Source organism: Pantoea sp. GM01, from assembly GCF_000282675.1.
In the GTDB taxonomy this organism is placed as follows: Bacteria; Pseudomonadota; Gammaproteobacteria; order Enterobacterales; family Enterobacteriaceae; genus Pantoea; species Pantoea nemavictus.
This window is the reverse complement of record NZ_AKIU01000035.1, coordinates 171,214-228,884: the sequence shown is the minus strand read 5'-3', so window position 1 is coordinate 228,884 and position 57,671 is coordinate 171,214. Positions and strand designations below refer to the sequence as shown.

Below are 57,671 nucleotides of genomic sequence, written 5' to 3'. Positions count from 1 at the left end.
TTTGCCAGGCTTTATGTAATCATGTCATTGCTGTTGTTGAGCGTAACTTTGCTGGCCCTCACCTTGCCGCCCGGCAAGCAGCCGGCCAACCCTGCAACTGTGACCCAGTTGCACCAACAACCGCTGGGCCACAATCTCACCTTTCTGATGCTCGCTACCTTACTGGTCTGGAGTTGCAGCTCACTGTATCTGATTGCTTTTCCATTGCATCTGGCACAACAAAGCACGCTTTCAAGCGACTGGACCGGCCTGATGTTTGGCGTCGCCGCGGCGCTGGAAATTCCGATCATGCTGCTCAGTGCGAGAATGCTTAAGCGCTGGAATAAGAAGTTGCAAATGCAGGCCGCCATGCTGTGCGGCATTATCTTTTATGCAGGGATATTCTTCAGCAATGGATTTATCCCGCTGGTATTACTGCAAATTTTCAATGCCATTTTTATCGCCATTATCGCCACCGTTGGATTATTTTGGTTTCAGGACTTACTGCAAAATCGTCAAGGTATGGCGGCTACGCTCTATACCAATTCGATGTCCATCGGCGTGTTGATTGCTGGCGTTTTACAGGGAACTCTCACCGCAGTATCGCCGCTGGCTATTTGGCCAGCGGCCTGCGTGCTGTTGGTGATGTCATTACTACTGATAACAAAGGTCGAAAATGTCTGAAATTGATTATTCGTCGTGCATCGCTGCGCGCATCAAAACACATGGAGTGTACATTAATGAATGTCTTAATTACCGGCGGCGCGGGCTATATTGGGTCGCACATTGCACTTAGCCTGCTGCAGAAAAATCATCATGTCATCGTGCTGGATAATTTGTGTAATAGCTCGCCACTCGCTTTGCAGCGCGTGGAAGCATTAAGCGGAAAAAAGCTTAACTTCCTTCAGGGTGATATCCGTCGCCGCTCTGATTTAAACCTGGTTTTCAGTAGCCAACCCATTGATGCAGTAATCCATATGGCCGGACTTAAATCGGTTAATGAATCACTGCAAAAGCCGGTGAAGTATTACCAAAATAATATCGCCGGAACATTAATGCTGTTAGAGATGATGAAACAGCATAGCGTTAAAAAGCTCATTTTCAGCTCTTCTGCCACCGTATATGGCATTCCGGTAAAAATTCCCTTATGTGAAGGCTGCGACACCGGTAACACCACCAATCCTTATGGTGCCTCCAAATATATGGTTGAGAAAATTATGGCTGAAGTCGCTGATGCGCAGCCCGAATTAGCCATTACCGCCCTACGTTATTTTAATCCGGCGGGCGCGCATCCCTCTGGCCAGATTGGCGAACATCCCGAAGGTATTCCCAATAACTTGCTGCCCTATCTGTTTCAGGTGGCCAATGGCCTGCGCAGCCATTTACCGGTATTTGGTGACGACTATGCCACGCCAGACGGTACCGGCGTGCGTGATTACATTCACGTGATGGATTTAGCTGAAGGGCATATTCAGGCGTTGAACCGGCTACAGCCGGGCTATCGTCACTACAACCTCGGTACCGGACAAGGCTACTCGGTACTGGAAATCGTACGTATGTTTGAGCAGGTCAGCGGTCGACAAGTACCTCTCGATATGCGCGCGCGCCGTCCCGGCGATGTCGCCATCTGTTTATCCGATCCCGGCCAGGCAAGAAAAGAGTTGGGCTGGCAGGCAACGCGCGACCTTGAAGCCATGCTGCGGGATGCATGGCGCTGGCATACGCAAAATCCTCAGGGTTACGTCACGCAGAATGCAGGGAGCGAAATCGCATGACCATGACCAGAGAACATTTTTTATATCACTATGAGCGCCAGCTGCGCGCGTTAAAACAGTGCTTTACCGCACCTGCCACTGTGGACTGGCTGGAAACGCTACACCATTTTAAGCAGTGGCGGCAGCAGCAGCAGCCGCATGAGATTGGCGTTTCCGATCTCTCTTCAATGTTTGCAGTGCCCACCAGTCGGCTGACTGGCAAAGAGTGTACGCTGCATCGCGTTTGGCTTGGCGGAGCCACACCCGCGAATGTGAATCTGACCATCGCGCAATGGCAGAACGCCATCGAAGCCAGCCATAGTCATTTTCAGCAAACGCTGTGGGTTTGGGATGAGCAGCAGCTAGCGGCGGAAGCACGCTTTGTGCTGCAGCAAGATAGCGATGAGCTGCAGCTAGGCATCCTGTTTCTGCCCGATGCTCTGATCAGGGTAAATAGCCTGAGTGCGTTAATGCGGAACTTTGATATGGCACTTAACAACGTCTTGCAGCAATTACACGACAAGCGCTATTACGCCACGTTATCCGATTTCTTCCGGCTGGCGATTTTGAATCAGTGCGGTGGCGTATATCTGGATGCCGATACCCTTCCCGCGCAGCCTGCAACGCTGTTTTTGTGTCATCCAGAGCTGCCCGATTTTCCAGCAGAAACGCAGCAACACGTCAACTGGATGAATTTGTTTACCGATGAAACCGGCATGATAATCAGCCATCAAAATAGTGCGGCTCTGTTGCAACTGCAGCAGCAGCTCAGTGCGGTTTATCGCGGCTGGCCACAACCCATACCGGAGAAAACACCCGCAACTGAACGCGCGATTTTCGAACCTTTCTATCAGTTATGGTGTGAGCAGCTGCAGGTGACGCAGCTTAGCCATCAGGATTTCAGCCGGTGTTACGCAGTCCTTGGCTTTGATGTGCCGCAACAACGCGTTTGTGGTATCAAAGGCATGCGTTTGCAGGAAGATATTCTGAGTGGCGAGCGACGCCCACTCAGCGTAGAGGAACAGCAACACTATCAGCATACGCTGGCACAACTCACGCTGCGCGATTGGCAACTCAGCCATCCTCTGCAGCTTGATGAGTTTGCGCCATTGTTTGCTGAACAGGATATTCTGCAAATTGCTTATGCACCGCAGTTGCGCGCCGAAATTCCTTACTATCACTATTACGGCGTACTTTCACAGGATGCGGCACTGGATAGAGTTAACGCACTATTTAGCGACTATTTAATTTGCCGTCGTGATAGGGAAATTAAAGCCGGTAATTTCTGGCAACCCGTGGGTGAATGTAAAAAATTACCGCTTTGCTTTAAACCTGGCGCTATTTCTGATGAGCGTGAACAGCGCACGATGGCGAAGCTGATTTTTAGCACCAGTTATCTTGAGTACTGTTCGGTTGATAACGTTTACTCTTCAGACATTATTAGCCTACAGCTGCGACAAAATATCCTTCCTTTCCTTGAACAGATTTCCATTATCACCGATGCGCAAGGAAAGATAATCGGTTTTATCAATGCTGCGTCGGTGCGGGAATACGACCACATCAACGTCGAGTATGGCTATCGCCAGGAGATACTGCCGCTCGATGAGGCTTACGATACGTTCGTGAATCAGCACAGTCGCCCGGAGGATTACTTTGTTTGTAGCGTGGCGCTATTACCAGAGCAGCAGGGAAAAGGCTATTTCAATCAAGTGTTATCGCGGATGACGCAACAGGCTAAACAGCAAAAATTGCGACGCATTACCTTATGCGTCTGGCAATCCAACCCGGCATCCATGATCTACCGCAAAAAAGGCTTCGAGGTTGTCGCCTCGATGAAACAGCAAGTTAAGCGATTCAATGACGAACTGCTGTTTATGGCACTGACGTTATAGCTGTTTTACATCAATTATTGTGGCGGGAAAATAATAACTTTCCCGCTCTCTAATTAACTCATCGATTAAGTTAGCGCTAAGTCAGTGCTAGCACCGTGCAGATTGATGCATATCAAAATATACATCGTTTAGAAACGGCTTAATGGCTCTCCGGATTTGAAGAGAAACTCCGCCCACTCCATTCCGGCAGCGATAATGAAATTAAAATTCTTCAGCTTTATTCCACATGCACATCGATGGCACAACATCCAGATATCCCGTAAAGGCGCAATTTCGCCAGCGGGTCGCCACTATTTTTCCACTCATGTAGCAGCACAATGCAAAAGCTGCGGTGAACGACTGCATAAAGTCTATTACCGCGATATCAGCGATGCTGAAGCCAAACGCTGGTTAGGCTAAGGCCATATAAAGATAAAAAAAAGCCCCACAACACAGGTTGCAGGGCAGTTGCGTGGCTATCGCAAAAACTTATTCAGCCGGTTTGGTACGAATCAGATAATCGAAGGCGCTGAGTGAGGCTTTTGCGCCTTCACCGCTGGCGATGATGATCTGCTTGTACGGCACCGTGGTGCAGTCGCCGGCAGCGAAAACGCCTTTCAGGCTGGTTTCGCACTTGGCATCAATGATGATTTCGCCCATTTTAGTGCGCTCAACCGCACCTTCCAGCCAGGTGGTATTCGGCAGCAAACCGATCTGCACGAAGATGCCGCTCAGCGCGATTTCGTGGCTGGTTTGGTTATTGCGGTCGATATAGGTCAGGCTGGTGACTTTGCTGCCGTCGCCTTTCACTTCGGTGGTCTGCGCGTTCAGAATCACATCAACGTTTTTCAGGCTGCGCAGCTTGTCCTGCAGCACTTTGTCGGCGCGCATTTCGCTGGCAAATTCTAGCAAGGTGACGTGCTCAACCAGACCGGCCAGATCGATAGCGGCTTCAACGCCTGAGTTACCACCGCCGATCACCGCAGTGCGTTTGCCTTTAAACAGCGGACCGTCGCAGTGCGGGCAGTAGGTGACGCCCTTGGTGCGATACTGCTCTTCGCCCGGTACGCCCATGTTGCGCCAGCGTGCACCGGTGGCAATGATGATGCTGCGTGATTTCAGCACCGCGCCGGAGGCGGTTTCAATCGCGTGCAGACCGCCCTCTTTCGCCGCAGGAATCAGCTTAATGGCGCTCTGGGTATCAATCACATCCACGTCATAATCATCAACGTGGGCACGCAGAGAACCGGCCAGCTTAGCGCCTTCAGTTTTCGGTACTGAGATGTAGTTTTCAATGTCGACGGTGTCCAGCACCTGGCCACCAAAGCGTTCGCCCATCAGGCCAGTGCGGATGCCTTTACGCGCCGAGTAGATTGCTGCTGCCGCGCCCGCCGGGCCGCTGCCAACGATCAGCACTTCATAGGCTTCACGTTTGTTCAGCTCTTCCGCCGCGCGTTTATCCGCGTTGGTATCCACTTTACCGACGATCTCCGCCAGGCTCAGACGGCCCTGACCAAACTCTTTGCCGTTGAGGAATACCGCTGGCACGCCCATCACGTTGCGTTCGGTGATTTCGTTCTGGAACATACCGCCGTCAATCGCGGTATGGCTGATGCGCGGATTGAGTACCGCCATCAGGTTCAGCGCCTGCACCACGTCAGGACAGTTGTGGCACGACAGTGAATAGTAGGTTTCGAAATGGAAGTCGCCTTCCAGCGCCACCACCTGATCCAGCAGGCTCTGCGCTTCTTTCGAAGGGTGTCCACCGGTTTGCAGCAAGGCTAAAACCAGTGAAGTGAATTCGTGGCCCATTGGCGAACCAGCAAAGCGCGGACCGCTATTGGCGCCTGGGTTGGTGATCAGGAATGAGGGCTTACGTACCGGACGATCGTTCTCTTCACGGAAGCTGACTTTATCTGACAAGCTCGCGATATCGGCCAGCAGAGTACGGATCTCTGCCGATTTAGCGCCATCATCCAATGTGGCAATCAACTCAACCGGTTTCGTTAGTTTCTCAAGGTAAGCCTTGAGTTGGGTTTTTAAATTGGTGTCGAGCATAGTGAGTTCCTGTCATGAAAATCGGGTGCCGTAGCACCCGATTGAGAAAGATCGAATGGCAGCTAACTTAGATTTTGCCAACCAGGTCCAATGATGGAGCCAGCGTTGCTTCGCCTTCTTTCCATTTAGCCGGGCAAACTTCGCCTGGGTGAGAAGCAACGTACTGGGCTGCTTTCACTTTACGGATCAGGTCAGATGCGTCACGGCCAATGCCTTCGGCAGTGATTTCGATCGCCTGGATGATGCCTTCCGGATCAACGATGAAGGTACCACGGTCTGCCAGGCCTTCGTCTTCACGCATGATTTCGAAGTTGCGGGTCAGCGCGCCAGTTGGGTCACCGATCATTGCGTATTTGATTTTCGCGATGGTGTCTGAAGAACCGTGCCAGGCTTTGTGGGTAAAGTGCGTGTCGGTAGAAACAGAGTAGATATCTACACCCAGTTTCTGGAATTCTTCGTGATGGTCTGCAACGTCACCCAGTTCGGTTGGGCATACGAAGGTGAAGTCAGCCGGGTAGAAGAAGAAAACACTCCATTTACCTTCAACGTCTTTCTCGGTGACTTCGATGAATTCGCCGTTTTTGAACGCTGCGTTTTTAAATGGTTTAATCTTGGTATTAATGATGGACATGGTGACCTCCGTTAAAAGATGTGATGCAAGTTACAGAATTTTCGGGCCAACTTCTAATATGCAGACGTTATCAATCAGATAACCAAAAGCTATCAAAGCGCCGACGCCAGATTTCATGCGGCTCGCGCGGGCATTCTACACAAAAAAGCCGTTGTTCTGACAGGCTTTATCTTTTCGGCGTGAAACTGCTACTTTAAGTAGCGTTGTTGCATGGATTTGTAGCGGCGCGATTTATCGCGCATCTTTTAGTCGGAACCAAACATCAACTGCGCGCAATAAATTGCGCCGCTACAGCATCTGCCTACCTCACTAAATGGAGCTCTCAGGTGCAAATACGTTTTTTTGACGAAGCCGATCGGCCTTTTCTGCGCACGCTGTATCTTGCCGCGCGTCGCCATAACTGGACGTGGCTGGCTGGCGATGATTGGCAGTTAGAAGATTTCGATGCGGTGATTTTGGGTGAAACCGTGCTGGTTGCCGAACTGGACGGGCATCGCGTGGGGTTTGCGGCGGTGCTGGATAACGACAACTTTCTGCATAGCCTGTATGTCGATCCGGCTGCGCAAGGGCAAGGCGTTGGCAGCGCGCTGCTGGAAAAGGTTCAAGCACGTTTCACCTCCACCGGCGCGTTGAAATGCTTGCAACAAAATCAGGCAGCGCTGGATTTTTACCTCAAACATGGTTGGCGACGTGAAGCGGTTGGCGAAGGCGAGCAGGGAAAATATGTGCTGATGCATTTTCCGCTGGCGACACGCGCCAGCGGAAAGGGACGACGTTAAACCGCGCGGAAAGCGATATCGCCCGGGATAATTTCACCCTGCCAGTAGAGCTGTGCCGCGACGCGGCCTGCCAACTGACGATAGAGCGCGGTAAAATCACTGTCTGGACGGCGCACCACGGTCGGTTCGCCATCATCCAGATCTTCACGCAGCGTCATGTGCAGCGGCAGCTGCGCCAACAAGCGGGTGTTATAATCTTCCACCAGCTTCTGCGCGCCGCCGGTGCCGAAAATCGGCTCGTGGTGGCCGCATTGGCTACAGATGTGCATGCTCATGTTCTCCACCACGCCCAATACCGGCACGCTGACTTTCTCGAACATCACCATGCCTTTACGTGCATCAATCAACGCAATGTCCTGCGGCGTCGTCACCACCAATGCGCCGGTCACCGGCACGTTCTGCGCCAGGGTGAGCTGGATATCGCCGGTGCCTGGCGGCATGTCGAGGATTAAATAATCCAGATCCGGCCACATGGTTTCGTTGAGCAGCTGCATCAGCGCTTTGCTGGCCATCGGGCCGCGCCACACCATGGCGTTGTCGTCAGTCACCAAATAACCAATCGAGTTGGTTGCCAGGCCGTGCGCCATGATCGGTGCCATGTGCGTGCCGTCCGGCGAAGTGGGCCGCTGATTTTCGGTGCCGAGCATGTTGGGAATCGACGGACCGTAAATATCCGCATCAAGAATGCCTACGCGCGCGCCTTCGGCGATCAGCGCCAGCGCCATATTGACTGCGGTGCTGGATTTACCCACGCCACCTTTGCCTGAACTGACGGCGATGATGTTTTTCACACCGGTCGCGCCCGGATGATTTTTCACCCGCTTCAGCGTGGCAATATCGTGGCGTAGCCGCCAGTCAATGGCGCTGGCTTCGGTCAGACGCAGCAGTTCGGCGCTGGTTTGCGCTTTCAACTCTTCAAAGGCGCTAGCCCAGGCGAACGGCATGATCAGCTCGATGTGCAGCTTGTCATCCAGCAGCGCCACGTGGCGCAAGGCTTTCAGCGTGGTCAGATTGTGTTGCAGCGTCGGATGTTCAAAGTCACTCAGCACGCCGATGACCAGGGCCCGCAGCGCTTCAGGTGAATGATGTTGCTGGGATTGTGAAGTCATCCCTACTCCTTGTTTTTTCATCACGCCAGATTGCGGCGGTGTCTGTTCAATAATATCAGATGGGCGCTAAAAGTGACGCGGATGTCCTGTCATGTTTACGTCAGAGGGTGCTTCGGTTAACATCAATCCCCGATTTTTTACTCACGGAACGCTACGCAATCATGACTCAAGTCGCTAAAAAAATTCTGGTAACGTGCGCACTGCCGTACGCAAACGGTTCTATCCATCTCGGTCACATGCTTGAACACATTCAGGCTGACATTTGGGTCCGTTACCAGCGAATGCGTGGCAACCAGGTTCACTTCATCTGTGCTGACGACGCCCACGGCACGCCAATCATGCTGAAAGCTCAGCAGTTGGGCGTGGCGCCAGAGCAGATGATTGCCGAGATGAAGCAAGAGCACGAAACCGATTTTGCCGGCTTCAACATCGGCTACGACAACTATCACTCGACGCACAGCGATGAGAACCGTCAGCTGTCCGAGCTGATTTACGGTCGTCTGAAAGAGAATGGCTTCATTAAGAACCGCACCATTTCGCAGCTATACGATCCTGAGAAAGGCATGTTCCTGCCGGACCGTTTCGTCAAAGGTACCTGCCCGAAATGTAAATCACCGGATCAGTATGGCGACAACTGCGAAGTGTGCAGCGCGACCTACAGCCCAACGGAGCTGATCGACCCGAAATCGGTGGTTTCTGGCGCCACGCCGGTGCTGCGTGACTCCGAGCACTTCTTCTTCGATCTGCCGTCCTTCAGCGCCATGCTGCAGGCGTGGACGCGCTCAGGTGCGCTGCAAGAGCAGGTTGCTAACAAGATGCAGGAGTGGTTTGAATCGGGTCTGCAACAGTGGGATATCTCCCGCGATGCGCCCTATTTCGGCTTTGAAATTCCTGGCGCGCCGGGCAAATACTTTTATGTCTGGCTGGATGCGCCAATTGGTTACATGGGTTCATTTAAAAACCTGTGCGACCAACGTGGCAATATCGATTTCGACGAGTTCTGGAAGAAAGATTCGACTACCGAGCTGTATCACTTTATCGGTAAAGATATCGTCTATTTCCACAGTCTGTTCTGGCCAGCGATGCTGGAAGGCAGCAACTTCCGCAAACCAACCAACCTGTTCGTGCACGGTTATGTAACGGTTAACGGCGCGAAGATGTCTAAGTCGCGCGGCACCTTTATTAAAGCCAGCACCTGGTTGCAGCATCTGGATGCCGACAGCCTGCGCTATTACTACGCGGCTAAGCTCTCGTCACGCATCGACGATATCGACCTGAATCTGGAAGATTTCGTGCAGCGTGTGAATGCGGATGTGGTGAACAAAGTGGTTAACCTGGCATCGCGTAACGCGGGCTTCCTGACCAAACGCTTTGGCGGCAAATTGTCTGGCGAACTGGCCGATCCGGCGCTGTATCAGACCTTTGTTGATGCCTCTGAGCGGATTGGCGAAGCCTGGGCCAGTCGCGAATTTAATCGCGCAATCCGTGAAATCATGGCGCTGGCCGATCTGGCTAACCGCTATGTTGATGAGCAAGCACCGTGGGTGGTGGCGAAGCAAGAAGGCCGTGATGCCGACCTGCAAGCAATTTGCTCAATGGGCATCAACCTGTTCCGCGTATTGATGACCTGGCTGAAGCCGGTGCTGCCATCGTTGAGCGAACGTACTGAAGCCTTCCTGCAGAGCGAGCTAAGCTGGGATGCAATTGCCCAGCCGCTGCTGGATCATGACGTGGCACCGTTTAAAGCGCTGTATGGCCGTATCGAGATGAGCAAAGTTGAAGCGCTGATTGAGGCCTCGAAAGAGGACGCGGCGGCGGCAAATAAGCCTGCAGCAACCGGGCCGCTGGCCGATGCGCCAATTGGTGACACCATCACCATTGATGATTTCGCCAAGGTCGATATGCGCGTGGCGCTGATTGAGAAAGCGGAGCTGGTGGAAGGTTCTGACAAGCTGCTGCGTCTGGAGCTGGATGTGGGCGGCGAGAAGCGTCAGATTTTCTCTGGCATTCGCGCGGCCTATCCGGATCCCTCCGTGCTGGTCGGCAAGATGACCATCATCGTCGCCAACCTCGCGCCGCGTAAGATGCGCTTCGGTGTTTCAGAAGGCATGGTGCTGTCTGCAGGCCCGGGCGGCAAAGATCTGTTTGTGCTGTCGGTCGATAGCGGCGCAGTGCCTGGAATGCCGGTGAAGTAAGCGAATAAGCCGCCTTAGGGCGGCTTTTTTGTGCCTGTTGAGTCCGCGCATTGTAGCGTCGCCATTTATGGCGACCTGGTTAGACAGTAATGTGATCGCTAGCACGCTAAGCAGTGAATGCGTATGATAAAGCGCTACGAAAACAGGAGCCTGCCATGCCCGCCGTTCTCTCTGCCTGCTGGCGCTATTTGCGCGCCTTCGTCATCATTTATGCGGCGCTGTACGCCGGAATGGGGATTTCTGCCCTGCTCCCGATAACCATTCCCGGCAGCATCATCGGCATGCTGCTGCTGTTCCTGCTGTTGGCGCTACAAATCCTGCCGGTTGACTGGGTGAAACCCGGCTGTCATTTGCTGATTCGCTATATGGCGCTGCTCTTTGTCCCCATCAGCGTGGGCGTGATGGGTTATACCGATATTCTCACCGCCCAGTTTGGCCCGATTGTGGTGTCCTGCATTGTCAGTACCTTCCTGGTGTTGCTGATTGTCGGTCTAAGCGCAGAACGGATGCAGCGCCCGCAGGAGAAAAACCATGATTGATGCCTGGTGGTCACTGCCGCTTACCGTTATCGCCTATCTGCTGGCACGCAAGCTGGCGGCGAAAATCAATATATCCATCGTCAATCCCTTATTGGTGGCGATGGCGATGGTCATTCCGCTTCTGCTGATCACTAACATGCCCTATTCACGCTATTTTGCTGGCAGCAGTCTGTTAAACCAGTTACTGCAACCGGCCGTCGTGGCGTTGGCGCTACCGCTGTATGAGCAGATGCATCAAATTCGCGCCCGCTGGAAAACCATTATCAGCGTCTGCTTCATTGGCAGTATTACCGCGATGGTCTCCGGTACCGCGATTGCGCTGTGGATGGGTGCCACGCCGGAAATCGCCGCCACCATCATGCCGAAATCAGTGACTACGCCGATTGCCATGGCGGTATCAGGATCGCTACACGGTATTCCGGCCATTAGTGCTATCTGCGTATTGATCGCTGGCGTGCTGGGCGCGGTGTTTGGCCATATGCTGCTTAACCTGCTGCAGGTTAAAAACAAATCCTCACGCGGCCTGGCGATTGGCAATGCTTCGCACGCGTTAGGCACCGCGCGCGCAGCGGAGATCGATTATCAGGAAGGCGCGTTCAGCTCATTGGCTCTGGTGATTTGCGGCATCATTACGTCGTTACTGGCACCGTTCCTTTTCCCGCTATTAATGCATTGGTGGGGCTAAAACTTGCGAGAGATCTCGCAAAGTTGAAACAACCCAATCAGCTTGCATTGTCAGAGCGACTTGGATCACATATAAAACGTCAGGCGGCGCATCGCCGTTCATGCGTAACTGAGGCCAACACATCATGCATTCACGATTCACTACTGCTTTTTCTGCCCTGCCCGCTGCGCTGCAAGCTGCGATTCAACCGCTGCTGGATGCGCCTGATTTTCATGGCGTATTGCGTCCGCAGGATATCGCGCAACTGAAACAGCTGACCGGTCTGGATGATGATGCGTTGGCGCTGGAACTGCTGCCGCTGGCGGCCAGTTGCGCCGTGGCAACCGTGTCACAATTTAATGTCGGCGCGATTTCGCGCGGCGTCAGCGGCCACTGGTACTTCGGCGCCAACATGGAGTTCCTGCACGCGCCGCTGCAGCAAACGGTGCACGCCGAGCAGAGTGCCATTACGCATGCCTGGCTGCGCGGTGAAGAGAAACTGGTGGCGATTACCGTCAACTACACGCCGTGCGGCCATTGCCGCCAGTTTATGAACGAGCTGAACAGCGGCACGGCGATTCGCATCAGCCTGCCGGGACGCGCCGTTAGCACGCTGGGCGACTATCTGCCGGATGCGTTCGGTCCCGCCGATTTGAACATTACTGAACGTCTGTTGACGCCGGTCAATCATGGTTTTGCTGTGCAGGGTGAGGCGCTGCAGCAGGCGGCGATTGAAGCCGCCAATCACAGTCACGCCCCTTATAGCCTGAGTTACAGCGGCGTAGCGTTGCTGAGCCACAGCGGCAAAACCTTTACCGGCCGCTATGCAGAAAACGCGGCTTTTAACCCAAGCTTGCCGCCGCTGCAGGCTGCGCTGATTCTGATGAACATGAGTAACGAAGCGCTCGATACCATTCAGCAAGCGGTACTGGCGGAATGTCAGGACAGCACGCTCAGCCAGTTGGATGCCACGCGTGCCACGCTGGCGGCGTTAGGATGTGAGGATTTCTTACTTACTTTAGTTTCGAAAACATCAGTTTAGTGATCCTTTTACCGCTTTTGTGACCTTCTGTTAACAAAAGCTGTACATCTGCAGGAATTTTCATAGGATCGGGCGCCAGAACCTCTTCACTTCAAGATGGACTGGCGTTACCTTTTCCCGGCGATACGTCAGAAAACACTGCAACCGGAGCAAGCACTGCATGGAACTCGACTACGAAAGTAAACGCCCGCTGTATATTCCTTATGCGGGTCCGATCCTGCTGGAATTTCCGCTGTTGAATAAAGGCAGCGCCTTCACCCTCGAAGAACGTAACGAATTTAACCTCAACGGCCTGCTCCCTGAAGCGGTAGAAACCATCGAAGAGCAGGCAGAACGTGCCTGGCGCCAGTTCCTGGATTTCAAAAACAATAACGACAAGCATGTTTACCTGCGCAACATCCAGGATACCAACGAAACCCTGTTCTACCGCCTGCTCGACAATCATCTGGAAGAGATGATGCCAATTATCTACACCCCAACGGTCGGCGCCGCCTGTGAACACTTCTCAGAGATCTACCGTCGCGCGCGCGGCGTATTCATCTCGTATAACAACCGCGACCGCATTGAAGACATGCTGCAGAACGCCACCAAGCAGAATGTAAAAGTGATCGTGGTTACCGATGGTGAGCGTATTCTCGGCCTCGGCGATTTAGGCATCGGCGGCATGGGGATCCCAATCGGTAAGCTGTCTCTATACACCGCCTGTGGCGGCATCAGCCCGGCTTACACCTTGCCGGTGGTGCTGGATGTCGGCACCAATAACCAGCAGCTGCTGAACGATCCGCTCTACATGGGCTGGCGCCATCCGCGCATCACCGGTGAAGAGTACGAAGAGTTTGTGAACGAGTTCATTCAGGCAGTAAACCGCCGCTGGCCGAACGTGCTGTTGCAATTCGAAGACTTCGCACAGAAAAACGCCATGCCGCTGCTGGAGCGCTATCGCGATGAGATCTGCTGCTTTAACGATGACATTCAGGGCACCGCTGCCGTTACCGTCGGTACGTTGATTGCCGCCAGCCGCGCAGCTGGCAGCCGCCTGTGCGAGCAGAAAGTGGTGTTCCTCGGTGCCGGTTCCGCCGGTTGTGGTATCGCCGAGCAGATCATTGCGCAGATGAAGTCTGAAGGTTTAAGCGATGATGAAGCGCGTGGCCGCGTAATGATGGTGGATCGTTTTGGTCTGCTGACGGACAAACTGCCTAATCTGCTCAATTTCCAAAGCAAACTGGTGCAGAAGAGCGAAAACCTCAAAGATTGGGATACCAGCAGCGACTCGATCTCACTGTTGGATGTGGTACGCAATGCCAAGCCCGATATTCTGATCGGCGTGTCAGGTCAACCTGGCCTGTTCACCGAAGAGATTATCCGTGAGATGCATAAGCACACCAAACGTCCGATCGTGATGCCGCTGTCGAACCCGACGTCACGCGTGGAAGCGACACCAGCCGACATCATCGCCTGGACTGACGGTGCCGCGCTGGTTGCCACCGGCAGCCCGTTCTCACCGGTGAGCTGGAAAGGCAAAACCTATCCAATTGCTCAGTGCAATAACTCCTATATCTTCCCGGGCATCGGTTTAGGTGTGATCGCTTCAGGCGCCAGCCGCGTTACCGATTCAATGCTGATGACCGCGAGCCGCGCGCTGGCCGACTGCTCACCGCTGGCCAACGACGGCGAAGGCCCGGTTCTGCCGGAAATCAAAGATATTCAGGGCGTTTCCAAGCTGATTGCCATTGAAGTGGGCAAAGCTGCACAGCTGGCTGGCGTGGCGGTTGTCACCTCTGAAGATGTCTTATCGAAAGCTGTCAGCAATAACTTCTGGCTGCCGCAATATCGTCACTATCGTCGTACCTCGATTTAAGGCGAAACATGCTCGGACCTTGTAGGTCCGAGCATGTTTAAAAAAACGCCGGCCAACTGGCGTTTACTTGCTTCCCCCGCCCGCCTCAAGTAGCCTTTATCCATTCTGAATTCTGCCAACCGAGTGCCCGCGCGCATGATTAAACGCGTTTTCTTTGGTCTGTTTTTCATCATCTTACTGATGGTGGCGACCGCGCTCGGCCTGGATCGCTGGATCAGCTGGAAAACGGCGCCCTTTATTTACGAAGATGTCACCTCGCTGCCGCATCGTCAGGTCGGCGTGGTCTTGGGCACGGCGAAGTACTATCGCACCGGCGTCATCAACCAGTATTACCTCTATCGTATTCAGGGCGCGTTGAACGCCTACAACAGTGGCAAGGTGAATTACCTGCTGCTGAGCGGCGACAATGCACAGCAAAGTTATAATGAACCGATGACCATGCGCCGCGATTTGATTAAAGCGGGCGTCGCGCCGTCGGACATCGTGTTGGATTACGCCGGCTTCCGTACGCTCGATTCGATTGTGCGCACGCGCAAGGTGTTCGATACCAACGATTTCATCATCATCACCCAGCGCTTCCACTGTGAGCGCGCGTTGTATATCGCGCAGCATCTGGGCATTCAGGCGCAGTGTTATGCGGTGCCATCGCCGAAAAACATGCTGTCGGTACGCTTCCGTGAAGTGGGTGCGCGTTTAGGTGCGCTGGCGGATTTGTATTTGATGAAGCGCGAGCCACGCTTCCTCGGCCCATTAGTGCCGATTCCGGCAGTGCATGAAATACCGGAAGATGCGCAGAGTTATCCGGCGGTAACGCCCGAGCAGTTGTTAGAACTGGAAGAGAAACTGCAGAAATAAAAAAGGGTCGCATGAAGGCGACCCTTTTTTGATGATGTTTGTTACTTCTTACGCGCGTATTTCAATGAATCCAGTGCCACGGCGAAGATGATGATGCCGCCCTTGATGATGTACTGCCAATAAGGGTTTACGCCGATATAGGTCAGGCCATAGTTGATGACGGTGAAGATGATGACACCGGTCACCACGCCCGCCACAGAACCCACGCCACCGGCAAACGACACGCCGCCGACCACACAGGCTGCAATTGCATCCAGCTCATACATAAAGCCGAGGTTGTTGGTGGCGCTGCCGATACGGCCCGCTTCCAGCATGCCGCCAAACGCATAGAACACGCCAGACAAGGCATACACCAGAATCAGGTTGAACGGTACGTTCACACCAGACACTTTCGCAGCTTCCGGGTTACCACCGATAGCGAAGATGTTTCTGCCGAAGCGGGTTTTATTCCACAGCACCCAGACAAACACGATAGCAATCACGGCGTAGAAGGTGATGAACGACAGTTTGAAATCACCGAAACGCAGGAAGCCTTGGGCAAATTTGGAGAAGCCAGGATCGAAACCAGCAATCGGCGATGCGCCCACAAAGTCGTAATAGAGTGAGTTGATACCGTAAACGATGATCATGGTGCCCAAGGTGGTGATAAATGGCGTTACCTTGAGGTAAGCAATAATCACGCCGTTCACCAGACCAATCACACCGCCGATGATGCACACGGTCAGGATAACTACGGGAATGGGTACGGTATCCAGATGCGGGAACACCTTGTTAGCGTTATCCATCGCCTGCAGCAGCGTCGCCGCAACCACCGCGGCCAAGCCCACCTGACGACCGGCCGACAGGTCAGTACCCTGGGTGACAATTAATCCGGCCACACCCAGCGCGATAATAATACGCACCGAGGATTGGGTCAGAATGTTACTCAGGTTCATTAAACTTAAAAACGTCGGATCCTGGAAAATAATAATTGCCAGCAGTACAAACAGGACAACGTAAATGCCGCCCTCTTTTAACCAGGTTAGCGCATTCTTTTTAGTAGTCGCTTTCATGTTAAAGCCCTTGCTTCATTAAAGGTGTAATGACGCTAAACGCAGGATTTCATTCTGCGAGGTCGTTTTGGTATCAACAATGCCCGCTACCTGGCCATTACTCATCACTAGAATACGATCGGTAATACCCAACAGCTCTGGCATTTCAGAAGAGATAATAATGATGCCCTTCTCTTTCTTCGCCAACTCAGCAATAAGTTGGTAAATTTCGAACTTCGCGCCCACATCAATCCCGCGCGTCGGTTCATCAAGCATCAATATTTCCGGCTGCGTTAATAACCAACGACCAATAATGACCTTCTGTTGGTTACCACCGGAAAGCGAACCTATTTGCGTATGATGACCGGGCGTTTTCACGCGCATCGAATCAATTACCCACTGGGTATCGCTCTTCATGCGTTTATTATCGAGCAGGCCCATGCTGGATTTATACTTTTTAATATTGGAAATAAGCGAGTTAAAGCCAATATCCAGATAAGCATAAATACCGGTGGATCGACGCTCTTCTGTCACCAGCGCAAAGCCATGGTTTATCGCTTCGTTGGCGCTGTGGTTATTAATGCTCTTGCCGTGCAATTTAATGGTGCCGCCTGACTTCTCGCGAATACCAAACAGCGTTTCGACGATGTCAGTACGCTTGGCGCCTACCAGGCCGGCAATACCCAGAATCTCCCCTTTATGCAGATCAAAAGAGATATCGCGAATCGATGGCTGACGCAGTGAGGTTAAGTGACGCACCTCAAGAATCACTTCACCCGGCACGTTAGTTTTATCCGGGAAACGCTGGTTCAATGAACGACCAACCATCATCGAGATGATTTTGTCCATATCTAACCCTTCCAGCGGCTGGGTGGCGATCCACTGTCCATCACGCAAAATGGTGATCTCATCGCACAGCTGGAAAATCTCCTCCATCTTATGCGAGATATACACAATGCCGCAGCCACGATCTTTCAGCTTACGGATAATGGTAAACAGGTGATTAACTTCTTTTTCGGTCAGCGACGAGGTTGGCTCATCCATAATGACAATTTTCGCGTCATAGGAGAAAGCCTTGGCAATTTCAATCATCTGCATTTGTGAAACAGACAAGGTCGCCACTTTATCGCGCGGATCGATATCAATATCTAATTCATCAAAGATCGCTTTAGTATCGCGATACATTTTATCCTGATCGACAAACACGCCTTTACGCGGATAACGGCCAAGCCACATGTTATCCATTACGTTGCGCTGCAGAACCAGGTTTAATTCCTGATGCACCATCGACACGCCATTTTCCAGCGCCTCTTTGGAGCTCTTATAATCAATTTCCTCACCCTGAAACAGGATGCTCCCCGTATCCTTTTTATAAATCCCAAACAGACATTTTAATAATGTAGATTTCCCGGCGCCGTTTTCTCCCATTAATGCATGGACGGAGTGCGGCCGCACTTTTAAATTCACATTATCTAAGGCTTTAACCCCTGGAAATGATTTCGAGACATTCGTCATCTCCAGCAGATATTCACGCTGTGTGGTCGGATTCTCACTGGCCATAATTTACCTGGCTAAATAAAGCGTTGGTCAGATGCAATAAGGCGCGGCGAAGTGCCGCGCCCAGGATGAATTACTTCACGAACTGCGACAGATTTTCTTTATCTACTGGTACGTAAGGAACACGTACGATTTTGTTGTCCATCTTGAAGTTAGTACCTGCAGTTGGCTCTTTGCCATCCGCCAGGTTTTTCGCGATATCCAGCGTGGCTTTCGCCTGGTTTTCCGCATCGTTCAACACGGTACCCGCCAGTGCGCCCGATTTCACCAGCGCCAGCGCTTCTGGCAGTGCATCGACGCCAAACACCGGAATGCTGGTTTTGTTGTGCGCTTTCAGCGCTTCAACCGCACCCATCGCCATCGCATCGTTGTTGGCGATGATCACTTCAATTTTGTTGGCGTTCGGGCCAGAGAGCCAGGCGTCAACTTTGTCTTTAGCCTGAGCGGTATCCCACATTGCGGTATCCATCGCCAGTTGCTGCGTTTTCAGACCGTCTTTGTTCAGGGTATCGATCACGTATTTAGTACGCGCTTCGGCATCCGGATGGCCCGGCTCACCTTTCAGCAGCACGAACTGAATCTGGCCATCTTTGTTCAGATCCCAGGCCGGCGTCGCTTTCCAGTGCTTCTCAATCAGCTGACCCTGGATAATGCCCGACTCTTTAGAATCGGTACCGACGTAATAGGCTTTCGGGTAGCTTGCCAGCACTTTCGCGTTCGGCTCTTTATTGAAGAACACCACTGGCACGTCATTGCCACGCGCTTTATCAATGACAACGGCCGCAGCAGCCGGGTCCACCAGGTTAATCGCCAGCGCTTTCACGCCTTTCGCCATCAACACGTCAATCTGATCGTTCTGCTTAGACTGGTCGTTCTGCGAGTCATTCATCAGCAGCTGAATGCCGCCCAATGATTTCGCCTCTTTCTCAATGTCCTTACGCACCATCGACATGAAATTGTCGTCGTATTTATAAATCGTCACGCCAATGCGGGTATCGGCGGCGTGCGCAGTTGCACCAAACATCATGCTGGCAACCAGTGCTGTGAGCGTGAAAACCTTCTTATTCATGGTATCTCCGGTTTTTTATGTAGGGCATTTCATTGCGCCGTATTGCCTGTAGCAACCAGCGCCGTCGGTTTTAACTTGAATCCATGGGGCGGACGCGTAACGCAAAGCCGGGCCACCATCGCCATCCTGACTTCCCTGTAGGTAAACGCTTCCTGAAGAGTGTTGTGAACTATTTCAATCGGCTACTGAAACCTGCTGGCAGAAGGATTGGCCAGCGTTACATGATGTTTCAGTCCGGTAAGACGCTGCCATCATAGTGAGCAGCATGTTAATTAACTGTGAATGCAATCACAGATTGGAAACGGTTACACAGGGCTATCGCCTGAATTAGTGACCGACTCCACAATTTGCCGCTGGGCCACCGAATGACGACGTACCAGCGTCGGCATAAAGCAGTGCGTCGCCAGCTCATCTAACTCGCCGGCCGCACCTTTCAGCGCCAATTCTGTCGCTAATTTCGCCATAGAAACAATAGGATAGCGAACCGTGGTTAATTGAGGATCGGTGTAACGTGAGATAGGGATATCGTCAAAACCTATCACCGAGAAATGCTGTGGTACCTGAATGCCATTGTCCTTTAAAGCCGTCAATGCGCCCGCTGCCATGCCGTCATTGTAGGAAAACACCGCTGTTAAATGTAAGTTACGGCCAAGCAGTTCCACCATCGCTGCTTCGCCGCCTTGCATATCGGGTTCCGCATGCGCAATCCACGACTCCTGCGGGCGAATCCCCTGCTCTGCCAAGGCTTGCAGCCAACCTTCGCGTCGTTGCGTGACATCTTCAATCGGATGGCTAGAGCTGAGAAAACCAATGCGCTGATGACCAAGATGTAACAACATGCGCGTCGCTACCTGCGCGCCGGTGACGTTATCAAGGCAGACACATCGATGCTCATAACCCGGAATTGTGCGGTTAATCAGGACCATACCAGGAACGTGATCCATAAATTGTATTAACTCTGCGTCTGAAAGCGTTTTCGCGTGCACCACCAACGCATTGCAGCGTTGACGTATCAGCACCTCAATGGCGTGACGCTCTTTCTCTTCCTGGTGCCAGGAGTTGCTGATTAACACGTGTTTGTGCACGCGCTGTGCCACGGTATCCACCGCTTTTACTAACGCGCCAAAGAAGGGGTCGGAGACATCCATCACCACCACACCGATGGTGTCACTGATTTGCGTAGCCAGCGCCTGCGCGTTGGCATTCGGGCGATAGCCTAACGCGTCAACCGCTGCCAGCACGGCTTCACGGGTATCGGCGGTGACTGCACTGCTGTTATTGAGCACACGCGACACGGTGGCTACTGACACACCGGCCTGACGGGCAACATCACGAATCGTTATCATGCAGCTGTTCCACAGAGGCTGAAAATGCGCGACGAGCGCGTAACGGCGCTATTTTGTCAGGGCATGTGGCACGGCTGCGTGAATCAAGTCACATCAATGAAAACGGTTACATACAATTCTGCAACCTTTGTGATGAACATCATTATCTGATGGAAGATGAGGGGGTTGCTTTGCCGGCAGCCAGACGCGTCAGTTTGCGCCACACCCACTCCATGGGGCCTTGCGGGAAGTAGCGCAGCCACAGCACGGAAAACAGGATATTGATCAGCCAGATAGCCGGAACAAAGGCCAGCAGCTGCAGGCGGTCAAACTTGAGGAACAGATTGAAGCGGTAAAAAAGCGTGGTGCAAATCAGGGTCTGTAACAGGTAATTGCTCAATGCCATGCGGCCAACGCATTGAATCGCGTAGCTGATACGCGTTGCCGCAATTTGCGGCCAGAAACCAAGACAAAGTGCGGCATAGCCCAGGCTGATAAATGGACTGGCGAGATCGCGCGGCACCTGCAGGAAGAAGCCGGTCCAGCGGAACTCCCAGCCAATCATCCACTGCGCGGCAATGCCGGGAATGGCGATCAACCAGCCAATGGTCAGCAGCAGCGCCGCCGAGCGGCGATAGTGTTGCACACTAAAATGCCCGCTGAGCCAGCCGCTGCGCATCAACGCCGCGCCAATCAGCATTAAGCCCGCCAGCTGCCAGCCATATTGTGACGCCAGCGCCATCAGGCCGGATGACAAATGATCAAGCCGATTCTGCACCGCTTCCCAGCCCCCAAGCAGTTTCCAGTAGCTTTCGTATTGCAGATCCGCCGCGCCCGGCAGCCAGGAACGCGTCGGATTTGGGCTAGAAATCGCGCCAAATACCAGCAGCACCGCGCAGCCGACCAAATAGAGTAATGCGCCGGTTTGTAACAGCGCGCGGTCGGACGGCACATCGCGCAGCATGCGCCAGATAATTAGCCCAATCAGGCCATAATCCAGCAGGATGTCGCCTTCCCAGAAAAATAGGCCGTGAATGAAACCGAGCAGTACCAGCAGCGTGAGGCGCGCCGACATCCAGCGGCTGCCGCGCGGTGCTTGCATATACAGCCCGGCACCAAACAACAAAGCAAACAGCGTGAGGAATTTGAGCTGTGCAAGGCCATCCATGATCGCCCATGTCCAGGCATCGGCGAGCGAAACCTCTCCTTGCCACGCGGGATTAAGATAGGCCGCGGCCGGCAACGCAAAGCCGACAATGTTCAGCAGTAAGATGCCGAGAATGGCGCAACCACGAATGAAATCCAGCGCGAGATAGCGTTGCATCGAGTGCCCTGCAGCAGTGAGGAGAGCGGGCGACAAGCCGTCGCCCAAAATGATTAGCTGTGGCGAACCGCGCGCAGGAACTCCTGACGCGTGTTCTGGCTGGATTTGAACAAACCACCCAGCGAAGTGGTGGTGGTCGCGCTGGTGGCATCTTTCACGCCCCGCGCTTTCACGCAGTAATGCACTGCATCAATTGATACCGCGACGTTATTGGTGCCGAGCAGCGTTTGCAGCGCCACCAGCACTTGCTGCGTCAGGCGCTCTTGCACCTGCGGGCGTTGGGCAAAGAACTGCACGATGCGGTTGATTTTCGACAGGCCAATCACTTTCTCTTTCGGGATATAAGCCACGGTCGCTTTGCCATCGATAATCACAAAGTGATGTTCGCAGGTGCTGGTCAACGTGATATCGCGCACGGTTACCATCTCATCAACCTTCATCTTGTTTTCGATGACGGTGATTTTTGGGAAGTTGGCGTAATCAAGACCTGAGAAGATTTCATCGACATACATTTTGGCGATGCGATGCGGCGTCTCCATCAGGCTGTCATCTTCCAGGTCCAGATTTAGCAGCTGCATAATTTGGGTCATGTGACCAGCGATTTCACGCTTACGCGCGGCGTCATCCATATCACGCACCGGGGCGCGTAATGGCGTTTCCAGACCACGCGCCAACAGCGCTTCGTGAACCAGGGCGGCTTCCTGACTTAAGGTACTCATCTTAACTCTTCTCCGGCAGGTGATGCGCCCGCGGGTCTTCGCCCACGGGGGAAATTCTGAGCGCGTATTGTGAAATACTCCGCGCCCTTAATCCAGCAATCATTCCGATAGAAGATGAAAGCTTTTCATCGCGCGTGGCGACGTGAAACCAGCATCCCGGCAAGGATCAAGCTGACGCCAGCCACCCACAGCGCGGGTTCCAGTCGATGCCACAGCAAGCTGGAGATCCACGACAGCAGCGGACCACCCAACTGCCCTACCGCATAACCGGTGGTTAGCAATCCGGCCAAATAACGCGCGTGCTGCGGCGCCAGTTCACGGCCATATTGCAGCGCCAGCTGCACCACACACAGGAAGCCACCACCGATCAATGCGGCGCCAAGCATCAGGCCATTTAAGCCTGGCAGGACAATCGCGGCGATAACGCCCAGCGCCTGCGCCCATAACACGATGGCAAGACGCCGATGGCTGCTGCCCCAATGGCGCGTCAGGATGCCCAACACAATGCCGATGACTGCCGCGCCGCCAAACACTGGCCAGACAAATTGCGCAAACGCGCTGTCAGGGAAACGCGCCGCCGCCATTTGCGACAGAAAAGTGGCGGGCAGAATGTAACCGAAGCCGGCCAGACTGTAGCTCAACACCAATCGCTTAAGATCGCCATTTAGCACCAGCGGCGCAGCGGCTTGATCGGGCCGATGCAGTTGACCGCTGCGCGGTAGAAAGCGCGCAATGACTGCAATTAATATCAACGCCAGCACACCATACGCTGCCCAGGCAAACGCCGCGCTGACGCCGCTGGCGTGCAGGACCACGGCCAGCATGCCGCTGATGAAAATCCCGGTGCCCGGACCGGCAAATACCGCCGCCAGCATTCCCGGACGTCCATGATGGTGCAGTTGATCGCTGGCCCAGGCCGCCAGCAATACCATTGCCCAGCCGCTAGCCCAGCCGATCAGGAAACGAATCAGGCCATGCAGCCACGGTCCGCTGACGCACGCCGACAGCAGCGTTAATACCACCGCGCCCCACACGCCCGCCTGCAAACGCCACTCCACGCGATGACGCGCACGCATTGCATCAAAGGATCCAAACAGATAACCCAGATAGTTGAGTGCCGCTACCAGGCTGGCGCTGGTGAGCGTCAGCTGATGGTCATGAATCATCAATGGAACCTGCGGCGTGAAAGCAAATCGCCCAATCCCCATCGCAACCACTAAACTTAAGAACGCGCTAAGCGCAACTCGAAACGCCATACCGACCTCAGGATGTTTTATCACTTGTCACTAGCATGCATGACGTTTAAACTCACGGAAAGTGAATAATACTAACCAAGTTGTTTACGAGAAGAGAATATGGATTTAGTACAGCTCCGCATGTTTTGCTCCGTGGCCGAATCCGGTTCGCTAGCCCGTGCCGCCGAGCAGCTCCATCGCGTACCTTCCAATCTCACCACGCGTCTACGCCAGCTGGAAGATGAAATTGGCGTGGATCTGTTTATTCGTGAGAAGCAACGCATTCGCCTGTCGCCGATGGGACATAATTTTCTTAACTATGCGCAGCGCATCCTGGCGCTGAGCGATGAAGCGCTCAATATGGCACGCGCCGGAGAACCTGGCGGCAACTTCGCGCTCGGTTCGATGGAGAGCACCGCGGCGACGCGTTTGCCGGCGCTGCTGGCAGCGTATCACCAGCGCTTTCCGGCGGTTGAGCTCTCGCTGATCACCAACACCTCCGGTGAGATCATCGATAAAGTACGTGAAGGCACGCTGGCTGCGGCATTGGTGGACGGCCCGGTGGCGCACGACGATCTCAACGGCTGCATTGCCTTTAATGAGCAGATGGTGCTGATTACCAGTCCGGAACATGCGCCGATTGCCAGCGCGCGCGATGTGCAGGGCGATACATTGTTTGCGTTCCGCAACAGCTGCTCCTACCGCACCAAGCTGGAAGCATGGTATCGCGAGAGCCAAACCGCGCCGAGCAGCGTAATGGAGATTCAGTCCTATCACGCGATGGTGGCCTGCGTCGCGGGTGGCGCGGGCGTGGCGATGATTCCCGCCTCGGTGCTGGCGCAGATGCCAGCCCGTGCGCGCGTCCAGGAGCATGCGTTACCGCCCGCCTACCGCGACACCGCCACCTGGCTAATGTGGCGACGCGATGCGTTTACGCCCAACGTGGAAGCGCTGAAGTATTTAATTATTGAGTTATTTGACGACCGCCCGGTTAACGACGAACTGCGGCATCCGCTGCACGTTACTGAGTGAGTTTCTTTGTTATCGACATCACGACCATCGGGGCCGCTTACCCCGTATCTACAGGAAGAGGGATTGCATGAATATGATTAAAACTCGCGCCGCCGTTGCCTGGGCAGCTGGCGAACCGCTGAAAATCGAAGAAGTGGATCTGATGCCGCCGCAGAAAGGTGAAGTGCTGGTGCGCATTGTGGCAACCGGCGTGTGCCATACCGATGCTTACACCTTGTCTGGACAAGATCCTGAAGGCGTATTCCCGGCGATCCTCGGCCATGAAGGCGGCGGCGTAGTAGAAGCCGTCGGCGAAGGCGTCACCAGCGTGGCCGTCGGCGATCACGTGATTCCGCTTTACACGCCAGAGTGCGGCAAGTGTAAGTTCTGTCTCTCCGGTAAAACCAACCTGTGCCAGGCGATTCGCGCCACTCAGGGCAAAGGTTTAATGCCAGACGGTACCACCCGCTTCTTCAAAGATGGCAAGCCGATTTTCCACTACATGGGCACCTCAACCTTCTCTGAATACACCGTCGTTCCGGAAATCTCGCTGGCGGTGATCAGCAAAGAAGCCCCGCTGGAAGAAGTGTGCCTGCTGGGCTGCGGCGTCACTACCGGCATGGGCGCGGTGATGAACACCGCTAAAGTCAAAGAGGGCGACACCGTGGCGATCTTTGGCCTCGGCGGCATCGGTTTGTCAGCCATCATTGGCGCGAAAATGGCGAAAGCGGGCCGCATCATCGGTATCGATCTCAACACCAGCAAATTCGATCTGGCGCGCAAACTGGGCGCTACCGATCTGATCAACCCGAAAGATCACGACAAGCCGATTCAGGATGTGATCGTTGAGCTGACCGACGGCGGTGTCGATTTCTCCTTCGAATGCATCGGTAACGTCAACGTGATGCGTTCGGCGCTGGAGTGCTGCCATAAAGGTTGGGGCGAGTCGGTGATTATCGGCGTAGCGGGCGCGGGCCAGGAGATCTCTACCCGTCCGTTCCAGCTGGTGACCGGTCGCGTATGGCGTGGTTCCGCCTTTGGTGGCGTAAAAGGCCGCTCGCAGTTGCCGGGTATCGTGCAGGATTACCTTGACGGTAAGTTTGCGTTGAACGATTTCATCACCCACAACCTGCCGCTGGAAGAGATTAACGACGCCTTTGATCTGATGCATGAAGGGAAATCGATCCGTACGGTAGTGCACTTTAGCAAGTAATCAGGAGACATTATGGCTTCCACTTTGGAGCTGTTAGAAGAGCATCGCATCTTTGGCGGCTGGCAGCAGCGCTGGCGTCATCAGTCGGATGTGTTGAACTGCCCAATGACTTTCAGCATTTTTCTGCCGCCGCCGCAGAGCGACGCGCCGCCGCCGGTGGTGTGGTTCCTCGCCGGGCTGACCTGCAGTGATGAGAACTTCACTACCAAAGCGGGTGCGCAGCGTGTGGCTGCGGAGTTGGGGTTGGTGCTGATCATGCCCGATACCAGCCCGCGCGGTGACGATGTCGCGAACGACAGCGGCTACGATCTCGGTCAGGGTGCCGGTTTTTACCTCAATGCGACGCAGCAGCCGTGGGCAGCGAACTTCCGCATGTTCGATTACCTCAGCGCGGAGTTGCCAGCGCTGATGGCGGATAACTTTAAGCTGAGCGATCGTCAATCGGTGATGGGACATTCGATGGGCGGACACGGTGCGCTAGTGCTGGCACTGCGTCTCGGCGGACGTTTTGCTTCGGCTTCGGCGTTTGCGCCAATCGTCAATCCCACTGAAGTGCCGTGGGGGCAGAAAGCCTTTAGCGCTTATTTGGGCGAGGACCGTCAGACGTGGCGTGAATGGGATAGCTGCCTGTTGATGCGTGAGGCAGAGCAGCGCTTGCCGATTCTGATTGATCAAGGGGATAGCGATCAGTTCCTCGCCGATCAGCTGCGTCCGGAACGGCTGGAAGCGGTGGCGCATGAGCAAGGTTTCCCGCTGGAGTTACGTATTCAGCCGGGTTATGACCACAGCTACTTCTTTATCGCCAGCTTCGTTGAGGATCATCTGCGTTTTCACGCGAAGCATTTGTTGGTGTAACTGGGCTGGATTGTGCTGGATTGTGCTGGCTGTCCCCCTCCTCGGTCCTCCCCCATAAATGGGGGAGGAAGATGCTGCCATATGTCAGTTTTGAAGCTGCATGTGGCAGCGTCTCCTTCCCCCATTTATGGGGGAAGGCCGGGATGGGGGACAGCGTGCACATTTTAAGGCAGGACAGCGTGCACCTTACTTAAATCAGCGTCTCCGCCAGTCCATCGATCATCACCTGCGGCATGCCGCGCGAACAGTGCTCAATACGGCCCCGCACGCCATACACCTGCGCCAGCGTCTCCGGCGTAATCACCTGCGACGGTTCGCCGTCAGCCAGCAGATTGCCGTCTTTCAACATCAGCGCATGGTCAGCATGACGCAGTGCGATGTTGATATCATGCACCACCACCACCGTTACAATATTGCGTAAGCGGGTTTCGCGGCGCACCAAATCCATCACGTGGAATTGGTAGTTGAGATCGAGCGCACTCAGCGGCTCATCCAACAGCAGCAGCTCCGGACGGCGAATCAGCGATTGCGCCAGGCCGACTAACTGCTTCTGCCCGCCCGATAGCTGATCAAGATAGCGCATGGCCAGATGGGCAATGCCGAGCTGCTCCAGTAGATGCATGATCTCCGCTTCGCTTGAGGCACTATGCAACCCCCCGGACGCACGCTGCGCCACGATAATTGACTCCAGCACGTGCAGATGCACGCCAGCCGGCAAGCTTTGCGGCAGATACACCACGCGCTGCGCCCGGCGGGCAAACGGCTGGCTCATTAGCTCTTCACCGTTCAACCACAGCTCGCCCTGCCCTTTACTCAAACCGGCCAGCGCGCGCAGCAGCGTTGATTTGCCGCAGCCGTTGGGTCCGAGCAGCACCGTAATTTTACCGCGCGGCAGTTCCGGCACGTTGAGATCTTCAATCACCTTACGCTGCGGGTAACCGGCATAGAAATGGCTAAGACGTAATCCCTGCTCCATTACACCGTCCCCCGATGACGCAGAATAATACTGAGGAAGAACGGCACGCCAACCAGCGATGTGACGATCCCCACCGGAATGATCACGCCTGGAATCAGGTTTTTCGATGCGACGGATGCCAGGGACAGCACCAGCGCGCCGACCAGCGCACTGGCTGGCAGATAATAGCGGTGATCTTCACCAAACATCATGCGCGCAATATGCGGCGCGACCAGACCGATAAAGCCAATCGGCCCAACGAACGCCACCGCCAGCGCGGAGAGAATACTGATGCGCAGCAGCGTCGCCAGACGCAGACGTTTCACGTCAATGCCAAAGCTCACCGCGCGATCTTCGCCGAGGCGCAGCGCGGTCAGCTTCCAGCTGCTGAGCATCGAGAACGGAATCAGGATGGCAAAGGCGGCGGTCAATACGCCAAGCTTTTCCCACGAGGCACGCGCCAGGCTGCCCATGGTCCAGAACACTAAGCCTTGCAAGGTGTCTTCACTGGCGATGAACTGCATCATCGATACCAGCGCGTTGAAGGTGAACACCAGCGCAATACCAAACAGCACCACGCCAGAAGTTGAGACTTTGGTCCAGCGCGTCACGCCATCCAGCATCAGCGCGGCAAACAGCGCGAACACAAAGGCGTTAGCTGAGATAAACCACTGATCGGGGACGCCAGGAATACCAATGCCGAGGATGATGGCCAATGCGGCGCCAAAGGCGGCGGCCGACGAGACGCCAAGCGTAAACGGACTGGCGAGCGGGTTATTGAGGATGGTTTGCATCTCAGCACCGGCCAGGCCAAGCGAGAAGCCCACCACTACCGCCATCAACGCATAGGGCAAGCGGATGTCCCAGACAATCACGCGCGTGCCGGCATCAACCGCATCGGGATGTGTCAGCGTTTGCCATAAGGTTTCGAGAGAGAGGCCAGCCGGGCCGAGAGTGAAATCAAGAATGACCGATGCCAGTATCGCCAGCACCAGCACGCCAATCAACAGCAGTCGCTGGCGCAGCACCTGACGATAACGCGTCATGGTATCGGTTTCGAGGCCGTTTTCCGCCACCAGCGTGGCGTCCGTGGTACGCATTGTTCTACCTGTTTCGTGTCGAAATCATAACGGCAGCCACAATAGTGCAGGTGATAATAATTATCAATTATATCCAGGTAACAAATGTTAAAAAAAAGCGCGCATAATGCGCGCCCTGTGTCGTGGGGTCGCCATTCATGGCGACCACGGATGATTCACTCTTTAAACGTTGGGAATTCCATTTCGCTGTACTTCACGAAGCGTGAGCCGCGCGTCAGCTTGTAGCCCAACCAGATAATCAGGAACAGCGGAATACCGATATAGGTGGCGGCGACGCCATACCAGTCAATACGATCGGCGAGGAAGGCCTGATAGTTCTGCCCTAACGTAATGATCAGACACAGAATGAAGGCAAAAATCGGTCCCAGCGGGAAGAAGCCGGAACGGTATGGCAAATCGGCCAGGCTGTGCCCCTGCGCGACATAGCCGCGACGGAAACGATAATGGCTGATGGCAATGCCCAACCAGGCGATAAAGCCGGTCATACCAGACGTGTTCAGCAGCCACAGATAGACTTCCTGGTTACCAAATTTCGAACTCAGAAAACACAATCCGGCGACCACGGTGGTGGCAATCAGCGCGTTACGCGGCACGCCGCCCTTCGACAATTTGCCAAAAATGCGCGGCGCTTTGCCTTCACGAGCCAGGTTGAACAGCATACGCGTTGAGGCGTACATACCTGAGTTACCCGCCGACAACACTGCCGTCAGAATTACCGCGTTCATCACCGCCGCCGCAGACAGCAGACCGGCATTTTGGAACACCAGGGTGAACGGGCTCACGGCGATATCCGTCACATCGTTATGCAGCAGCTGCGGATCGGTATACGGCAGAATCAGGCTGATGATCAGAATCGCGAAGATATAGAACAGCAAGATGCGCCAGAACACCTGACGCACCGCGCGCGGGATGTTTTTTGCGGGATCTTGCGATTCTCCCGCCGCGATGCCAATCAGCTCGGTGCCCTGGAAAGAGAAGCCGACGATCATCGCTACGCCAATCATCGCGGCAAAACCACCGGCAAACGGCGCTTCGCCCACGGTCCAGTTGTGCCAGCCGGCGTTTTCAGCACCGCGCATGATGCCGGTGATCATTAATACGCCAACCACGATAAAGATGATGACGGTGGTCACTTTGATCAGCGAGAACCAGTATTCCGCTTCGCCGAAGCCTTTAACCGAAATGTAGTTGAGCAGGAACATCAGGCCGAGGAACAGCGCGCTCCAGATCCAGCCGGGCGTGTCCGGGAACCAGTAGTTCATGACGAGCTGCGAGGCGACGAGGTCAACGGCGATGGTCACCGCCCAGTTGTACCAGTAGTTCCAGCCCAGCGCGAAGCCGAAGCCTTCTTCTACATATTTAGAGCCGTAAGTCGAGAAGGAGCCGGAAACCGGCATAAATGCCGCGAGTTCCCCGAGACTGGTCATCAGGAAGTAAACCATCAGGCCAATCAGCGCATAGGAGAGCAGCGCGCCGCCAGGTCCGGCCTGAGAAATGGTAGCACCCGAGGCGACAAACAGGCCGGTACCGATGGAACCGCCAATGGCGATCATGGTGAGATGACGCGATTTTAATTCACGGCGCAATCCAGGTTGTTGTATTGTTTTTGAGTCATTATGCATGTGTAAACGCTATGCTGGATAAAAATAGGGCGCGATTGTAGCACTCAGACCCAAGCTGTATAGCATTCACGTCGGGTTATTAGTTACCTTCATGATCGGCCAGAAATTATTAGCCGCAGCATAATCAAAGCCGTATTTATTCGCGGCAATACGACAGGAAACGGCTTAATGCTTTCGACACATGTTTCTGGCGATGATGGATGCGATACAGCGTCCGCGTCAGGCGTGGCAGCGGTATCGCCACTTCCACCAGCGTGCCCGCTTCCAGCAAATCTTCAATCACGCGACGCGATAAACAGCTGATGCCCATGCCATGGCGCACCGCGTGTTTAATCGCCTCTGAATTACCTAATTCCATACCGAGCTGAAACTGCGGCAAATGCGACAGCAGCAGATAATCGACAATTTCACGCGTACCTGAACCACGCTCACGCAGAATCCAGGGTGCGGCAGCGAGCGCTGCCAGAGTAATCGGCTGCTGCAGAATCGCGGCATCCGGCGCGGCAAATACCACCAGCTCATCTTCCAGCCACGGCTCGCTAATAATATCCAGCTCGTGACACGGCCCCTCTATCAGGCCGATATCGACACGAAAATCGGCTACCGCAGTGATGGCATCCTGACTGTTACCCACGCTCAACTCCAGCGGCAACGCAGGAAAATCACGGCGATAGGCGGCGATCATGCCTGGCAGCATGTAATTGCCGATGGTGCTGCTGGCAAACAGGCGGATCGCCCCGTTATCCTCTGTAAACAGCTGTTCGATCTCACCCGCCTGCTCCATCAGGCCTACCGCGCGCGGATAGAGTAAACGTCCATGCTCGTTCACCACCAAACGCTTGCCGACGCGATCAAACAGCTGTACGCCAAGTTGGTTTTCCAGGTCGGCGAGCGCCGCACTCACCGCCGACTGCGATAGCGCCAGCACCTGCGAGGCTTGGGTGGTTGAACCACTCTTCAGTACTTCGGTAAACACCTCAATCTGACGCAGCGTGATGTGCATGTGTACCTCTCATCTATCACTTATTCTGGTTAATTATAAATATATTATCAATTTTACTTTTAAACCAGTGCAGCGCACCCTTTAGCCAGAGATAGAACGTTAGAAGGTCGGCATGAATGCCGCCGCTACGAGGAGAAAAAATATGGCTGAGCTAAGCGTTAATAAAACCCCGTTTCATCTGCATCACTGGCTGCCGGGCCTACTTCTCACCGCGGCCATTGCCGGCGGTGCGGCGTGGTTAGCCCATCAGCCGTGGCTGGCGAGTGCCGGATTGGGTGCCCTGACCTTAGCAATCATATTAGGGATTGTGCTGGGTAACACGCTGTATCCGCAGCTGGCGGGCGCATGCGACAGCGGCGTGCTGCTGGCGAAACAGCGTTTGCTGCGTCTCGGCATCATCCTTTTCGGCTTTCGCATCACCGTGCAGCAAATCGCCGATGTTGGCATCAGCGGCGTGCTGATTGATGCGCTGGTTCTCAGCTCAACGTTCCTGCTGACCTGTTTTATCGGCATTCGTCTGCTGAAGATGGATCGCGAAACCGTATGGCTGATTGGCGCGGGCAGCAGCATTTGCGGCGCAGCGGCGGTGCTGGCGAGCGAGCCTATCGTTAAAGCGGCGCCGTCAAAAGTGGCGGTGGCCGTGGCGACGGTGGTGCTGTTTGGCACGGTAGGCATCGTGATTTATCCGCTGCTGTGGACGCTGCTGCCCAGCGTCAGCGCGGAACACTTCGGCATCTTCACCGGTTCTACGCTGCATGAAGTGGCGCAGGTGGTCGCAGCCGGACACGCGATGGGCGCCGAGGCGGAAAACACTGCGGTGATCGCTAAAATGCTGCGCGTGATGATGCTGGCGCCGTTTTTACTGCTTCTCGGCAGCTGGCTAAAACGTCAGCGTAGTCAGCGCGCGGCATCACAACAATCCGTCAGCTTCCCGTGGTTCGCGCTACTGTTTATTGTCGTTGCGCTGTTTAACTCGCTGCATCTGCTGCCGGGAAATGTGGTCAGCACGCTGAATCAGCTCGCGAATCTGCTGCTGGCGATGGCGATGGCCGCATTGGGTTTAACCACCCGCTTTAGCGCCTTAAAGCAGGCTGGCTTTAAACCATTGCTGCTGGGATTGGTGATGTTTGGCTGGTTGATTCTGGGCGGCGGAGCACTCAATGTGCTGGTGCAACATTTCATGGCGTAACCGCATCCGCTATGATGGACAGCTTTGCAGCAGCAATCGCCCAATTAGGAGAGCGGCATGAAATATATCGGCGCACACGTCAGTGCATCAGGCGGCGTGGACCAGGCAGTGATCCGTGCCCACGAACTCGAAGCCACAGCCTTTGCGCTGTTCACCAAAAACCAGCGCCAATGGCGCGCGGCGCCGCTCTCAGGTGAAGTCATTGATGCCTTCAAGACCGCCTGCGACCAGTACAACTTCACCTCCGCGCAGATTCTGCCACACGATAGCTATCTGATTAACCTCGGCCATCCGGTGATGGAAGCGCTGGAAAAATCGCGTGATGCTTTTCTTGATGAGATGCAGCGTGCCGAACAGCTGGGTTTAACGCTGCTGAATTTCCATCCGGGCAGCCATCTCAAGCAGATTGAAGAAGAAGCCTGCCTGAAGCGCATCGCCGAATCGATCAACATGGCGCTGGATAAAACCAGCAGCGTGGTGGCGGTGATTGAAAACACTGCGGGCCAGGGCAGCAACCTCGGTTTCCGCTTTGAGCATCTCGCCACCATTATTGAGCATGTGGAAGATAAATCGCGCGTTGGCGTGTGCATCGATACCTGCCATGCGTTTGCCGGTGGTTACGATCTGCGCACCGAAGAAGCCTGCGCGGAGACCTTTAGCGAGTTTGAGCGCATTGTTGGCTTCCAGTATCTGCGCGGCATGCACCTGAATGATGCCAAAAGCACGCTGGGCAGCCGCGTTGACCGCCATCACAGCCTGGGTGAAGGCAACATCGGTAAAACGGCGTTTAGCTGGCTGATGAAGGATAAACGTTTTGACGGCATTCCGATGATTCTGGAAACCATCAATCCGGATATCTGGAAGGATGAGATTGCGTGGCTGAAGTCGGAACAGCAGGGTTAATGCGATAACCAGGTCACCATGAATGGCGACCCTACGGGTTGATGTTTTTGGTTGGCATGAATGCCAACCATTAAACAAAAAAGGGAGCCGAGGCTCCCTTTTTCACGTCTGCGGATGATTACGCTGCTTTTACCAGCTTTTCTTCCGGACGTTTCAGAATTGCGTAGCCAAGACCCGCCACCGCAGTACCAATCACAATTGCCAGCAGGTAACCCAGCACTGGGGTAATCGCGCCTGGAATCAGCAGCACGAACAGACCACCGTGTGGTGCCATCAGTTTGGCACCAATCGCCATCGAAATCGCACCGGTCACCGCACCGCCAATGATGCAGCATGGCAGCACACGCATGGGATCACGCGCGGCAAACGGAATCGCCCCTTCTGAGATGAAGCACAGACCCAATACCAGCGCCGCTTTGCCGCCCTCTTGCTGACCTTTGTTGAACTTACGACGCGCAACCAGCGTCGCCAGGCCCATCGCCAGCGGTGGCACCATGCCGGCGGCCATAATCGCTGCCATCGGCGCGTAGGTTTGCGAACTCAGCAGACCCACACCAAAGGCATAGGCAACTTTGTTCACCGGGCCACCCATATCGGTACACATCATGCCACCGAGGATTGCGCCCAGCAGAACCGCGTTCGCCGTGCCCATGTTGGCCAGCCAGGTTGTCAGGCCCGTCATGATGCCCGCCACCGGCTTACCGACCACGTAAATCATCAGCAGACCGGTAATTAAGCTCGCCACCAGCGGGATGATCAGAATCGGCTTTAGCGCTTCCATACTTTGCGGCAGTTTGACTTTACTGCTGAGCATCTTCGCGGCGTAACCGGCAATGAAACCGGCGATGATGCCACCGAGGAAACCGGCGTTAATGCTGGTGGCGATCATGCCGCCAATCAGACCTGGCGTCAGGCCCGGACGGTCCGCAATTGAGAAGGCAATGAAGCCCGCCAGTACCGGAACCATCAGAGCGAAGGCGCTACCGCCGCCAATCTGCATCAATGCAGCGGCCAATGTACCCGGCTCTTTAAATGCGGTAATACCGAAAGCAAACGAGAGCGCGATGCTCAAACCACCGGCAACGACCATCGGCAGCATGTACGACACGCCGGTCAGCAGGTGACGATATGCACCGGCTTTCTCTTTGTTGTCGCCCTGGGCGCTGGCGGACTGATTACCGCTCGGCTGATAGGTTTTCGCTTCTGCCTGGGCTTTGTCCAACTCCTGCGCGGTTTTCTTCAGCGCCAGACTGGTTGAGGTGCGATACATCGGCTTGCCGGCAAACTTCGCCAGATCCACATCAATATCCGCCGCGACGATCACCAGATCGGCCGCCGCCACCTCTTCCGGTGTGATGGCGTTGCCCGCACCGACTGAACCGCGGGTTTCCACTTTCACCCACCAGCCACGCTTAGTGGCTTCGGCCTGAATAGCTTCTGCCGCCATAAAGGTGTGGGCAACGCCGGTTGGGCAGGCGGTGACTGCCACAATACGTTTCTGGCCACCGCTCTGCGCGGTAACCGGTACGGCGCCCGTTGTCGCCGCAGGTTGCCAGGTTTTGGCACTTGCTTTGGCTTGGTTGATCGCCGCCAGCGGATCGCGCAGCGCTTGCTGCACATCCACCAGCGCCACAGACTTACCGGCAAACTGCGCATCATTCGGCGCGTTATGACCAGCAACCAGCACCAGCTCAGCATCGGCGGCATTGTCGGTCAGCGTCAGTCCGGCCTGTGCGGCCGTGGCGCGTAAACGTTCCAGCGCCAGATGTCCTGATGCCAGCCCCAGTGAAGAATCTTTTATCAGCAGCGTTTTCATTATCGCTCTCCTGCTGTTAGTTAACGGGTTGTAAGTCGACGCGCGCCATCATCGCGGCCAACTGAGTACGATCTTTAACGCCAACATTGCTTTGACTGACGGCCATCGCCGCCACAGCCGTTGCCAGACGCAGCGTATGCTCGCTGGATTCACGCATCAGCAAACCGTAAATCAGGCCGCCGACCATGGAATCTCCGGCACCCACGGTGCTGACCACTTCGCAGGCAGGTGGTTTGGCGAGCCATTCACCAGAAGCATTCACCCACAGCGCACCTTCCGCACCGAGAGAAATCACCACGTGCGCAATGCCCTGCTCGCGCAGTTCATGGGCGGCACCGATGACGTCCTGCAACTCAGGCAGTTTGCGACCGGCCCAAATTTCCAGCTCGCGGCGATTCGGTTTTACCAACCAAGGCGCGGCTTTCAGACCGGCGACCAGCGCTTCGCGGCTGCTGTCGAAGATGATGCAAGGGCACAGCGTACGCAGATCGCTCATCCACTTGGTGAACGCTTCAGGCACCACGCCGGCAGGCAAGCTGCCGCTGACGCACACCATGTCGAACTGGCCGAGCCAGGTGAGAGAATCCGCCGTGAAGCGATCCCAATCCTGGGCCGTCACTTCAAAGCCGGAGAAGTTCAGATCGGTCACATCGCCGTCTTTTTCTGTCAGCTTAACGTTGATACGTGTGCGGCCCTGCACCACCTGGAAACGGTTGGCAATGCCCAGCTCGCTGAACAGCTGCTGGAAGCCATCCTGGTTCTCTTTACCGAGGAAACCGCCGACCGTGACATCGATCCCCAAATCTTTCAGCACTTTAGCAACGTTGATGCCTTTGCCCGCAGCGTGCAGACCGGTGGTTTTCACCAGATTAACTTCACCATGCTCTATCTCTGGCGTGTAACCCACCAGATCGTAAGCCGGATTTAACGTAATAGTGGCGACACGACGGCTCATGCTACCCCCTCGCCGAGACCGGCATTGATCGCTTCTTCAATAGCGGTAAGCGCTTGCTGGGCATCTTCACCACTGGCAGTAAAGCGCAGGCGATGGCCTTTCTTCACGCCGAGCGCGACCACTTTCATCAGGCTACGGCCGTTGGCGGGCTTGCCGCTGCCGTCGAGGTTGGTCACGGTGATGTCACTGTTGAACTGTTTGATCACGGTAACCAGTGCGGTACCTGGACGCGCATGCAGACCATGCTCATTGCGGATGGTGAATTCAGCGGTCAGCTGTTCGGCAGCTTCATCCACTTCACTGGTCAGCAGCGCCAGAATCCCGGCGGCATCGGTCTTCAGCAGACGTTCAGCTTTGTTGGTCAGCAGCAGATTGCTTAAGTAGCCCAGCACTTCCAGCGGACGCTGATCGTTCGCTGCAACGGTCAGCAGCAGCGCGACGCTTTCGCCCTGATGCTGGAATGGCGCAGCGGCACGGCTTACCGCCACTGCGCTACCGAGGTTGCCGTTAGCGCTGTCGCTCAGCCAGATGCCTTGCCCGAGGCTTAACGGTGCATGGGAGACCACATCAGCAATAAATGCCGCATCGACCGCGCCTGCGGCTTGCAGGCGACCGGCGTTGAGCGCTTGTAAGGTGATTAAGTCGCTGGCTGCTACATCAACGGCAATCAGCGAGGTATCGAATTTGAATTCAGCCGCCTGATTCTCACCCATCAGCAGCGCACGCAGTTCTTCAGCCGATGCGGTTTTCAGCTGTTCAGCAATGCTGTCATCACTTAATACATGAGTGAGCTGACGCAGCAACGCGAGGTGTTCATCCGATTTGGCAGCAATACCGATAGCCACATACGCCGTTTGGCCATCGCCCCACTCCACGCCCTGCGGGAACTGATAGACTTGCACGCCGGTTTTCAGTACCAGGTCGCGCGTCTCGGTGGTGCCGTGTGGAATGGCAATGCCGTTACCCAGAAAGGTGGTGGTTTGCTGTTCGCGCGCCAGCATGCCGTTAACGTAGCCTTCGCCGACATTACCCGCAGCGGTTAACGCAGCAGCAACCTGACGAATGGCCTCTTCTTTATTCTGTGCCTGAGCACACGTATGAATGGCCTGAACTTCGAGCTGGAACATATCTCTCCTCGCTTGCTGTATTGAATCGTTTCAGCTATATGACAAAAAATTACGCTATGCAGCGCGGACTTAGCCGGAAGCACAACGCTGAAACGTTTCAGGGAATATGGTACAGCCGCGTACAGCAGGCAAGAAAATGCGCGATCTGAGTAGCAGATTTTTGATGTTCCGCACACTTCAAGTGGGATTTAGGATTTTTTCCGCCAGGCAGGCTGATGCTTTTGCTGTAACCCTATGCCGCGTTAAGCCAAATTCTTCAGCATGGCGTCAGCTAACCGCTTAAGGCGCAGTCTCTGCTTCCAGTTTTAACAGAAAGGTCATGGCGTTTTCACGGCTGTTGCCGCACATTTCCGCGCTGGGCTGTAACCCCGCGCAGACTGCTGGACGCAGCGGAGAACCGAAGATTTTACAGCGCTGCTGCTCATCAAGCTGAACGCAACGCGTATTGGCCGGTTTGCCGTGCGGCATACCAGGAATGGGAGAAGAGATTGAGGGGGCTGTGCAACAGGCACCGCACTGGTCACGACAAAACATCATGCGCTCCTGGAGAGAATTCGCGGCGACAATAACAGTCTGACGCCGCGAATGCCATGCATCGGCAACAATTTTACACCGCCTCACTTGCCAGTTTTTCACCGCGCGAGTAACGTGACGCGCATTAACCTTCCGTGAGCGAGAAAACCACTATGCCAAAGGCAAATGAGATAAAAAAAGGGATGGCTGTCACCTGGAACGGCAAACTGTTGCTGGTGAAAGACATTGATGTGCAAAGTCCAAGCGCACGCGGTGCCGCTACGCTCTACAAGATGCGTTTTACCGATGTCCGCACCGGCCTGAAAGTGGAAGAACGCTTCAAGGGCGACGATATTATTGACGCCATTTCGCTCAGCCGCCGTGCCGTTACCTTCTCTTATATAGATGGTGATGAGTATGTGTTTATGGATGACGAAGATTACACGCCGTATAACTTCAAAAAAGATCAAATCGAAGAAGAGCTGCTGTTTATTCCTGAAGGCGGCATTCCCGGTATTCAGGTGCTGACCATGGACGGCCAGGTGCTAGCACTGGAGCTGCCACAAACCGTCGACATGGAGATTGTTGATACTTCGCCAGGCATCAAAGGCGCATCCGCCAGCGCACGTTCTAAACCTGCCGGCATGAGCACCGGTTTGTCGATTCAGGTGCCCGAGTATCTCAGCAATGGCGATCGCATCCGCATTCATATTGCTGAACGTCGCTATATGGGCCGCGCTGACTAAGAAGAGTCTTCCGTCCGGCCGCTGGGGGTTGTTATAGTATAACAACGCCATACGCGCCGGATGTCACCTCCGCGCGTGATTTATCCTCTTTGTAAGGGAGCCCCTTTGTGACGCGCGTAAACCTGATTACCGGATTTCTCGGCAGCGGGAAAACCACCACCCTCCTGCATCTGTTAGCCAATAAGCCTGCCAACGAAAACTGGGCGATACTGGTCAATGAATTTGGCGAAATTGGCATCGATGGCGCGCTGCTCGCCGATCGCGGTGCCACGCTCAAAGAGATTCCCGGTGGCTGCATGTGCTGCGTCAACGGCTTGCCGCTGCAAGTGGGCTTAAATATGCTGCTGAAGCAGGCGAAACCCGACCGCCTGATCATTGAACCTACCGGCCTTGGTCATCCCAAACAGCTGCTTAACATGTTGCGTGCCGCGGTTTATCAACCCTGGATTCAGGTGGATGCGACCTTAACGCTGCTCGATCCGCGCCAGTTAGCTGATGAGCGCGTGGTGGCGAATGAGAATTTCCGCGATCAGCTGGTAGCGGCAGATATCATCGTTGCAAATAAAAGCGATCGCTGGAGTGACGAAGATCGTCAGCGCTTACAGGCATGGCAGCAACAATTCCTCGGCGAACGTCAACTGGTGGAAGCGGCGTGGGGACAGATCGATCCCGCTCTGTTGACACAGCCTGCATTGGCGGATCGTGCGGTTCCCGATGCGGCACATCATCATCACTCTCCGCGTCCGCAAGGGTTGGCTGCGCTCAAATTAGAGGGTCAGGCACGCTGGCGCCGTGCGTTAAATGAAGGTCAGGGCTATGCTTCCTGTGGCTGGATTTTTGATGGTGATACGGTGTTTGATACCATTGCCGCGCTAGAGTGGGCAAGGCTTGCGCCCGTTGATCGGGTGAAGGGCGTATTGCGCACTGCAGACGGATTAGTCAACATCAATCGCCAGGGCGAAGATCTGTTTATTGAAACGCGCCCCACTACGCCGCCAGATAGCCGTATCGAATTGATCCATCATCAGCCGGCAGACTGGAATCTTTTGCAGGCGAGCTTGTTGAAGATTCGTTTAAATTAGATGCGTTAGGTTGCCACCGTTGTTTTCACTTTGAGCCTATTTTATGCGCGCTTCTCGATTAATCACCATCCTGCTGCTAAATGCGCTGGGAGTGATGCTGTTCTTTTCATGGTACCTGCCGCCGGATCACGGGTTCTGGTTTGGTATCGATAAAGCCATCTTTTATGGCTTTAATGATCAGATGGTTGATCATCACGGCTTCGCACTGTTGGTGGCCATTACTAACTTCCGCGGCTTCGATCTGGTTTCGCTGCTGGCAATGGGATTGCTGTATCTGTGGTTCTGGCGTCGCGAGACACCGCAGGACCGCCGCCGCATGCTCGCCATTGGCATCACCATGCTGCTGAGCGCCGTAGTGCTGAATCAGCTTGGCCACTTGCTGCCGGTGCAACACTCCAGCCCAACGCTGTTCTTTGAAAATGTGCATCGCGTGAGTGAACTGACCGGGATTCCGGCTAAAGATGCCTCCAAAGATAGCTTCCCTGGCGACCACGGCATGATGCTGATTATCTTCACCTGCTTTATGTGGCGCTATTTCGGCTTCCGTGCGTTTCTGGTGGGTTTGGTGATTACCGTGGTGTTCGCTCTGCCGCGCGTGATGGCTGGTGCGCACTGGTTTACTGATATCGCCGTGGGCTCGTTATCGGTGGTGCTGGTTGGCATGAGCTGGTGCCTGTTAACGCCGTTCAGCGACAAACTGGTTAATTGGCTCAATCGTTCGCTGCCGGGTAAATATAAGCCGCGCACGTAATTGTTAAGCGCGAGTGATCATAGAGCAATAACACGATCGCTCGCGCTTATTGAAAACGCCAATATATTATTAGCAGACTAACATTATTCAGCTAAAAGAAAAGATTATGATACAAAATGCCTGACATTAGCCTTTTTCCTAAGCTGTCCAGCCAGAACCCTCTTAAAATCGGCCTTAACGCCAGAACACCCCCCTTATTGCAGCGCTATTTGGCTATTAAATCACTGCCTATTGTTGATAAACTAGCCATTATGTTACAGATTGATTTCACATCGAAAAAACCTTTGAAAATTTATATAAAAGCACTCGCCACGCGGTCTGTAATCGGTTAACCTCAAATCCGATTAGTAAGCAACAGCATAAAATGCGGTGCTTAAAGCGACAAAAATGTGTGCATTAACACATTTTAGTAATTAAGGATTTGTCTTAGACGGCCGTACTTATTAATCTCAATCCGTTTTGTCATCTGGCTGACGACATTCTGTCGTAAAGGAACTCGAAGGAAAACACGTACAATGGTCAAGTCTCAACCAATTCTGAGATACCTCAGGCGGATCATTCCCGCAGTAGCTTTAGCAACGCTTTTATCAGCATGTAGCAGTACCCATAACGGTCAGAACGCGAACAACGAGAATCATGAAGTTAACAACCAGAATGGTTTTTTACTTCAAGCGTCTCAGGACGAATTTGAACAGATGGTGCAGAACGTGGACGTTAAGTCCCGCATCATGGAACAGTACAGTGACTGGAAAGGTGTCCGATATCGCTTAGGCGGTGACACCAAACGCGGCATTGATTGTTCTGCTTTTGTTCAGCGCACCTTTCGCGAGCAGTTTGGTTTAGATTTGCCACGCTCAACGTCACAGCAGCAAGACACCGGCAAAGAGATTTCCCGCAATAAATTGCGCGCAGGTGACTTAGTGCTGTTCCGCGCCGGTTCTACCGGTCGCCACGTTGGCATTTATCTCGGCAACGATAACTTCGTCCACGCATCGACTAGCAGTGGCGTAATGATTTCCAATTTGAACGACAGTTATTGGAAAACACGTTATCGCGAAGCGCGTCGGGTTTTAGCTAAAAACCCAAGCTAACGTATTGCTTTGAAGATCCTCTCAGCCAGAGAATCAAAAAAACGCTGCCCCGGCAGCGTTTTTTTTTGCCTGCTGTTTTAACTCAAATCGAGCCGATAAAAAGTAATTGAGAATCAAAAATATAACGAGACTTTATTCGCGCTCTCGTTATATTCTCGTTGACTTCCTGATGCCCAAACATTGCGCTGCAGACACCGTTGTTAACCGGGCTGCCGGATGAAAGTGGGTAGTGACCAAAACGATAAACATAATAATAAATGGCAAGACAAGGGGAATACACTCCATGCCACTGTCGGGGAAATTAAAACGTCACGCGAGCTATTCACGCCGCATCGCCTGGAGTAGCGTGATTATTGGCGCCGTCTTCTTTCTGCTTTTTGTCATCGTTCTAATAACGCTTACCTGGCAAAAACGCGTACAGCAACATGAACAGCTGCTGGCCCATAGCCGCGACGATTTACAACAGGTGATCACCAGCCTGATGGATACGCTCTATCCACTGCAACAATACCCCCAATTGTCATGTAGCAGCGTCAGTCGTGAGCTCACTTCGCGCGCAGCCTTCGCCGGTAACCTTCGCGCTATCCTGTTAGTACGTAATGGTAATGCCTACTGTTCATCGGCAACCGGCGCTTTTCTGCTGGCTGCCAGCGCTATCTCTCCTGAATCTGAACTGGAACGCGATCGTGATATGCGCCTGCTGGAAGGCACGCCATTGCTGCCAACCAAGCCGGCGCTGGCGCTATGGATGAAAACGCCAGGTGCGGCGGAAACCGGTATTCTCGCCACCATGAACATTAGCCTGACGCCTTATCAGTTGCTGGCTTCTTATCATCCAGAAATCACCGGCATTGCGCTGGTCATCGGTAATAAAGCTTTGTTAAGCGGCAGCAATCAGGTAGTTAACGTCCGTGATTTACCGACCCCGCTGCAGGAAATGGCATTCAACAATGGCGCCCTGCACTTTTTGCTGTTTGGCACGACGTTAGCGCCGCGCGATTACTCCCTCACGTTAATGACCGCTGTACTGTTCGCTTTGCTGGTTACTGCGGCTAGCTGGTTATTGCTGACCCGGCATCAGCGCCCTGGCAAAGAGATCATGCAGGGCATCAAACGTGGCCAGTTCCATGTTGAATATCAACCACTTGTCACCGCACACGATGGCCAGCCGTATGGCGTTGAGGCACTACTACGCTGGACGCATCCTACCGAAGGTATGATCCCGCCCGATGTGTTTATCGGTTACGCGGAAGCGCAGAATCTGATTATTCCGCTTACTCAGCATCTGTTTAGGCTAGTCGCGCGCGATGCTCAGTTTCTCTACACCCAGTTGCCGCAAGGTACGCGCATGAGCCTGAATCTTTCACCTCTGCATCTTGCCTCGGAAAGCTTCCGCGATGATGTGCAGCTGTGGATTAACGCCATGCCCGCCGACCACTTCAACTACGTGTTTGAAATTACCGAGCGCACCATGGTTGGCGAGAAGAGTGCCGGCGAGATTTTCGCCTGGCTGCATGAAAACAATTTCAAGATTGCGATTGATGACTTCGGCACTGGTCACAGTGCATTAATCTATCTGGAAAAATATCCGTTCGATTACCTGAAAATTGATCGCGGTTTTGTGCAAAGCATTGGCACGGAAACCGTTACGTCACCGGTGTTGGATGCGGTGCTGCTGCTGGCAAAGAAGCTCAATTTGAAAACCGTGGCCGAAGGCGTAGAGACCGGCGACCAGGCGGCGTGGCTGGTGAACCGTGGCGTGACTCATTTACAGGGCTATCTGTTTAGTCGACCGCTACGACCAGAAAGCCTGGTCAGCTATTATCAACGCCAACGTGCGCTGAGTTAACATCACGCGAACCCCATGAAACTGCTACCATAAAGTGCGGAACACCACAGGAGATCGCCCCACTTATGCTGCTGCGTTTTGTCACAGCGTTGTTGCTTTGTAGCGCCATTACGCCGCTGCATGCCGCAACCATCAACGAAAGCTATGCCTTCGCGAAGCTGGGCGAGCCGAAATATGCGGTGAATTTTACCCATTACGATTACGCCAATCCTGCTGCGCCAAAAGGCGGCAAGATGACTTTGGCGGTGGTCGGCACATTTGACAACTTCAATCGTTTCGCCTCACGCGGCAATCCCGGCATTGGCACCGATACCTTGTATGACGGCCTGTTTACCACGTCGGATGATGAACCTGGCAGCTACTACCCGCTGATCGCCGAATCGGCACGCTATCCAGACGACTATCGCTGGATGGAAGTATCGATCAATCCCCATGCTCAGTTTCAGGACGGAACGCCCATCACAGCCCAGGATGTCGCTTTCACCTTCCAGAAATTTATGACTGAAGGCGTGCCGCAGTTTCGCGTGGCATTTCGCGACGTAAAAGTTAAAGCGCTTAATCGCCTTACGGTGCGCATTGACGTGCCGAAAGCGGATAAAGATCGAATTCTCAGCTGGCTGACGCTGCCGGTATTGCCAGAGAAGTTCTGGCAAAACAAGAAGTTTAATGAGCCGATTGGTTATCCACCGCTGGCCAGCGGGCCTTATCGCGTTACGTCGTACAAATCAGGTCAGTTTATTCAGTACAGCCGGGTAAAGGATTACTGGGCCGCCAATCTGCCAGTGAACCGCGGTCGCTTTAATTTCGACACGCTACGCTACGACTATTACCTCGATGACAACGTGGCGTTCGAGGCCTTCAAAGCAGGCGCTTACGATTTACGCGAAGAGAGTTCAGCGAAGAAATGGGCCACGCAATATCTCGGCCGCAACTTTGATAGCCACGCCATCGTCAAATCGACCATCCCCAACACCGTTTCCACCGATACGCGCTGGCTGGCCTTCAACAACGAGAAGCCACTGTTCGCCGATCGTCGCGTGCGGGAAGCCATTACGCTGGCCTTTGATTTTGAATGGATGAACAAAGCCCTGTTCTACGGAGCCTACAAGCGCACCAACAGCTATTTCCAGAATACCGACTATGCGGCGCAAGGCTATCCCAAGGCCGAACAGCTGATCTTACTGGCGCCTTACAAAGCCCAGCTACCGCCTGAAGTGTTCAACAATCAATATGCTCCGCCGCGTTCAGACGGCAGCGGTTTTGATCGTGGCAACTTATTGAAAGCCATGAATTTGCTCAAAGAAGCCGGCTGGCAGATTAAAAATCAGCAGTTAGTCAACGTTAAAACCGGTCAACCATTCCGCTTTGAACTGCTAATGCGCAGCGGCACCCAGAATGACTGGGCGCTGCCGTTCCAGCACAGCCTTGAACGACTGGGCATACAAGTTTCGCTGCGTCAGATTGACAGCTCGCAATATTTGCGGCGCTTACGCGAAGGTGATTACGACATGATTCCGTCACTCTATTATGCGATGCCGTGGCCTTCTACCAGCTTGCGCACTATCTGGCAGTCGGAGTTTATTAACTCTTCCTGGAATACGCCGCGGGTGAAAGATCCGATCGTCGACCATTTTGTACAGCAGATCGTTGAGCATCAGGGCGACGAAAAAGCCTTGCTGCCGCTCGGCCAGGCACTGGATCGCATCCTGTTGTGGAATGCCTACATGATCCCGATGTGGTACAGCGCCGAAGATCGCCTGGCGTACTGGGATAAATTTTCCCATCCCGAGATTAAACCCGCGTTCGCTACGGGTCTGGAAAACTGGTGGTACGATGTGAACAAAGCCGGACGATTGCCGGCCGATCGACGCTGAGGAGCACGGTTTGGCAGCCTATTTTCTACGCAGGTTACTGCTGATCATCCCCACTTTGTGGGCGATCATCACCCTGAACTTTTTTATTGTACAGATCGCACCAGGCGGGCCGGTCGATCAGGCGTTAGCCAACGTGCAATTTGGCCACAGCACCGGTATTCCCGGCTCTGCCGGCGGTGACAGCGGCGCGCGCGGAGCCTTGCTGCGTGACAATCCCGGTGATAGTCAATATCGCGGTGCACGCGGCCTCGATCCGGAAGTGATCGCTGAGATTAAACATCGTTACGGCTTCGATAAACCGTTACTGCAGCGTTATGGCGAGATGCTGTGGAACTACATCCGTTTCGATTTTGGCGATAGCCTGTTCCGCAGCGCCTCGGTGCTGCAGCTGATCAAAGAGAGTTTGCCGGTCTCGATAAGTCTTGGATTGTGGAGCACGATAATTATTTATCTGGTATCGATTCCGCTCGGCATTAAAAAGGCGGTACGCAACGGCAGCCCCTTCGATATCTGGAGCAGCATCTTTATTATCATCGGTAATTCTATTCCAGCATTTCTGTTCGGCATCATGCTGATTGTCCTGTTCGCGGGCGGCAGCTATTTCGACTGGTTCCCACTGCGCGGCCTGACCTCTCCGCAGTTTGATACGCTGCCCTGGTATAGCAAAATCACCGACTATCTCTGGCACATCACGCTGCCGGTGCTGGCCACGGTGATTGGCGGTTTCGCCACGCTTACCATGCTGACCAAAAACTCGTTTCTCGATGAGATTCGTAAACAATATGTGGTCACCGCGCGTGCAAAAGGGTTGGATGAGAAGCGGGTGCTGTACGGTCACGTGTTCCGAAATGCCATGCTGCTGGTGATTGCCGGCTTCCCCGCCACCTTTATCAGCATGTTTTTCACCAGTTCGGTGTTGATTGAGGTGATGTTCTCACTCAACGGTATGGGCCTGCTCGGCTATGACGCCACCATTCAGCGTGATTATCCGGTGATGTTCGGCACGCTGTATATTTTCACGCTAATTGGTCTGCTCATGAACATTCTCAGCGATCTCACCTACACGCTGGTCGATCCGCGCATTGATTTTGAGGGACGCTGATGCGTTTATCTCCTGTAAACCAGCAGCGCTGGCAGCGTTTTCGTCATAACCGCCGTGGTTACTGGTCGCTGTGGATTTTCCTGATCATTTTTGTCCTGTCACTGGGTGCCGAGTTGCTGGCCAACGACAAACCGCTGCTGGTGCACTATCAGCAACGCTGGTATATGCCGCTGTTGTTCAACTATAGCGAAAGTGATTACGGCGGCGATTTCGCCACGCCCGCTGACTATCAGGATCCGTGGCTTAAACAGCGTATTGCTCAGCAAGGTTGGGCGATTTGGGCACCGATTCGCTTTGGCGATAGCACCATCAATTTCGCCACCGATGTACCCTTCCCTTCCCCGCCTTCCATGCAAAACTGGCTGGGTACCGATGCCAACGGCGGTGATGTGCTGGCGCGTTTGCTGTATGGCACGCGCATCTCACTGCTGTTTGGCATTCTGTTAACGCTGTTTTCCAGTGTGATTGGCATCGTGGTGGGGGCAGTACAGGGCTATTTTGGTGGACTCATTGATCTGATCGGCCAGCGCCTGATAGAAGTGTGGTCCGGCATGCCTTCACTGTTCTTGCTGATTCTACTATCCAGCGTGATTCAGCCCAATTTCTGGTGGCTGCTGCTGGTCACGGTGGTGTTTGGCTGGATGAGTCTGGTAAGCGTGGTGCGCGCCGAATTTCTGCGCACGCGTAATTATGATTATATTCGTGCCGCACGTGCGCTGGGCGTTAGCGACAGCCGCATTATGCTGCGTCACATGCTGCCCAACGCCATGGTGGCAACGCTGACGTTTCTACCCTTTATTCTCTGCGTTTCAATCACCACCCTGACATCGCTGGATTTCCTCGGCTTTGGTTTGCCGATCGGATCGCCGTCACTGGGTGAGCTGCTGCTGCAGGGGAAAAATAATTTACAGGCACCGTGGTTAGGCCTTGCCGGCTTTTTTGCCCTCGCTCTGCTGCTGTCGCTACTGATTTTTATTGGCGAAGCGGTACGCGATGCCTTTGACCCGAGTCGAGGACGCTAAATGAGCCTGTTAACGGTTAATCACTTGGCGGTGACCTTTCATGATCGCCGCGTGGTGGAAGACATTTCGCTGCAGATCGATGCCGGTGAAACGCTGGCGCTGGTGGGCGAATCCGGATCCGGTAAGAGCGTGACCGCGCTGTCGATCATGCGCTTATTGCCGCAGCCGCCGGTCAACTATCCGCACGGCGAAATTCTGTTCAACGGCCAGGATATTTTGCAGGCCAGCGAACGCACGATGCGCGGACTGCGTGGTAACCAGATGGCGATGATCTTTCAGGAACCGATGGTATCGCTCAATCCGTTGCATAACGTGGAAAAGCAGCTGTACGAAGTGCTATCGGTGCATCGCGGTATGCGGCGCGAAGCGGCACGCGGAGAGATGCTGAGCTGCCTCGAACGTGTTGGCATTCGTAATGCGGCATCGCGTCTGCAAGATTTTCCACACCAGCTTTCCGGCGGCGAACGCCAGCGCGTGATGATCGCCATGGCGCTGCTCACCCAGCCGAAGCTGCTGATCGCCGATGAGCCGACCACCGCGCTGGATGTCACGGTTCAGGCGCAGATTCTGCAACTGCTGCGCGAACTGCAGCGTGAACTGAACATGGGCATGTTGTTCATCACACATAACCTGAATATTGTGCGTCAGCTGGCGCATAGCGTCACCGTGATGCGCAATGGACGCGGCATCGAACACAACCGCTGTGATTTACTGTTAAGCCAGCCGCAGCAGCCGTACACGCGTGAATTACTGGCCGCCGAGCCGGATGGCCAGCCGGTGCCCCTAAGCGATGCACCACCGCTGCTGCAGGTGAAAAACTTGCAGGTCGGTTTCCCGATCCGTCGTGGATTGCTGCGGCGAACCGTGGCGGAAAAGATGGCGCTACAAGATCTCAGCTTTACCCTGCGTCGCGGAGAAAGTCTCGGGCTGGTGGGGGAATCGGGTTCTGGAAAAAGCACCACCGGACTGGCACTGCTGCGTTTGATCGCTGCGCGCGGTGAGATTTGGTTTGAGGATCAGCCGCTGCATCAGCTGTCACCGAAACAATTGTTGCCGCTGCGTCAGCGCATTCAGGTGGTGTTTCAGGATCCAAATTCGTCGCTCAATCCGCGGATGACGGTGCAACAAGTGATTGCCGAAGGGTTGGCGGTACATCGCCCTGAATTGAGCCCTGCCGAGCAGGAAGCCAGAGTAATTGCGGTGATGCAGGAAGTAGGACTTGATGCCGACAGCCGTTCGCGCTATCCGGCAGAATTTTCAGGCGGTCAGCGCCAGCGCATTGCTATCGCCCGTGCGCTGATTCTCGAACCGCAGCTGATCGTGCTGGATGAACCCACCTCATCGCTGGATCGCTCAGTGCAAAAGCAAATTCTCACCCTGCTGCGCCGCTTACAGCAGCAGCACCAGTTAGCTTATCTGTTTATTAGCCATGATTTACAGGTGGTGCGCGCGCTATGTCACCAGCTGATTGTGCTGCGTGAGGGCGAGGTGGTGGAACAAGGTGACTGCGATACGTTGTTCAACGCACCAACAGCCGACTATACACGTCAGCTATTGGCATCCGCTCAGGGGAGAGATCTCAGTCAGTGACCGTCGAAGGTTTCGGCAATGGCGACACCCTGATTTTTCAGGCAGCAGTTAGTCGCGCTTTCATCATCGCGTTGAATCAGCAGACAAGGCTGCCCTTCACACTCAGCGATTTTGCACTCGACCTGAATCTGCGCCAGCGTTTCTTGCAGCTGGTGCAGAATTTCCAGCGCCGGATGACCATCGTGGCTGAGCAGACGCAGCACCACAAGATCTCCAGCATGAACGCCATCCGCAGTTTCCTGACGCTCAATTTCACCCGCATGTTCAACTGACCAGCGATAATGTTGTGGCAAGCGATGCACAACAGAAAGTTGCAGCATAGTTATACGGCCCCCAGAGACGTTAACTTTATTCACGACGACGGCACAACGCAGTGAATCCCAACCTGGTTAGCTCAGAATATGGACGTGGTTTGCCTTATTTTTTTAAACACCAAGCGTGTAGCCAATTGATAATTTGCGAGGCTTCTCACATTTATGCTTATGTTTACCGTGTTCAGCGGCTGTTAACAATCATTTTAGACGCAATCTCGTTACTTTTTTATCTCTAAATTTTCACATTATGGAAACATTAAGCATAACGAATGAATGGGGATTAGCGAGTAGCGGGTGGGAATTTGTTCAGAGGGCGGGTCGCCATAAATGGCGACCCTACGAAAAAGTGTTGGATTTCATCAACGTAGGATCGACTTGTATCGCGACCGGTAGATCTTATGCCGAATGATGCGGGCGTGAAGCGTAGGTAAACAACACAATCGAAACGGTGGCACACAGTGCGATAGTGGCCACCATCGGCCAGGCACTGTTAATGCTCACCAATGACAGCAGTGCGCCGACCAATGCGCCCACGCCAAAGCGCAGCGTGCCAGCCAATGATGAAGCGGTGCCGGCCATATGCGGGAACTCATCAAGAATCACCGCCATCGCATTCGACGATACCGTCGATACGCAGCCGATAAACATCGCTACGCCAAACACCAGCGACAGGAAGCCGAGATCCAGCGCACTGGAGATCAGCAGCCAAACGCCCATCACGAACTGGATCACTAATCCAAGACGGAACATTTTCAGCGGACCAAAGCGGCGCACCGCCCGGCTGTTAATCAACGTCATCACGAATAAAAACACCACGTTCAGACCAAAGTAGTAGCCGAAGTTTTGCGGCGAGACGTGATTGACTTCGATATACACGAATGGGCCGGCGTTGAGGAAGGTGAACAAACCCGCAAAGGAGAAACCACTCGCCAGCATGTAACTAAAGGCGCGCTTATGGCGCACTAACGCCACGAAGTTACCCAGGGTAGTGCGCAGATGGAAACGCTGGCGCTGCTCGGGCTTCAACGTTTCACGAATTTGCGTCACCACCAGCACGGTGGTGATGAGCGCGGCGCCGGCTAGCGTCCAGAAGATGGCGTGCCAGTTCCACAGCAGCAGCAGCCAACCGCCGATGATCGGCGCCAGCAGCGGTGCAATGGTGGTGACCAGCATGACGAATGACATCATGCGCGAGAAGTCCTCTTTCGAGTAGGTATCGCGCATCAGGGCGTTGATCACCACGCTGGCCGCGGCGGCCGACAAGCCGTGCAGGAAGCGCATAAAGATCAGTTGATCGATGGTTTGGGACAGCGCACAAGCGGCGGCGGCACAGGCAAAGATCAGCGTTCCCAGCACAATCACCGGTTTACGTCCGTAGCTATCCGCCAACGGACCGTATACCAACTGGCCAATGGCAAAGCCAAGGATGTAAAGGTTGAGCGTCATCTGCACGCTGCCCGCCGATACCGCGAATTCGCGGGCGATTTGCGGCATAGCTGGCAGATACATATCGATGGAGAGCGGCATCAGCATCGCCAGCAATCCGAGAATAACCACTAAACCGACCGGTGAATTCTTTTCCTTGCGCACCGCGTTCTCCCGCTATTTACGTTGTTTGAGTTCTTCTGGCAGGCCGATGCTGTCGACCTCTTGCTGGGTCAGTTCGCGATATTCACCTTCACCGAGATCGTCATCCAATTCGATGTCACCAATGCGTTCGCGATGCAGCGCCGATACATGGTTACCCATCGCAGCAAACATGCGTTTAACCTGATGGTAGCGCCCTTCACTGATCGTCAGACGGGCAGCCTTCTCATCCAGAATCTCCAGCACGGCCGGTTTGGTCAGATCTTTTTCATTGTGCAGCTGTACGCCCGCAGCGAACTTCTCAACCAGCGCAGGATCGATTGGCTCTTCCACTTCCACCAGATAGGTTTTTTCCAGATGATGCTTCGGCGAAGTAATGCGGTGCGACCATTGACCATCATCGGTTAGCAGCACCAAACCGGTGGTATCGATATCCAGACGTCCCGCGGCATGCAGCTTGAACGCCGCCGGCTCCTCAATGAAGAACAGCACGGTGGGATGATCGGGATCGTCGGTTGAACAGACGTAACCCTGCGGCTTGTTCAGCATGAAATAGCGCGGGCCTTGCTGCACCACCAGCGGATTGCCGTCGTATTCGACTTCATCATCTGGCAATACTTTGTAAGCCGCATCGCGGACCACTTCGCCATTGATGGTGACTTTTTTGGCGCGGATTTCGCGTCCAGCGATAGCACGGCTGACTTCCAGCTGCTGAGATATGAATTTTTCGAGTCGCATGAATTCGTTTTGCCTGTTACTGCGGGGAAACTGAAACGGTGTTTTGTCCCTGGATAAGGTGTGGGCAGTATAGCTGGAACCCGCTGCGGCTAACAGAGGCGATCCTGCGTTTCGGCGGCTTTCATGTCATAATGCGCGTCCGTTCCAGAAAAAAGTTTGCCCCGATGTCATTCACCCTGCGCCCGTACCAACAAGAGGCGGTTGACGCCACCCTCAACCATTTCCGCCGTCATACCACGCCTGCGGTAATTGTGCTGCCGACCGGTGCCGGAAAAAGCCTGGTGATTGCCGAACTGGCCAGGTTGGCGCGCGGTCGCGTGTTGGTGCTGGCGCATGTCAAAGAGTTGGTGGAGCAGAACCACAGCAAATATCAGGCGTACGGTTTGCAGGCGGATATCTTCGCCGCCGGTTTGCAGCGCAAACAGAGCGCCAGCAAAGTGGTATTTGGCAGCGTACAGTCGGTGGCGCGTAATCTTGAACGCTTCGACAGCGCCTTTTCATTGGTCATCGTCGATGAGTGTCATCGCATTAGCGATAACGAAGAGAGCCAGTATCAGCTGCTGTTTGCCCATTTGCGCCAGCATAATCCACAGCTGCGACTGCTGGGATTGACCGCTACGCCCTTCCGCCTCGGCAAAGGCTGGATTTATCAGTTCCACTATCACGGCATGGTGCGCGGCGATGATAAAGCACTGTTCCGCGACTGCATTTACGAGCTGCCGCTGCGCTACATGATTAAACACGGCTTTCTGGTGCCGCCGGAGCGGCTGGATATGCCGGTGGTGCAGTACGATTTCAGCCGGTTGATCCCACAAAATAACGGTCTGTTTAGCGAGGCCGATCTAAACCGCGAACTGAAACAGCAACATCGCGTAACGCCACATATTATCCGGCAGATCGTTGAGTTCGCTGAGGATCGCCGGGGCGTGATGGTGTTTGCCTCAACCGTGGAACATGCGCGCGAAATCCTGACGCTGCTGCCAGAGAACAGCGCGCTGGTGTCGGCCGAAACGGCGGTGAAAGATCGCGATCGCTTGATTGGTGCCTTCAAAGCGCAACAGCTGAAGTTTCTGGTCAACGTCGCGGTGCTAACCACCGGTTTTGACGCACCTCACGTTGATTTGATTGCCATTCTGCGTCCGACCGAATCCGTTAGTCTGTATCAACAAATTGTTGGGCGCGGCTTACGCCTGTCGCCGGGAAAAACCGATTGTCTGGTGCTGGATTATGCTGGCAATCCGCACGATCTTTTCACGCCGGAAGTGGGCGCGCCAAAAGGCGCCAGTGACAATCAGCCGGTGCAGGTTTTCTGTCCTGCCTGCGGTTTCGCCAATACCTTCTGGGGTAAAGCAACGGAAGATGGCCACATCATCGAGCATTTTGGTCGCCGCTGTCAGGGCGTGCTGGAAGATGATGAAGGCCAGCGCGAACAGTGTGATTATCGCTTCCGCTTTAAAAGCTGTCCGGATTGCGGGGCCGAGAATGATATCGCCGCACGCCGCTGCCAGCAGTGCGACAAAATTCTTGTCGATCCAGATGACATGCTGAAAGCCGCGTTGAAACTGAAGGATGCACGCGTGCTGCGCTGTGCGGGCATGACGCTGGAACAAGGGCGCGACGACAAAGGCGAGTGGCTGAAAGCGACCTATTTTGATGAAGATGGCACCAGCGTGAGCGAGCGCTTTCGCCTGCAAACGCCGGCGCAGCGCAAAGCCTTCGAACAGCTGTTTATGCGTCCGCATCAGCGTGCGCCGGGCGTGGAGCTCGGCTGGCAAACCGCTGCTGATGTCATTGCGCTGCAACCTTTACTGCGTCATCCGGACTTTGTGGTGGCGCGCGCAAAAGGCCATTTCTGGCAGATTCGTGAAAAAATGTTTGATTATCAAGGCCGTTATCGTCGCGCCAACGAACTGCGCTGAGCGGCGGAATCATTTGCCCCTGACACCCCATTGGCGCTATAATGCCGCCCGCTTTTGCATCCGTAAAAGCAGTTTGAATAACCGTCCTGTTGCTGGGTCGCCTGTAGCAGGAATTATTGAAGAGATATCAAATGTTCACTATTAATGCTGAAGTACGTAAAGACCAGGGTAAGGGTGCGAGCCGCCGCCTGCGTGTAGCAAACAAATTCCCAGCCATCATCTATGGCGGTAATGAAGCACCAGTTGCTATCGAACTGGACCACGACGCTGTGATGAACGTGCAGGTTAAACCTGAGTTCTACAGCGAAGTGCTGACCATCGCTGTTGATGGTAAAGAAGTTAAAGTTAAAGCTCAGGCGGTACAGCGTCATCCGTTCAAGCCAAAACTGTTCCATATCGACTTCGTTCGCGCTTAATCGCTGAATGAGTTGAAGGTAGAAGGGTCGGTTGCGAAACCGGCCCTTTTATTTTGTCTGCATGATTAAGCGTTAATCCCTGCCTCCGCCCTTACCGCGTTAAAATAATTATCCGCACTTAAATTCTTTGAGACGTTTCTGCGTCAGCTTTCGCTCGATTACATGAAATTATGCCGCCTTTCTTCCTGCTTTTAGGAAATTATCAGAAAGGGAATTCATGTGAAAAAGGCCATCATCATTTCTTACGGCACGCTGTTTATCTGCCTGTCGTCATCTGCTGGCGTTATGCGCCATGACACTAATGTGCAGGACTATCGCGACTTTGCGGAAAATATGGGCAAATACCGCGTTGGGGTAAGTAATATTCCGGTTTATAAGAAAAATGGTGAGCTTGACGCTTATCTTAATTTCCCAATGCCGGATATGAGCAGTTTATCTCGTCGGGGTTATGCGGTGTTAACGGCACCGTCTTATATGATGAGCGCGCGCCATGTAAAAGATTTGACCAGCGTTTTTTTTGGTGGCCCGTCTGAATATGCTCAGCGCTACCATTTTATTAATCGCAACGCCGTATCTGATGCTATTGATCAGGATTTCATGTTTCCACGCCTGAATAAGGTTGTAACGGAAGTCGCACCTGTTGGACGCGTAGAAAACAGTGAATTAAAGGCCGGCCATGGCACACGATATACCGCCTATGCTCGCGTCGGTTCAGGAGGAATGGTTCAGATTAATGACGACTTAACGGATGTTAACCAAATCTCAGGCGCATACAAATGGCTTGCAGGAGGTGTTATTAATCCGGCTGTCGTCGAGTTCACAAAGAATTACTTTTATTACAAGCAGTACGCTCCTGGTAGCCCCCTTTCGACGCCACTCTCTATTACTACCCAGCCCGGCGATAGCGGTAGTCCTGTCTACGTTTATGATTCATTCGATAAACAATGGAAATTAGCAGCTGCCCATTCAGGTAGCAGATATGGTAGTCCACCCTACAGCAGGGAGTCTTATGCTTCATTAATCCCTGATGATTTTTTCGACAAAACTGTGGCAAATAATATTTCACCCGATGTCACTGACATTGCAGGTGCGGGAAATATTTTCTGGGATTCCACCTCAATCAATCAGGGACATCAAAGCTGGAGCTGGCAGGGTTTGGACGAAAAATACCGTCATCTTGCACCAGTTAATGCCAGTTTCGATGAACTCGATGCCAGCAAGGATATCCGCTTTAACGGCGCGGGCGGCGACATTATCCTGAGCGATGCCGTTAACCTCGGCGCCGGCAAGCTGCAGTTCTCGAATAACTACAGGGTAAAATCAGCCGCAGGCGCTGACGCCACCTGGGTTGGCGGCGGTATTGAAGTCGACGCGGACAAAAAGGTGCTGTGGCAGGTCAACGGCCTCGCCGATGATGACCTGCATAAAATCGGCGCCGGTACGCTGCACGTTAACGCCACAGGTAAAAACGACGGTGGCCTGAACGTCGGCGACGGCACCGTTATCCTCGATCAGCAGGCCGACGCTCAGGGCAACCAGCAGGCGTTCTCGCGCCTGGCCATCGTCAGCGGTCGTCCGACTGTGGTGTTCAATAATGATAATCAGGTGGCAGGCGACGATATCTTCTTTGGCTATCGCGGCGGCAGGCTGGACCTCAACGGTCACGACCTGACGATGAAGCGAATCAACCACACCGACGGCGGCGCCACGCTGCTGAACCAGAGCGGCGATCGCGCCTCGAGCCTGACGCTGACCGGCTTCGCTCCCGCTGACATCACCATCCAGGAGTGGAACTCCGCTACCCACAGCGGCAGCGTCGGCGATATTTACGAAGACTGGAACGACCGCTCGCAGCGCATCGAATACTTCCAGCTGAAAACCGGCACCTACAGCTACTTCCCAACCAATCAGCAGGATAACAGCTACTGGAAATACATTGGCTTTGACGCCGAAGAGGCGAAAACCTACCGCGCCATGCAGTTTAATGACCTGGTCTATCGCGGCTACCTGGGCTCCGATTCTGCGGATAGCGTCAACGGTAAATTTGATTTCAACTTCTCTCCGGCACTGGCCGCCACGAAACTGGCGCTGACCGGCGGCAGTAATCTCAGCGGCAATATCAACCTGAATAACGGCACGCTGCTGCTCTCCGGCCAGCCGGTGCCGCACGCCGGCGGCCTGATTATTGATGACGACTGGTATACCTCAACCTTTATCGCCGACAACATCGTTGCCGCCAGCAATACGCGCCTGCAGGTTGGCGAATACGCGCAGGTAAAGGCCAACATTCAAGCCGGTGACAACAGCCAGGTGCTGCTCGGCTATCAGCCCGGCGCGGACGCTCAGCAGCAGATTTTACGCTGCGTCTCGCCAGTGCAGAGCACCGCCACCTCCTGCGCAACCGCCGCGCGCGATGCCGCGGCGTTAAGCACCCTGCCCGCCAGCACCGTGCACGGCGATATCACCCTCGGCGATCAGGCGGAGCTTTACCTCGGCAAGGTCGATTTTCGCGGCCGCATCACCGACCGCAACGCGGCCCGGGTCACGATGTCGGGCGACACCTTCTGGAACCTGACCGATGACAGCCGCATGCAGCGCCTGAACGCGCCGCAGGGCGGTATCATCTCGGCGCTGTCCGACAACGATAAAACCTGGACACCAAAGCAGCTGTGGGTGGAGAGCCTCAACGCCAGTAATCTGCAGCTGGGATTTGGTATCGCCCCGCAGACCGGCATCAGCGACAGCCTGTACGTTGATAAATCGGCACAGGGTAGCAGCAACACGCTCGACCTCGGCTTTATGCTCGGCGAAACCTTCCCGGAGAAGGTGCCAAACCAGATCGTGCTGCTGGATACGCCGGCTGGCACCGCGCATGACTACTTCACCCTGCCGCCGATCAAACGGGGCTTTTCTGTCTATTCTCCCGACTATCAGGTGATTGAAACCGATGGCCGCGTGAAATGGGTGATCGCCAAAACGCCGGTGCCGGTGGTTGATCCGGCACCTGAACCGAAACCTGATCCGATTGTTGACCCAACGCCGGAGCCAAAGCCGGACCCGATTGTTGACCCTACGCCAGAGCCAAAGCCGGACCCGGTGGTTGACCCGACGCCGGAGCCGAAGCCGGATCCGGTGGTTGACCCCGCGCCGGAGCCAAAACCCGAACCGGTTGTCGATCCCGCGCCAGAACCGGGCAAGCCGGAAGACTGGTTTAACATCAGCGATAATGGCGGCCTGTTGCACAGCACCCGCGCGCTGCTGGCCTCGCGTCAGTATCTGTTCAGCGAGACGGCGACCTCACTCAATGATCGCGCGCAGACGTTGCGTGGCGATGCGCAGATGCACGGCGTCTGGGGCGGCTACAGCTATAACCGTGGCGGCATTGCTGACGTCAGCATCCGCCAGCAGAGCTTTGAACTGGGCGTGGATAAACAGGTTGGCGCATGGCGCGTCGGTCTGATGGCCAGCCACGGCCAGGGCAGCGGTAAAGGGATGGGATCGATCAGCCATCAGCTCAGCACGCTCGGCACTTACGCCAGCTGGCTGGCAGACGGCGGCTGGTTTGCCGATCTGGCAGCGCGCTATATGCACCTGCGCCAGGACCTCAAGCTCGACCCGGCGCTGGAAGTGAAAGGCACGCAGCGTAGCAGCCAGATGCTGGCGGCGAGCGCTAAAGTCGGACGTCAGATGCCGCTGTTCGACGATTCGTTTACTCTGTCACCCTTTGTGGAAAC

General features: G+C 54.4%; 49 protein-coding genes (2 of these 49 only partly in view). 28 read left to right on the top strand and 21 right to left on the bottom strand.

Annotation, left to right across the window (positions count from 1 at the left end; all coding sequences use genetic code 11):
- The 4 genes from PMI17_RS11245 to PMI17_RS11230 form a co-directional block, all read left to right on the top strand.
- Positions 1 to 663 carry the 3' portion of an MFS transporter gene (locus PMI17_RS11245; protein WP_007889522.1) on the top strand. 462 nt of this gene lie to the left of the window's left edge, so only the last 663 of its 1,125 coding nucleotides appear in the window; its start codon lies off the left edge, out of view; it ends in the stop codon at positions 661 to 663.
- Between the two features lie 56 nt (positions 664 to 719).
- Positions 720 to 1,754 (top strand): UDP-glucose 4-epimerase GalE, encoded by a 1,035-nt coding sequence (galE, locus tag PMI17_RS11240; RefSeq protein ID WP_007889518.1) that lies wholly within the window; start codon positions 720 to 722, stop codon positions 1,752 to 1,754.
- Positions 1,751 to 3,625, top strand: coding sequence for a GNAT family N-acetyltransferase (locus tag PMI17_RS11235; RefSeq protein ID WP_007889516.1), 1,875 nt, complete (start codon positions 1,751 to 1,753; stop codon positions 3,623 to 3,625). The genes galE and PMI17_RS11235 overlap by 4 nt, the downstream gene beginning before the upstream one ends.
- Positions 3,626 to 3,820: 195 nt before the next feature.
- The gene (locus PMI17_RS11230) at positions 3,821 to 4,024 is read left to right on the top strand and encodes a hypothetical protein (RefSeq protein WP_036620912.1); all 204 of its coding nucleotides are present in this window, start codon (positions 3,821 to 3,823) and stop codon (positions 4,022 to 4,024) included.
- 69 nt (positions 4,025 to 4,093) lie between these two features.
- On the opposite strand, the gene ahpF is transcribed toward PMI17_RS11230, so the two are convergent.
- On the bottom strand, positions 4,094 to 5,662 hold the full coding sequence (gene ahpF / locus PMI17_RS11225; protein WP_007889515.1) for an alkyl hydroperoxide reductase subunit F: 1,569 nt from the start codon (positions 5,660 to 5,662) through the stop codon (positions 4,094 to 4,096).
- A gap of 67 nt (positions 5,663 to 5,729) precedes the next feature.
- A complete protein-coding gene (ahpC, locus tag PMI17_RS11220) occupies positions 5,730 to 6,293 on the bottom strand; it encodes an alkyl hydroperoxide reductase subunit C (protein ID WP_007889514.1) in 564 nt (187 codons plus the stop codon).
- Between the two features lie 326 nt (positions 6,294 to 6,619).
- On the opposite strand from ahpC, the gene PMI17_RS11215 reads away from it, so the two are divergent.
- Positions 6,620 to 7,072 (top strand): GNAT family N-acetyltransferase, encoded by a 453-nt coding sequence (locus PMI17_RS11215; RefSeq protein WP_007889513.1) that lies wholly within the window; start codon positions 6,620 to 6,622, stop codon positions 7,070 to 7,072.
- Here PMI17_RS11215 and apbC read toward each other — a convergent pair.
- Positions 7,069 to 8,181, bottom strand: coding sequence for an iron-sulfur cluster carrier protein ApbC (gene apbC / locus PMI17_RS11210; protein ID WP_007889512.1), 1,113 nt, complete (start codon positions 8,179 to 8,181; stop codon positions 7,069 to 7,071). The genes PMI17_RS11215 and apbC overlap by 4 nt on opposite strands.
- A gap of 161 nt (positions 8,182 to 8,342) precedes the next feature.
- On the opposite strand from apbC, the gene metG reads away from it, so the two are divergent.
- From metG to sanA, 6 genes are all read left to right on the top strand, one after another.
- Positions 8,343 to 10,376: a methionine--tRNA ligase gene (gene metG, locus PMI17_RS11205; protein ID WP_007889511.1), complete on the top strand. Its 2,034-nt coding sequence runs from the start codon at positions 8,343 to 8,345 to the stop codon at positions 10,374 to 10,376.
- A gap of 155 nt (positions 10,377 to 10,531) precedes the next feature.
- The gene (locus PMI17_RS11200) at positions 10,532 to 10,915 is read left to right on the top strand and encodes a CidA/LrgA family protein (RefSeq protein WP_007889510.1); all 384 of its coding nucleotides are present in this window, start codon (positions 10,532 to 10,534) and stop codon (positions 10,913 to 10,915) included.
- Positions 10,908 to 11,600: a CidB/LrgB family autolysis modulator gene (locus tag PMI17_RS11195; RefSeq protein ID WP_007889507.1), complete on the top strand. Its 693-nt coding sequence runs from the start codon at positions 10,908 to 10,910 to the stop codon at positions 11,598 to 11,600. Before PMI17_RS11200 ends, PMI17_RS11195 begins: the two co-directional genes overlap by 8 nt.
- A gap of 124 nt (positions 11,601 to 11,724) precedes the next feature.
- Complete coding sequence (gene cdd, locus PMI17_RS11190; protein ID WP_007889505.1) at positions 11,725 to 12,621, top strand: cytidine deaminase; 897 nt, start codon at positions 11,725 to 11,727, stop codon at positions 12,619 to 12,621.
- A 160-nt stretch (positions 12,622 to 12,781) separates the two neighbouring features.
- On the top strand, positions 12,782 to 14,479 hold the full coding sequence (locus PMI17_RS11185) for an NAD-dependent malic enzyme (protein ID WP_007889504.1): 1,698 nt from the start codon (positions 12,782 to 12,784) through the stop codon (positions 14,477 to 14,479).
- Between the two features lie 135 nt (positions 14,480 to 14,614).
- Positions 14,615 to 15,334 (top strand): outer membrane permeability protein SanA, encoded by a 720-nt coding sequence (gene sanA / locus PMI17_RS11180; protein ID WP_007889503.1) that lies wholly within the window; start codon positions 14,615 to 14,617, stop codon positions 15,332 to 15,334.
- 41 nt (positions 15,335 to 15,375) lie between these two features.
- Here sanA and mglC read toward each other — a convergent pair whose 3' ends face one another.
- From mglC to PMI17_RS11145, 7 genes are all read right to left on the bottom strand, one after another.
- Positions 15,376 to 16,386 (bottom strand): galactose/methyl galactoside ABC transporter permease MglC, encoded by a 1,011-nt coding sequence (mglC, locus tag PMI17_RS11175; RefSeq protein WP_007889502.1) that lies wholly within the window; start codon positions 16,384 to 16,386, stop codon positions 15,376 to 15,378.
- A gap of 18 nt (positions 16,387 to 16,404) precedes the next feature.
- Positions 16,405 to 17,925, bottom strand: a complete 1,521-nt coding sequence (gene mglA / locus PMI17_RS11170; protein WP_007889501.1) for a galactose/methyl galactoside ABC transporter ATP-binding protein MglA — start codon at positions 17,923 to 17,925, stop codon at positions 16,405 to 16,407.
- Between the two features lie 70 nt (positions 17,926 to 17,995).
- On the bottom strand, positions 17,996 to 18,991 hold the full coding sequence (gene mglB, locus PMI17_RS11165) for a galactose/glucose ABC transporter substrate-binding protein MglB (protein ID WP_007889500.1): 996 nt from the start codon (positions 18,989 to 18,991) through the stop codon (positions 17,996 to 17,998).
- Between the two features lie 305 nt (positions 18,992 to 19,296).
- Positions 19,297 to 20,337 (bottom strand): HTH-type transcriptional regulator GalS, encoded by a 1,041-nt coding sequence (gene galS / locus PMI17_RS11160; RefSeq protein ID WP_007889499.1) that lies wholly within the window; start codon positions 20,335 to 20,337, stop codon positions 19,297 to 19,299.
- Positions 20,338 to 20,479: 142 nt separating this feature from the next.
- Positions 20,480 to 21,640, bottom strand: coding sequence for a DUF418 domain-containing protein YeiB (gene yeiB / locus PMI17_RS11155; protein WP_007889496.1), 1,161 nt, complete (start codon positions 21,638 to 21,640; stop codon positions 20,480 to 20,482).
- Positions 21,641 to 21,693: 53 nt separating this feature from the next.
- Positions 21,694 to 22,359: a GTP cyclohydrolase I FolE gene (gene folE / locus PMI17_RS11150; RefSeq protein ID WP_007889495.1), complete on the bottom strand. Its 666-nt coding sequence runs from the start codon at positions 22,357 to 22,359 to the stop codon at positions 21,694 to 21,696.
- Between the two features lie 125 nt (positions 22,360 to 22,484).
- Positions 22,485 to 23,615, bottom strand: a complete 1,131-nt coding sequence (locus PMI17_RS11145) for a YbfB/YjiJ family MFS transporter (protein WP_007889493.1) — start codon at positions 23,613 to 23,615, stop codon at positions 22,485 to 22,487.
- A gap of 99 nt (positions 23,616 to 23,714) precedes the next feature.
- Between PMI17_RS11145 and PMI17_RS11140 the strand changes: the two genes are divergently transcribed.
- From PMI17_RS11140 to fghA, 3 genes are all read left to right on the top strand, one after another.
- Positions 23,715 to 24,626, top strand: coding sequence for a LysR family transcriptional regulator (locus PMI17_RS11140; RefSeq protein WP_007889490.1), 912 nt, complete (start codon positions 23,715 to 23,717; stop codon positions 24,624 to 24,626).
- A gap of 67 nt (positions 24,627 to 24,693) precedes the next feature.
- On the top strand, positions 24,694 to 25,818 hold the full coding sequence (locus tag PMI17_RS11135) for an S-(hydroxymethyl)glutathione dehydrogenase/class III alcohol dehydrogenase (RefSeq protein WP_007889488.1): 1,125 nt from the start codon (positions 24,694 to 24,696) through the stop codon (positions 25,816 to 25,818).
- Between the two features lie 12 nt (positions 25,819 to 25,830).
- A complete protein-coding gene (gene fghA, locus PMI17_RS11130) occupies positions 25,831 to 26,673 on the top strand; it encodes an S-formylglutathione hydrolase (protein WP_007889486.1) in 843 nt (280 codons plus the stop codon).
- 190 nt (positions 26,674 to 26,863) lie between these two features.
- Here the strand turns inward: fghA and PMI17_RS11125 are convergent, their stop codons facing one another.
- The 4 genes from PMI17_RS11125 to yieE all read right to left on the bottom strand — a co-directional run bounded on the left by PMI17_RS11125 (position 26,864) and on the right by yieE (position 31,353).
- Positions 26,864 to 27,649 carry an ABC transporter ATP-binding protein gene (locus tag PMI17_RS11125; RefSeq protein WP_007889485.1) on the bottom strand — a complete coding sequence of 262 codons (786 nt, stop codon included), beginning with the start codon at positions 27,647 to 27,649 and terminating at the stop codon, positions 26,864 to 26,866.
- Entirely contained in the window at positions 27,649 to 28,728 is a 1,080-nt protein-coding gene (locus PMI17_RS11120; protein WP_007889479.1) for an iron ABC transporter permease, read from the bottom strand. The genes PMI17_RS11125 and PMI17_RS11120 overlap by 1 nt, the downstream gene beginning before the upstream one ends.
- 155 nt (positions 28,729 to 28,883) lie before the next feature.
- A complete protein-coding gene (locus PMI17_RS11115) occupies positions 28,884 to 30,350 on the bottom strand; it encodes an amino acid permease (RefSeq protein WP_007889477.1) in 1,467 nt (488 codons plus the stop codon).
- 136 nt (positions 30,351 to 30,486) lie between these two features.
- The gene (gene yieE, locus PMI17_RS11110; protein ID WP_007889476.1) at positions 30,487 to 31,353 is read right to left on the bottom strand and encodes a DNA-binding transcriptional regulator YeiE; all 867 of its coding nucleotides are present in this window, start codon (positions 31,351 to 31,353) and stop codon (positions 30,487 to 30,489) included.
- A gap of 142 nt (positions 31,354 to 31,495) precedes the next feature.
- Between yieE and PMI17_RS11105 the strand changes: the two genes are divergently transcribed.
- Together PMI17_RS11105 and nfo are read left to right on the top strand one after the other, a co-directional pair.
- Positions 31,496 to 32,542 (top strand): YeiH family putative sulfate export transporter, encoded by a 1,047-nt coding sequence (locus tag PMI17_RS11105; protein ID WP_007889475.1) that lies wholly within the window; start codon positions 31,496 to 31,498, stop codon positions 32,540 to 32,542.
- 57 nt (positions 32,543 to 32,599) lie between these two features.
- Entirely contained in the window at positions 32,600 to 33,445 is an 846-nt protein-coding gene (nfo, locus tag PMI17_RS11100; protein ID WP_007889474.1) for a deoxyribonuclease IV, read from the top strand.
- A gap of 118 nt (positions 33,446 to 33,563) precedes the next feature.
- Here nfo and fruA read toward each other — a convergent pair whose 3' ends face one another.
- The 4 genes from fruA to PMI17_RS11080 all read right to left on the bottom strand — a co-directional run bounded on the left by fruA (position 33,564) and on the right by PMI17_RS11080 (position 37,877).
- Positions 33,564 to 35,261, bottom strand: coding sequence for a PTS fructose transporter subunit IIBC (gene fruA / locus PMI17_RS11095; protein ID WP_007889473.1), 1,698 nt, complete (start codon positions 35,259 to 35,261; stop codon positions 33,564 to 33,566).
- 16 nt (positions 35,262 to 35,277) lie between these two features.
- On the bottom strand, positions 35,278 to 36,216 hold the full coding sequence (fruK, locus tag PMI17_RS11090; RefSeq protein ID WP_007889472.1) for a 1-phosphofructokinase: 939 nt from the start codon (positions 36,214 to 36,216) through the stop codon (positions 35,278 to 35,280).
- Positions 36,213 to 37,343 carry a fused PTS fructose transporter subunit IIA/HPr protein gene (fruB, locus tag PMI17_RS11085; RefSeq protein ID WP_007889470.1) on the bottom strand — a complete coding sequence of 377 codons (1,131 nt, stop codon included), beginning with the start codon at positions 37,341 to 37,343 and terminating at the stop codon, positions 36,213 to 36,215. The genes fruK and fruB overlap by 4 nt, the downstream gene beginning before the upstream one ends.
- Positions 37,344 to 37,622: 279 nt before the next feature.
- Positions 37,623 to 37,877 (bottom strand): zinc/iron-chelating domain-containing protein, encoded by a 255-nt coding sequence (locus PMI17_RS11080; RefSeq protein ID WP_007889468.1) that lies wholly within the window; start codon positions 37,875 to 37,877, stop codon positions 37,623 to 37,625.
- Positions 37,878 to 38,029: 152 nt separating this feature from the next.
- Here PMI17_RS11080 and yeiP point away from each other — a divergent pair, with 152 nt between their 5' ends.
- The 9 genes from yeiP (at position 38,030) to yejF (ending at position 48,963) form a co-directional block, all read left to right on the top strand.
- Positions 38,030 to 38,602, top strand: coding sequence for an elongation factor P-like protein YeiP (gene yeiP / locus PMI17_RS11075; RefSeq protein ID WP_007889466.1), 573 nt, complete (start codon positions 38,030 to 38,032; stop codon positions 38,600 to 38,602).
- A gap of 107 nt (positions 38,603 to 38,709) precedes the next feature.
- Positions 38,710 to 39,684 (top strand): GTP-binding protein, encoded by a 975-nt coding sequence (locus PMI17_RS11070; RefSeq protein WP_007889464.1) that lies wholly within the window; start codon positions 38,710 to 38,712, stop codon positions 39,682 to 39,684.
- A 43-nt stretch (positions 39,685 to 39,727) separates the two neighbouring features.
- Positions 39,728 to 40,435, top strand: coding sequence for a phosphatase PAP2 family protein (locus tag PMI17_RS11065; RefSeq protein ID WP_007889461.1), 708 nt, complete (start codon positions 39,728 to 39,730; stop codon positions 40,433 to 40,435).
- Positions 40,436 to 40,950: 515 nt separating this feature from the next.
- Positions 40,951 to 41,526, top strand: coding sequence for a bifunctional murein DD-endopeptidase/murein LD-carboxypeptidase (gene mepS, locus PMI17_RS11060; RefSeq protein ID WP_007889459.1), 576 nt, complete (start codon positions 40,951 to 40,953; stop codon positions 41,524 to 41,526).
- A 283-nt stretch (positions 41,527 to 41,809) separates the two neighbouring features.
- Entirely contained in the window at positions 41,810 to 43,375 is a 1,566-nt protein-coding gene (locus PMI17_RS11055) for a cyclic di-GMP phosphodiesterase (RefSeq protein ID WP_007889457.1), read from the top strand.
- A gap of 65 nt (positions 43,376 to 43,440) precedes the next feature.
- A complete protein-coding gene (locus PMI17_RS11050; protein WP_007889455.1) occupies positions 43,441 to 45,249 on the top strand; it encodes an extracellular solute-binding protein in 1,809 nt (602 codons plus the stop codon).
- 10 nt (positions 45,250 to 45,259) lie between these two features.
- A complete protein-coding gene (locus tag PMI17_RS11045; protein ID WP_007889453.1) occupies positions 45,260 to 46,351 on the top strand; it encodes a microcin C ABC transporter permease YejB in 1,092 nt (363 codons plus the stop codon).
- Positions 46,351 to 47,373 carry an ABC transporter permease gene (locus tag PMI17_RS11040; protein WP_007889451.1) on the top strand — a complete coding sequence of 341 codons (1,023 nt, stop codon included), beginning with the start codon at positions 46,351 to 46,353 and terminating at the stop codon, positions 47,371 to 47,373. The genes PMI17_RS11045 and PMI17_RS11040 overlap by 1 nt, the downstream gene beginning before the upstream one ends.
- Positions 47,374 to 48,963 carry a microcin C ABC transporter ATP-binding protein YejF gene (gene yejF / locus PMI17_RS11035; protein ID WP_007889448.1) on the top strand — a complete coding sequence of 530 codons (1,590 nt, stop codon included), beginning with the start codon at positions 47,374 to 47,376 and terminating at the stop codon, positions 48,961 to 48,963.
- On the opposite strand, the gene PMI17_RS11030 is transcribed toward yejF, so the two are convergent.
- The 3 genes from PMI17_RS11030 to rsuA all read right to left on the bottom strand — a co-directional run bounded on the left by PMI17_RS11030 (position 48,957) and on the right by rsuA (position 51,602).
- Positions 48,957 to 49,283: a hypothetical protein gene (locus PMI17_RS11030; RefSeq protein WP_036620898.1), complete on the bottom strand. Its 327-nt coding sequence runs from the start codon at positions 49,281 to 49,283 to the stop codon at positions 48,957 to 48,959. The genes yejF and PMI17_RS11030 overlap by 7 nt on opposite strands.
- Positions 49,284 to 49,673: 390 nt before the next feature.
- Complete coding sequence (locus tag PMI17_RS11025; RefSeq protein WP_007889441.1) at positions 49,674 to 50,867, bottom strand: Bcr/CflA family multidrug efflux MFS transporter; 1,194 nt, start codon at positions 50,865 to 50,867, stop codon at positions 49,674 to 49,676.
- 12 nt (positions 50,868 to 50,879) lie between these two features.
- Positions 50,880 to 51,602, bottom strand: coding sequence for a 16S rRNA pseudouridine(516) synthase RsuA (rsuA, locus tag PMI17_RS11020; protein ID WP_007889439.1), 723 nt, complete (start codon positions 51,600 to 51,602; stop codon positions 50,880 to 50,882).
- A 164-nt stretch (positions 51,603 to 51,766) separates the two neighbouring features.
- Between rsuA and PMI17_RS11015 the strand changes: the two genes are divergently transcribed.
- The 3 genes from PMI17_RS11015 to PMI17_RS24480 form a co-directional block, all read left to right on the top strand.
- Complete coding sequence (locus PMI17_RS11015) at positions 51,767 to 53,521, top strand: DEAD/DEAH box helicase (RefSeq protein ID WP_036620896.1); 1,755 nt, start codon at positions 51,767 to 51,769, stop codon at positions 53,519 to 53,521.
- A gap of 131 nt (positions 53,522 to 53,652) precedes the next feature.
- Positions 53,653 to 53,937 carry a 50S ribosomal protein L25 gene (rplY, locus tag PMI17_RS11010; RefSeq protein WP_007889435.1) on the top strand — a complete coding sequence of 95 codons (285 nt, stop codon included), beginning with the start codon at positions 53,653 to 53,655 and terminating at the stop codon, positions 53,935 to 53,937.
- 219 nt (positions 53,938 to 54,156) lie between these two features.
- A protein-coding gene (locus PMI17_RS24480) for a S6 family peptidase (protein ID WP_007889431.1) crosses the window boundary here: on the top strand, positions 54,157 to 57,671 show its 5' portion. The gene runs 379 nt beyond the window's last position; 3,515 of the gene's 3,894 nt are visible here — the first part of the coding sequence; its start codon is at positions 54,157 to 54,159; its stop codon lies off the right edge, out of view.

Excerpts from the sequence above, each read along its gene's own strand:
- fruB (WP_007889470.1), bottom strand. The coding sequence starts at position 37,343 with ATGTTCCAGCTCGAAGTTCAGGCCATTCATACGTGTGCTCAGGCACAG.
- PMI17_RS11040 (WP_007889451.1), top strand. The coding sequence starts at position 46,351 with ATGCGTTTATCTCCTGTAAACCAGCAGCGCTGGCAGCGTTTTCGTCAT.
- mglB (WP_007889500.1), bottom strand. The coding sequence starts at position 18,991 with ATGAATAAGAAGGTTTTCACGCTCACAGCACTGGTTGCCAGCATGATG.
- rsuA (WP_007889439.1), bottom strand. The coding sequence starts at position 51,602 with ATGCGACTCGAAAAATTCATATCTCAGCAGCTGGAAGTCAGCCGTGCT.
- sanA (WP_007889503.1), top strand. The coding sequence starts at position 14,615 with ATGATTAAACGCGTTTTCTTTGGTCTGTTTTTCATCATCTTACTGATG.
- PMI17_RS11135 (WP_007889488.1), top strand. The coding sequence starts at position 24,694 with ATGAATATGATTAAAACTCGCGCCGCCGTTGCCTGGGCAGCTGGCGAA.
- yieE (WP_007889476.1), bottom strand. The coding sequence starts at position 31,353 with ATGCACATCACGCTGCGTCAGATTGAGGTGTTTACCGAAGTACTGAAG.
- nfo (WP_007889474.1), top strand. The coding sequence starts at position 32,600 with ATGAAATATATCGGCGCACACGTCAGTGCATCAGGCGGCGTGGACCAG.
- PMI17_RS11030 (WP_036620898.1), bottom strand. The coding sequence starts at position 49,283 with ATGCTGCAACTTTCTGTTGTGCATCGCTTGCCACAACATTATCGCTGG.
- PMI17_RS11050 (WP_007889455.1), top strand. The coding sequence starts at position 43,441 with ATGCTGCTGCGTTTTGTCACAGCGTTGTTGCTTTGTAGCGCCATTACG.
- PMI17_RS11015 (WP_036620896.1), top strand. The coding sequence starts at position 51,767 with ATGTCATTCACCCTGCGCCCGTACCAACAAGAGGCGGTTGACGCCACC.
- galS (WP_007889499.1), bottom strand. The coding sequence starts at position 20,337 with ATGATAACGATTCGTGATGTTGCCCGTCAGGCCGGTGTGTCAGTAGCC.
- folE (WP_007889495.1), bottom strand. The coding sequence starts at position 22,359 with ATGAGTACCTTAAGTCAGGAAGCCGCCCTGGTTCACGAAGCGCTGTTG.
- PMI17_RS11200 (WP_007889510.1), top strand. The coding sequence starts at position 10,532 with ATGCCCGCCGTTCTCTCTGCCTGCTGGCGCTATTTGCGCGCCTTCGTC.
- metG (WP_007889511.1), top strand. The coding sequence starts at position 8,343 with ATGACTCAAGTCGCTAAAAAAATTCTGGTAACGTGCGCACTGCCGTAC.
- PMI17_RS11185 (WP_007889504.1), top strand. The coding sequence starts at position 12,782 with ATGGAACTCGACTACGAAAGTAAACGCCCGCTGTATATTCCTTATGCG.
- ahpF (WP_007889515.1), bottom strand. The coding sequence starts at position 5,662 with ATGCTCGACACCAATTTAAAAACCCAACTCAAGGCTTACCTTGAGAAA.
- yeiB (WP_007889496.1), bottom strand. The coding sequence starts at position 21,640 with ATGCAACGCTATCTCGCGCTGGATTTCATTCGTGGTTGCGCCATTCTC.
- PMI17_RS11230 (WP_036620912.1), top strand. The coding sequence starts at position 3,821 with ATGAAATTAAAATTCTTCAGCTTTATTCCACATGCACATCGATGGCAC.
- mglC (WP_007889502.1), bottom strand. The coding sequence starts at position 16,386 with ATGAAAGCGACTACTAAAAAGAATGCGCTAACCTGGTTAAAAGAGGGC.
- fghA (WP_007889486.1), top strand. The coding sequence starts at position 25,831 with ATGGCTTCCACTTTGGAGCTGTTAGAAGAGCATCGCATCTTTGGCGGC.
- apbC (WP_007889512.1), bottom strand. The coding sequence starts at position 8,181 with ATGACTTCACAATCCCAGCAACATCATTCACCTGAAGCGCTGCGGGCC.
- mglA (WP_007889501.1), bottom strand. The coding sequence starts at position 17,925 with ATGGCCAGTGAGAATCCGACCACACAGCGTGAATATCTGCTGGAGATG.
- fruA (WP_007889473.1), bottom strand. The coding sequence starts at position 35,261 with ATGAAAACGCTGCTGATAAAAGATTCTTCACTGGGGCTGGCATCAGGA.
- PMI17_RS11065 (WP_007889461.1), top strand. The coding sequence starts at position 39,728 with ATGCGCGCTTCTCGATTAATCACCATCCTGCTGCTAAATGCGCTGGGA.
- rplY (WP_007889435.1), top strand. The coding sequence starts at position 53,653 with ATGTTCACTATTAATGCTGAAGTACGTAAAGACCAGGGTAAGGGTGCG.
- ahpC (WP_007889514.1), bottom strand. The coding sequence starts at position 6,293 with ATGTCCATCATTAATACCAAGATTAAACCATTTAAAAACGCAGCGTTC.
- PMI17_RS11080 (WP_007889468.1), bottom strand. The coding sequence starts at position 37,877 with ATGTTTTGTCGTGACCAGTGCGGTGCCTGTTGCACAGCCCCCTCAATC.
- PMI17_RS11195 (WP_007889507.1), top strand. The coding sequence starts at position 10,908 with ATGATTGATGCCTGGTGGTCACTGCCGCTTACCGTTATCGCCTATCTG.
- PMI17_RS11105 (WP_007889475.1), top strand. The coding sequence starts at position 31,496 with ATGGCTGAGCTAAGCGTTAATAAAACCCCGTTTCATCTGCATCACTGG.
- cdd (WP_007889505.1), top strand. The coding sequence starts at position 11,725 with ATGCATTCACGATTCACTACTGCTTTTTCTGCCCTGCCCGCTGCGCTG.
- PMI17_RS11115 (WP_007889477.1), bottom strand. The coding sequence starts at position 30,350 with ATGCATAATGACTCAAAAACAATACAACAACCTGGATTGCGCCGTGAA.
- PMI17_RS11235 (WP_007889516.1), top strand. The coding sequence starts at position 1,751 with ATGACCATGACCAGAGAACATTTTTTATATCACTATGAGCGCCAGCTG.
- mepS (WP_007889459.1), top strand. The coding sequence starts at position 40,951 with ATGGTCAAGTCTCAACCAATTCTGAGATACCTCAGGCGGATCATTCCC.
- PMI17_RS11125 (WP_007889485.1), bottom strand. The coding sequence starts at position 27,649 with ATGGAGCAGGGATTACGTCTTAGCCATTTCTATGCCGGTTACCCGCAG.
- PMI17_RS11120 (WP_007889479.1), bottom strand. The coding sequence starts at position 28,728 with ATGCGTACCACGGACGCCACGCTGGTGGCGGAAAACGGCCTCGAAACC.
- yejF (WP_007889448.1), top strand. The coding sequence starts at position 47,374 with ATGAGCCTGTTAACGGTTAATCACTTGGCGGTGACCTTTCATGATCGC.
- PMI17_RS11145 (WP_007889493.1), bottom strand. The coding sequence starts at position 23,615 with ATGGCGTTTCGAGTTGCGCTTAGCGCGTTCTTAAGTTTAGTGGTTGCG.
- galE (WP_007889518.1), top strand. The coding sequence starts at position 720 with ATGAATGTCTTAATTACCGGCGGCGCGGGCTATATTGGGTCGCACATT.
- yeiP (WP_007889466.1), top strand. The coding sequence starts at position 38,030 with ATGCCAAAGGCAAATGAGATAAAAAAAGGGATGGCTGTCACCTGGAAC.
- PMI17_RS11055 (WP_007889457.1), top strand. The coding sequence starts at position 41,810 with ATGCCACTGTCGGGGAAATTAAAACGTCACGCGAGCTATTCACGCCGC.
- fruK (WP_007889472.1), bottom strand. The coding sequence starts at position 36,216 with ATGAGCCGTCGTGTCGCCACTATTACGTTAAATCCGGCTTACGATCTG.
- PMI17_RS11140 (WP_007889490.1), top strand. The coding sequence starts at position 23,715 with ATGGATTTAGTACAGCTCCGCATGTTTTGCTCCGTGGCCGAATCCGGT.